This window comes from Achromobacter insolitus (assembly GCF_002209555.1).
Classification (GTDB): Bacteria; Pseudomonadota; Gammaproteobacteria; order Burkholderiales; family Burkholderiaceae_B; genus Achromobacter; species Achromobacter insolitus.
Genome location: NZ_NJIF01000001.1, coordinates 626,172 through 683,199, shown reverse-complemented (window position 1 = coordinate 683,199; position 57,028 = coordinate 626,172). Strand labels below are relative to the sequence as shown.

The 57,028-nt window shown below is 65.0% G+C and carries 48 protein-coding genes (2 of these 48 only partly in view); 31 read left to right on the top strand and 17 right to left on the bottom strand.

Features of this window, described 5'->3' with window-relative positions; genetic code table 11:
- The 7 genes from CEY08_RS03010 to CEY08_RS02980 form a co-directional block, all read right to left on the bottom strand.
- On the bottom strand, positions 1-438 hold the 5' portion of the coding sequence (locus CEY08_RS03010; protein ID WP_223306424.1) for an ureidoglycolate lyase. Its footprint begins 60 nt before the window's first position; the window shows 438 of its 498 coding nt (coding positions 1-438); the start codon lies at positions 436-438; its stop codon lies beyond the left edge, outside the window.
- Position 439: 1 nt separating this feature from the next.
- Positions 440-1,078 carry a GntR family transcriptional regulator gene (locus tag CEY08_RS03005; RefSeq protein ID WP_063961072.1) on the bottom strand — a complete coding sequence of 213 codons (639 nt, stop codon included), beginning with the start codon at positions 1,076-1,078 and terminating at the stop codon, positions 440-442.
- Positions 1,079-1,654: 576 nt separating this feature from the next.
- Positions 1,655-3,220: an ABC transporter substrate-binding protein gene (locus tag CEY08_RS03000; RefSeq protein ID WP_076815868.1), complete on the bottom strand. Its 1,566-nt coding sequence runs from the start codon at positions 3,218-3,220 to the stop codon at positions 1,655-1,657.
- Between the two features lie 36 nt (positions 3,221-3,256).
- Positions 3,257-4,393 (bottom strand): C45 family autoproteolytic acyltransferase/hydrolase, encoded by a 1,137-nt coding sequence (locus CEY08_RS02995; protein ID WP_076817954.1) that lies wholly within the window; start codon positions 4,391-4,393, stop codon positions 3,257-3,259.
- Positions 4,394-4,532: 139 nt separating this feature from the next.
- Positions 4,533-5,300, bottom strand: a complete 768-nt coding sequence (locus tag CEY08_RS02990; protein ID WP_076815866.1) for a polysaccharide deacetylase family protein — start codon at positions 5,298-5,300, stop codon at positions 4,533-4,535.
- Positions 5,297-6,181 carry a polysaccharide deacetylase family protein gene (locus tag CEY08_RS02985; RefSeq protein ID WP_084738613.1) on the bottom strand — a complete coding sequence of 295 codons (885 nt, stop codon included), beginning with the start codon at positions 6,179-6,181 and terminating at the stop codon, positions 5,297-5,299. The genes CEY08_RS02990 and CEY08_RS02985 overlap by 4 nt, the downstream gene beginning before the upstream one ends.
- Complete coding sequence (locus CEY08_RS02980; protein WP_076815864.1) at positions 6,181-7,194, bottom strand: Bug family tripartite tricarboxylate transporter substrate binding protein; 1,014 nt, start codon at positions 7,192-7,194, stop codon at positions 6,181-6,183. Before CEY08_RS02980 ends, CEY08_RS02985 begins: the two co-directional genes overlap by 1 nt.
- Before the next feature lie 257 nt (positions 7,195-7,451).
- On the opposite strand from CEY08_RS02980, the gene CEY08_RS02975 reads away from it, so the two are divergent.
- On the top strand, positions 7,452-8,222 hold the full coding sequence (locus CEY08_RS02975; RefSeq protein WP_076815862.1) for an IclR family transcriptional regulator: 771 nt from the start codon (positions 7,452-7,454) through the stop codon (positions 8,220-8,222).
- Between the two features lie 57 nt (positions 8,223-8,279).
- Here the strand turns inward: CEY08_RS02975 and CEY08_RS02970 are convergent, their stop codons facing one another.
- Genes CEY08_RS02970 through CEY08_RS02960 form a run of 3 tightly spaced genes read right to left on the bottom strand, consistent with a single transcriptional unit; the run spans position 8,280 to position 14,094 of the window.
- Complete coding sequence (locus tag CEY08_RS02970) at positions 8,280-9,731, bottom strand: efflux transporter outer membrane subunit (RefSeq protein WP_076815860.1); 1,452 nt, start codon at positions 9,729-9,731, stop codon at positions 8,280-8,282.
- Positions 9,728-12,901: an efflux RND transporter permease subunit gene (locus CEY08_RS02965; protein ID WP_076815858.1), complete on the bottom strand. Its 3,174-nt coding sequence runs from the start codon at positions 12,899-12,901 to the stop codon at positions 9,728-9,730. Before CEY08_RS02965 ends, CEY08_RS02970 begins: the two co-directional genes overlap by 4 nt.
- On the bottom strand, positions 12,898-14,094 hold the full coding sequence (locus CEY08_RS02960; protein WP_076815856.1) for an efflux RND transporter periplasmic adaptor subunit: 1,197 nt from the start codon (positions 14,092-14,094) through the stop codon (positions 12,898-12,900). The genes CEY08_RS02965 and CEY08_RS02960 overlap by 4 nt, the downstream gene beginning before the upstream one ends.
- Before the next feature lie 130 nt (positions 14,095-14,224).
- Between CEY08_RS02960 and CEY08_RS02955 the strand changes: the two genes are divergently transcribed.
- Complete coding sequence (locus tag CEY08_RS02955; RefSeq protein WP_063642057.1) at positions 14,225-14,848, top strand: TetR/AcrR family transcriptional regulator; 624 nt, start codon at positions 14,225-14,227, stop codon at positions 14,846-14,848.
- Between the two features lie 18 nt (positions 14,849-14,866).
- Here CEY08_RS02955 and CEY08_RS02950 read toward each other — a convergent pair whose 3' ends face one another.
- Positions 14,867-15,247 (bottom strand): VOC family protein, encoded by a 381-nt coding sequence (locus CEY08_RS02950; RefSeq protein WP_076815854.1) that lies wholly within the window; start codon positions 15,245-15,247, stop codon positions 14,867-14,869.
- 145 nt (positions 15,248-15,392) lie between these two features.
- Here CEY08_RS02950 and CEY08_RS02945 point away from each other — a divergent pair, with 145 nt between their 5' ends.
- From CEY08_RS02945 to CEY08_RS02925, 5 genes are all read left to right on the top strand, one after another.
- Entirely contained in the window at positions 15,393-17,363 is a 1,971-nt protein-coding gene (locus CEY08_RS02945; protein WP_042796764.1) for a BCCT family transporter, read from the top strand.
- A gap of 178 nt (positions 17,364-17,541) precedes the next feature.
- Positions 17,542-18,675, top strand: a complete 1,134-nt coding sequence (locus tag CEY08_RS02940) for an efflux RND transporter periplasmic adaptor subunit (RefSeq protein ID WP_076815852.1) — start codon at positions 17,542-17,544, stop codon at positions 18,673-18,675.
- 16 nt (positions 18,676-18,691) lie between these two features.
- Positions 18,692-21,796, top strand: a complete 3,105-nt coding sequence (locus tag CEY08_RS02935) for a MexW/MexI family multidrug efflux RND transporter permease subunit (RefSeq protein WP_042796765.1) — start codon at positions 18,692-18,694, stop codon at positions 21,794-21,796.
- 15 nt (positions 21,797-21,811) lie between these two features.
- Positions 21,812-23,257 carry an efflux transporter outer membrane subunit gene (locus CEY08_RS02930; RefSeq protein ID WP_076815850.1) on the top strand — a complete coding sequence of 482 codons (1,446 nt, stop codon included), beginning with the start codon at positions 21,812-21,814 and terminating at the stop codon, positions 23,255-23,257.
- A gap of 53 nt (positions 23,258-23,310) precedes the next feature.
- Positions 23,311-23,967 carry a helix-turn-helix transcriptional regulator gene (locus CEY08_RS02925; protein WP_042796766.1) on the top strand — a complete coding sequence of 219 codons (657 nt, stop codon included), beginning with the start codon at positions 23,311-23,313 and terminating at the stop codon, positions 23,965-23,967.
- Between the two features lie 4 nt (positions 23,968-23,971).
- Here CEY08_RS02925 and oprZ read toward each other — a convergent pair whose 3' ends face one another.
- The 3 genes from oprZ to CEY08_RS02910 are packed head-to-tail and all read right to left on the bottom strand — an operon-like array spanning position 23,972 to position 29,706.
- Complete coding sequence (gene oprZ, locus CEY08_RS02920) at positions 23,972-25,354, bottom strand: multidrug efflux RND transporter outer membrane subunit OprZ (protein WP_042796767.1); 1,383 nt, start codon at positions 25,352-25,354, stop codon at positions 23,972-23,974.
- Complete coding sequence (locus CEY08_RS02915) at positions 25,351-28,488, bottom strand: multidrug efflux RND transporter permease subunit (protein ID WP_076815848.1); 3,138 nt, start codon at positions 28,486-28,488, stop codon at positions 25,351-25,353. Before CEY08_RS02915 ends, oprZ begins: the two co-directional genes overlap by 4 nt.
- A 6-nt stretch (positions 28,489-28,494) precedes the next feature.
- Entirely contained in the window at positions 28,495-29,706 is a 1,212-nt protein-coding gene (locus tag CEY08_RS02910; RefSeq protein ID WP_042796768.1) for a MexX/AxyX family multidrug efflux RND transporter periplasmic adaptor subunit, read from the bottom strand.
- Positions 29,707-29,933: 227 nt separating this feature from the next.
- Here CEY08_RS02910 and axyZ point away from each other — a divergent pair, with 227 nt between their 5' ends.
- From axyZ to CEY08_RS02875, 7 genes are all read left to right on the top strand, one after another.
- The gene (gene axyZ / locus CEY08_RS02905; RefSeq protein WP_042796769.1) at positions 29,934-30,572 is read left to right on the top strand and encodes a multidrug efflux transcriptional repressor AxyZ; all 639 of its coding nucleotides are present in this window, start codon (positions 29,934-29,936) and stop codon (positions 30,570-30,572) included.
- A gap of 46 nt (positions 30,573-30,618) precedes the next feature.
- Complete coding sequence (locus tag CEY08_RS02900) at positions 30,619-31,515, top strand: LysR family transcriptional regulator (protein WP_063642050.1); 897 nt, start codon at positions 30,619-30,621, stop codon at positions 31,513-31,515.
- A gap of 212 nt (positions 31,516-31,727) precedes the next feature.
- Positions 31,728-33,230 (top strand): ABC transporter substrate-binding protein, encoded by a 1,503-nt coding sequence (locus CEY08_RS02895; RefSeq protein WP_063959861.1) that lies wholly within the window; start codon positions 31,728-31,730, stop codon positions 33,228-33,230.
- Between the two features lie 141 nt (positions 33,231-33,371).
- A complete protein-coding gene (locus CEY08_RS02890; protein ID WP_063642048.1) occupies positions 33,372-35,171 on the top strand; it encodes a gamma-glutamyltransferase family protein in 1,800 nt (599 codons plus the stop codon).
- An 80-nt stretch (positions 35,172-35,251) separates the two neighbouring features.
- Positions 35,252-36,226 carry a diacylglycerol/lipid kinase family protein gene (locus tag CEY08_RS02885; RefSeq protein ID WP_042797606.1) on the top strand — a complete coding sequence of 325 codons (975 nt, stop codon included), beginning with the start codon at positions 35,252-35,254 and terminating at the stop codon, positions 36,224-36,226.
- The gene (locus CEY08_RS02880; RefSeq protein ID WP_063642047.1) at positions 36,223-37,005 is read left to right on the top strand and encodes a metallophosphoesterase family protein; all 783 of its coding nucleotides are present in this window, start codon (positions 36,223-36,225) and stop codon (positions 37,003-37,005) included. The genes CEY08_RS02885 and CEY08_RS02880 overlap by 4 nt, the downstream gene beginning before the upstream one ends.
- Positions 37,006-37,044: 39 nt before the next feature.
- The gene (locus CEY08_RS02875) at positions 37,045-37,812 is read left to right on the top strand and encodes a phosphatase PAP2 family protein (RefSeq protein ID WP_042796773.1); all 768 of its coding nucleotides are present in this window, start codon (positions 37,045-37,047) and stop codon (positions 37,810-37,812) included.
- Here the strand turns inward: CEY08_RS02875 and CEY08_RS02870 are convergent.
- Genes CEY08_RS02870 through CEY08_RS02860 form a run of 3 tightly spaced genes read right to left on the bottom strand, consistent with a single transcriptional unit; the run spans position 37,783 to position 39,271 of the window.
- The gene (locus CEY08_RS02870) at positions 37,783-38,220 is read right to left on the bottom strand and encodes an NAD(P)-binding domain-containing protein (RefSeq protein WP_042796774.1); all 438 of its coding nucleotides are present in this window, start codon (positions 38,218-38,220) and stop codon (positions 37,783-37,785) included. The two genes, CEY08_RS02875 and CEY08_RS02870, sit on opposite strands and share 30 nt — an antisense overlap.
- Positions 38,217-38,660, bottom strand: a complete 444-nt coding sequence (locus tag CEY08_RS02865) for a PaaI family thioesterase (RefSeq protein ID WP_042796775.1) — start codon at positions 38,658-38,660, stop codon at positions 38,217-38,219. Before CEY08_RS02865 ends, CEY08_RS02870 begins: the two co-directional genes overlap by 4 nt.
- Positions 38,657-39,271 (bottom strand): TetR/AcrR family transcriptional regulator, encoded by a 615-nt coding sequence (locus CEY08_RS02860; RefSeq protein ID WP_042797607.1) that lies wholly within the window; start codon positions 39,269-39,271, stop codon positions 38,657-38,659. The genes CEY08_RS02865 and CEY08_RS02860 overlap by 4 nt, the downstream gene beginning before the upstream one ends.
- Positions 39,272-39,749: 478 nt before the next feature.
- Here CEY08_RS02860 and CEY08_RS02855 point away from each other — a divergent pair, with 478 nt between their 5' ends.
- From CEY08_RS02855 to CEY08_RS02775, 17 genes are all read left to right on the top strand, one after another.
- Positions 39,750-40,862, top strand: a complete 1,113-nt coding sequence (locus CEY08_RS02855; protein ID WP_063959860.1) for a porin — start codon at positions 39,750-39,752, stop codon at positions 40,860-40,862.
- A 290-nt stretch (positions 40,863-41,152) separates the two neighbouring features.
- On the top strand, positions 41,153-41,512 hold the full coding sequence (locus tag CEY08_RS02850) for an NADH-quinone oxidoreductase subunit A (protein ID WP_006217959.1): 360 nt from the start codon (positions 41,153-41,155) through the stop codon (positions 41,510-41,512).
- A gap of 39 nt (positions 41,513-41,551) precedes the next feature.
- Complete coding sequence (locus tag CEY08_RS02845; protein WP_006217960.1) at positions 41,552-42,028, top strand: NuoB/complex I 20 kDa subunit family protein; 477 nt, start codon at positions 41,552-41,554, stop codon at positions 42,026-42,028.
- 75 nt (positions 42,029-42,103) lie between these two features.
- Positions 42,104-42,730, top strand: a complete 627-nt coding sequence (locus CEY08_RS02840; RefSeq protein ID WP_042796777.1) for an NADH-quinone oxidoreductase subunit C — start codon at positions 42,104-42,106, stop codon at positions 42,728-42,730.
- Between the two features lie 3 nt (positions 42,731-42,733).
- Positions 42,734-43,990 carry an NADH-quinone oxidoreductase subunit D gene (locus CEY08_RS02835; RefSeq protein ID WP_063642045.1) on the top strand — a complete coding sequence of 419 codons (1,257 nt, stop codon included), beginning with the start codon at positions 42,734-42,736 and terminating at the stop codon, positions 43,988-43,990.
- A gap of 47 nt (positions 43,991-44,037) precedes the next feature.
- On the top strand, positions 44,038-44,532 hold the full coding sequence (nuoE, locus tag CEY08_RS02830; RefSeq protein WP_042796778.1) for an NADH-quinone oxidoreductase subunit NuoE: 495 nt from the start codon (positions 44,038-44,040) through the stop codon (positions 44,530-44,532).
- On the top strand, positions 44,529-45,896 hold the full coding sequence (gene nuoF, locus CEY08_RS02825) for an NADH-quinone oxidoreductase subunit NuoF (RefSeq protein ID WP_042796779.1): 1,368 nt from the start codon (positions 44,529-44,531) through the stop codon (positions 45,894-45,896). Before nuoE ends, nuoF begins: the two co-directional genes overlap by 4 nt.
- Before the next feature lie 15 nt (positions 45,897-45,911).
- Positions 45,912-48,239 (top strand): NADH-quinone oxidoreductase subunit NuoG, encoded by a 2,328-nt coding sequence (gene nuoG, locus CEY08_RS02820; protein ID WP_076815846.1) that lies wholly within the window; start codon positions 45,912-45,914, stop codon positions 48,237-48,239.
- Positions 48,239-49,312 (top strand): NADH-quinone oxidoreductase subunit NuoH, encoded by a 1,074-nt coding sequence (nuoH, locus tag CEY08_RS02815; RefSeq protein WP_042796782.1) that lies wholly within the window; start codon positions 48,239-48,241, stop codon positions 49,310-49,312. The genes nuoG and nuoH overlap by 1 nt, the downstream gene beginning before the upstream one ends.
- Before the next feature lie 21 nt (positions 49,313-49,333).
- The gene (nuoI, locus tag CEY08_RS02810) at positions 49,334-49,822 is read left to right on the top strand and encodes an NADH-quinone oxidoreductase subunit NuoI (RefSeq protein ID WP_042796783.1); all 489 of its coding nucleotides are present in this window, start codon (positions 49,334-49,336) and stop codon (positions 49,820-49,822) included.
- Between the two features lie 17 nt (positions 49,823-49,839).
- Positions 49,840-50,490, top strand: a complete 651-nt coding sequence (locus CEY08_RS02805) for an NADH-quinone oxidoreductase subunit J (RefSeq protein ID WP_042796784.1) — start codon at positions 49,840-49,842, stop codon at positions 50,488-50,490.
- A complete protein-coding gene (gene nuoK, locus CEY08_RS02800; RefSeq protein ID WP_006217969.1) occupies positions 50,487-50,795 on the top strand; it encodes an NADH-quinone oxidoreductase subunit NuoK in 309 nt (102 codons plus the stop codon). Before CEY08_RS02805 ends, nuoK begins: the two co-directional genes overlap by 4 nt.
- A gap of 17 nt (positions 50,796-50,812) precedes the next feature.
- Entirely contained in the window at positions 50,813-52,834 is a 2,022-nt protein-coding gene (gene nuoL / locus CEY08_RS02795; protein ID WP_063642042.1) for an NADH-quinone oxidoreductase subunit L, read from the top strand.
- Positions 52,831-54,333, top strand: a complete 1,503-nt coding sequence (locus tag CEY08_RS02790; protein WP_042796785.1) for an NADH-quinone oxidoreductase subunit M — start codon at positions 52,831-52,833, stop codon at positions 54,331-54,333. Before nuoL ends, CEY08_RS02790 begins: the two co-directional genes overlap by 4 nt.
- A 9-nt stretch (positions 54,334-54,342) precedes the next feature.
- Positions 54,343-55,827: an NADH-quinone oxidoreductase subunit NuoN gene (gene nuoN / locus CEY08_RS02785; RefSeq protein ID WP_042796786.1), complete on the top strand. Its 1,485-nt coding sequence runs from the start codon at positions 54,343-54,345 to the stop codon at positions 55,825-55,827.
- Between the two features lie 14 nt (positions 55,828-55,841).
- On the top strand, positions 55,842-56,171 hold the full coding sequence (locus tag CEY08_RS02780; protein WP_042796787.1) for a DUF2818 family protein: 330 nt from the start codon (positions 55,842-55,844) through the stop codon (positions 56,169-56,171).
- Between the two features lie 331 nt (positions 56,172-56,502).
- Positions 56,503-57,028, top strand: the beginning of a protein-coding gene (locus CEY08_RS02775) for a TonB-dependent receptor (RefSeq protein WP_063642040.1). The gene runs 1,751 nt beyond the window's last position; 526 of the gene's 2,277 nt are visible here — the first part of the coding sequence; the start codon lies at positions 56,503-56,505; its stop codon lies beyond the right edge, outside the window.

Below are 57,028 nucleotides of genomic sequence, written 5' to 3'. Positions count from 1 at the left end.
GCCGCGACCGGTCTGGCCCATCAAAACCAGGAATTCCGCCGGCCCCTGCAGCACGGTCAGGCCGTGATGCCAGGCGCCGACGCGGTAGCACACGCCCTGGCTGCCGGTTGCCAGAAAGGCCTCCAGCCGCGCCATGTCGGGCAGGCCGTCGGCACCGGTTGGCGCCACCACGACCAGATAGGGCGACGCTGTCAGCGGCACGAAGCTCTGCGCCGCATGGCGGTGGCGTTCCATCAGCCGGATCTCGATCGGCCCCGCAGGCGCGGCCTGCACCCGGCTGACCCAGCCCGCCTGCCGAACCACTTCGGGTCCATGCCGCATGGGTTCGGTCAGATAGTGGCGGCGTTCCGCGCCCTGGTGTGCAATCACCTCGCCGTACGGCGCGAAGGCCTCGGGCGTGAGTGGCCGAGGGCGGATCACGCGCGGACAATCATTCATGTCACGCGCCATGGTTCAGATATCCCAGCGAATTCACATAGCTGCGCCGCACGTTCTCCAGATGCGCCGCCATCGCTTGTCGCGCCCGGGAGGATTCGCCAGACAGCAGCGCTTCCACGATCGCCAGATGTTCTTCCCGCGCCTGTACCTGCCGTTGCGGCAAGCGCTCCACGTCGCACATCCGCACCTGCCGCCGCGCCGCAGTGATCATCGTCGCCAGATTCCGGTTGCCGCAGTACGCCGCCACCAGATCGTGCAGTGCGTTATCGACCTCCCAATCCGACTTCTCGTCCGGGGTCTTCGCATCCAGCAAGGCCTGCAGCCGCGCCCGCAGGCCTTCCAGCGGCTCCGCCGGAATCCGCCCGGTCGCCATCGCCGCCGCCTCGCTTTCCAACAGGCTGCGGATCTGCAGCAGTTCCAGCAGATCCGTCACGCCAAACGAGCGCACCACGATGGACCCATTGGACAGCCGCTCCAGCATCCCTTCGCCCAGCAACCGGTTCATGGCTGCCCGCAACGGCGTGCGCGATACCTCCAGCTCATCCGCCAGACGGCGTTCCTCCAACACTTCCCCCGCCGGAATCCGGCGCGAAACGATCTGGTCCAGCAGGGTCTGATAGGTGCGTTGCGTAGCGTTCATGTGTGTTGCAGCGTAAGAAAAAGGCGCGGGGGGCAGAGACTCTCAGTTGCCGTCCCGCGCAATGGTTGAGAAGGTACCCCACTGGTATCCCAAGTAGATACCGGTAGTATCCCTAATAGGCCAGACCTGATGATCCCAGGCAATCAGAGAGGCGTGTGAAGAGGAGAAAAAGGGAAACCGGGGGGAAAACCGCGGCGAGAGGAAACTGCGAGGAGAGGAGAACGAGGACCATGCCAGCGCGCAAGCGCACACCGCCTCGACGTCTCGCCACCACGTAAGCTGCTTGCGGCCGCCTGCGCGGCCGCAAGCAGCGGGCCCCGCAAACCTCGCCACTACCCACGGGTCTGACGGCTCAGTGAACCAAGAAACTCGTAGCCCGGCGGCGCGGGCCTTGAGGCTGCGAGCAACCTTGATGCGCCCGAGGGAATCTGAAGGAGTCGCCGAAGGCGGCGACGAAGATGACGAAGGGGGAGTCCGGAGCGAACGCTCCGGACCGCAATCGCGGGCGCGAGCAGCCTCAAGGCCCGCGCCGCCGGGCGCCTACGAAGACAACACCGGCATCAACAAAAAACAACATCAAGGAGCCGAAACCCGCTCCACCTCCCACGCCCGCGGCTTCTTGACCGCCCAAGGCTGATACCCCCTGATATCCGACCGATAAGCCCCGATATCCAGCCCGTTATACAAAGGGATGCTAGGCACATCCGCCAGGAACAGCTTGTGCAGCTGATCAAACGAAGCTTGCCGCTTCGCATGATCCGTATCCGACGATGCCGCTTCGATCAGTTTCACGGCTTCCGGGTTGTCCCAGACTTTGCGCGGCTGCTTTGCCTTGTCCCCGGTGACCATCTCGTAGTTCAGCGCCGCATCCAGCCGCGCCGAGTACGGGAACGTCATCATCTGATAAGTACCCGCGTTGTAACGATCCAGCTGCGTCGCCCATTCCACCACGGACAATTGCGCCTTGATGCCCACCGCCTGCAGCATCGCCTGGATGATGACGGCCGAGTTATACGATTGCGGATAGCGCTTGGTGGTCAGGATCGTCAGCTCCTGCCCTTTGTAGCCGGCCTCGCCCAGCAGCTTCTGCGCCAGCGTCGGGTCGTAGTTCCAGCCCTGTTTTTGCGCTGCATCGTGATAAGGCGAGACCAGCGGCACGATGGAGTTGTTGGGCTGGGCCAGGCCTTCGGTCACTGCCGCGGCCAGCTGCGCATAATCGATGGCATGCGCCAGCGCCTGGCGCATCTTGGCGTTCGACAGGACCGGGTCCTTGGTCTGTATCAGCAGCGCGGTCATGCTCATTACCGGCGCATGCGCCACTTTGACATTGGGCGTGCCTTGCAGCACCGGCACGTCGCTATTGGATACGTCCTCGATGATGTCGATGTTGCCGCGTTGCAAGGCTGCCTTGGCGGTGGAATCGTCCGGCACGATCAGGAAACGCACCTCGTCCACCAGCGGCCGCTTCGAACCCGTATAGCCGTCGCGTTTGCCGTCCAGGTTGGAATAGCCCGCGAACCTGGTCAGGCGCACGTACTCGCCGCGCTTCCATTCCGCCAGCTCGAAGGGGCCCGTGCCGATGGGTTTGTCCCAAGTGCCGTCCGCGCGCACCGAATCCTTGGACAGGATCCCCGTGCCGCCGCAGTCGGCGCGAGCCAGCGTCGCCAGGAACAGGCTGCTGGGCTTTTCGATGTGGTAGACAACGGTCTGCGCATCGGGCGTCTCAACACCCGTTACCTTGACCGTGCCGCGTCCATCGAATTCGCTGGCGCAGCGCCAGCCCGAATTGGCCGCGGTGTAGTGCTGCCAGGTCCAAAGCACGTCGGCCGATGTCATCGGCTTGCCGTTATGGAACTTGATGCCTTCGCGCAGCTTGAAGGTATAGGTCTTGCCGTCGGCGCTGATGTCCACCGACTTGGCCAGCAGGGGGCGCACTTCCGCGTCCTCGCCATAGGCCACCAGTCCTTCCACGATGTGCAGCACTACCGCGTCGCTGTTGCTGTCGCGGTTGACACCGGGCTCGGTGGAGCGGATGTCGGCCGTGAACGAAATGCGCAGCGGCGGGGCGGATTGCGCCCACGCCGTGCCCGCCATGGCGCCCAGCGCCAGCGTAACCGCGGCGCCCAACAGATGTTTTTTCATCGATACGTCTTCCTGGATAGCGTTGCGCGCGCCGCTTCAGGCGGCGGCCAGCAGTTCGGGTTCGGCGTTCAGGCTGTAGCGGGTGAAGCTGCGATTCAGCGCCGGCAGGGGCGCGACTTCCATCAGCCCGGCCTCCGGCTCCATGATGACCATCGCGACCGTGGCGGACAGGTTGTCATGGCTGCCAGGACGTGGCGGACGGCAGACGGAGTAGGGCGAGCCGAAGTCGTCGAACAAGGCGCGCTTGAGGTCTTTGCGCGTCAGCTTGGTCTGCTCGTTCAGCAACCGGCGCACGCGCCAATCGCGATAGGCGCTTTCCGGTGTGCTGGCGCGGCCCGTATCGCGCAGCTTCGTCAGGGCTACTTCGCTGACCCAATGGTTGGCGTGGACGATCAGGTCATCGCTGCCTGGATAGATGGGGAAGGCTTCGTCGGTGGTGCACTCATAGTCCACGCCGAAGCCCGCGGCCATGCCGATCATGATGTTGTTGGAGCAGGACTTGGGCGTGGTCGCCACTGCCTTGATGGCCAGCGCAAAATGTTCCTGTTCCAGCACCTTGCGGCGGATCAGCGACAGCGGCACGCCCAACTGGCGGAAATCGCGGTCGGATTCCAGGTAGTTGGCGGTAATGGAGACGCCGGCGCTGTTCAGGCCGCTGCGCGCCAGGCCGCCCGCTTCGACGAAGGTGAGGATGTCCGGGCCGTTGTCGTTGCGCACCCGCAGCACGATGGCAGTCTCGGCGCATTCCGCGCGCCAATCCCAGTTCTGCCCATGGATCAGGCGGCCGTTGGCGGAGCGCGTCGGCAGGATCAGCGCGCCGGTGCAGCCGTCGCCGGGCTCCAGTTCGGCGGCTTTTTTCTTTTCGGCGCGAGCCTTGGCGATGACTTCGGTGCGGGCGTTGACCATCACGATGTCTTCGAAGGACACATCCGCGCCGGCGGCGATGCCGCGCATTTCTTCCAGGTAATGCGGCGCGAAGTTCTCGATCTCGCGGGCGAAGCCGTTGATGAGCGCGGTGCGCGCCATGGCGTCATAGCCCAGGTCGACCAGCGTTTGGCCATACATCCTGGCGCTCTTGCGCACGCGGTCGGCGGCTTGCTGGCCATACGAGCGGCCGCGGGCTTCGGGCGCGCCCGAAACCGATACGAAGGGAAATTGGGTGATCTGGGTCATGGACATGGGCCGGCGCCGGGCGCCGTGCAATCGGTGGGTGAAAATCTGAATCGGAAATTCCGTGGCGAAAAAATGTTAGCTTATTTTGGCGCCAATATTGCTCAGGGTTTACCAGTGCAGTGGGACTGCCGCCTTGGGTTCAGCGTGCTGGCGCGTGGGCGGCGGCCAATTCCGAGCAGGTTTTGAACGCGGCGCCCGCGGCACGAAAACGCTCCAGCAACTGTTCCACCTTTTGCAGCCGCGCGGCGCGCCCGACGCCGTTGTCCGCGCGCGGGTGCAGGGTCAGGCAGGCATAGCCTTCGGCGGCAAGCAGCGCATCGCCCTGTTCCACCCAGTGCGCGTAGGCGCGGTCCTGGGTGACGCGGCGGCTGAAGTGCGTCGCGTCGCACAGGCCTTCGCTCCAAGGCAGTTCCACCATGCCGGCGCCGCCGTCCGCGTCCAGCGCATAAGGAGCGTCGTCGTCGATCGCGCTGCTGTCGTAGCGATAGCCAAGTTGGCGCAGCAGGGGCACGGTGTTGGCGCTGAACGCGCCAGGGTAGCGGAAGCCTTGCGGCGCTGAGCCTATCAGCTCCGCCAATCGGTCCCGCGCCCGTTCCAGCACCTCGCCTTCGCGCGCGCCCAACGAAGGCAGGTCTTCGAAAGCATTGCCTTGTGACGCGGCCTCGTGGCCGTCGTGCAGGCTTTGTTCCAAGAGATCGCGGCAGCGTTCGGCTTCGAACACCGGCCAGAACAGCGTCGCGCGGATGCCTTGGCGCCGCAGCATGTCCAGCAAGCGAGCCAGTCCGCCGCCATAGGTGTAGCGGCCATGCGCGTCGCGGCCGTGCAGCGAGGTTTCGGGTTGGGTCGCGGCTTCGGGGCCGATGCCCTGCACGTTGATGGTGACCAGTACGGTTTTGTCGGCGCTCATGCGCTTCTCCAGGCGTCGGGACGGGCAAGGCAGTGCCGCGCCAATGCTTCCAGCGTCATGACGTGCACATCGGGCTGGGCGGCCACATAGGCAAGAAAGCGGTCCATCGCGGCGGCGCGGGCGGGTGTGCCGGAACCGCCGGCGGCCTTGGGGTGCACGGTCAGGTGCACATAGCCTTCGGCCTGGCGCAGCGCCTCGAACTCCTGCACCCAGTTGTCATAGGCTTCAGCTGCCAGGCTGTGGCCCGAGAAATAGAAGGGGTAATCGTCCAGCGACACGGTGTTGTTGGGCAACATGACGAAATCCGCCATGTCCGCGGGCACGTAGGGACGGTCCTGGTCTTTTTCGCTGGCGTCGTAGCAGTACCCCAGCCTCCGCAGCGCGGGCAGGGTGCGATGGCTCTTGCGGCCGGAGGGCGAACACCAGCCTGCGGGCGTCACACCCAGCTCGCGTTGGATGATGCGGTGGGTCTTTTCCAGCAGGGCCGGCTCGTCCTCGCCCAGATCCCAGGCTTCGTGCAGATAGCCGTGCGCCGCGATCTCATGGCCTGCGTCCAGGATGTCGTGGAAGGTGGCGGGGTAGTGCTCGACGTCGTAGCCGCAGGCAAAGAATGTAGCTGGCATGCCGTGGCGCGCCAGGATTTCCAGATGCCTGGGGACGCCGCGCCGTATCGCATAGCGGCCAGCGGTATGCGGTCCGGCCGGGAACTGCTTGCGGCCGACCTCCACAGCCGGGCCGTCCACGTGTACGGTGACGCAAACCACCGCGCGCACCGTGGCAGCGCCCGGGGCGCGCAGACCTTGCGCGCGCAGCTCGCCGTCCAGCGGCAGCCAGGGGTTGGCTTGCGCGTCCAGCGGGACGCCATAGGGTATTCGTTGCATCAGGTGGCCTTGATGTTCGCGTTCTTGATCAGCGCGCGCCACTTCTCGCTTTCTGTGGCGACGAACCGGCCCAGCTCTTGAGGCGTGCTGCCATGCAGTTCCAGCCCGTTCTTGGTCAGTTGCGCCATGGCCGGCTGCTTGAGCGCGCTTTGCACGGCGCCATTGAGCGTCTGGATGACGGAAGCGGGTGTGCCAGCGGGCACGAATACGCCGTTCCAGCCTATGGCCTGATACCCGGGGAAGCCCGACTCCGCGACGGTCGGCACGTCGGGCAGGGCCTGTGCGCGCTGGGCCGAGGTGACCGCCAGCGGCCGCGATTTGCCGCCCTGGATGAATTGCTGCTGGTTGATCACCACGTCCATCAGGATGGGGAATTGTCCGCCCAGGAAGTCATTGACCGCCGCCGCCGCGCCCTTGTAAGGCACGCCGGGCAGGTCCAGGCCCGCCGTCGCCTTGAGCAGTTCCATGGCCAGGTGCGCGGAGCTGCCGTTCTGCGTAATGCCGTAGAAGTACTTGCCCGGATTGGCCTTGATGATGCTCACCAGCTCCTGCAGGGTGCGGGCGGGAAACGACGGATGTACCACCAGCACGTTGTTGTAGTAGCAGACCATGGATACCGGCTCGAAATCCCTGACGGGGTCGTAGCCGATGTTTTCGTACAGGCTCTGGTTCACCGTGTGAGTGCCGGTGGATCCGAGGGCGATGGTGTAGCCGTCCGGCGCGGACCTTGCTGCTTGCTGAGTGCCGATGTTGCCCGCGGCGCCGCCTTTGTTGATGACCACCACGCTTTGCTTGAGCGCTTCGCCGATGCCTTGGGCCAGGGGCCGCGCCACCAGGTCGGTGCCGCCGCCGGCCGGGAAGGGCACGATGAACTGCAGGGCGCGTTCGGCCGGATAACCGGTTGCCCAGGCGCGGCCAGGACGGGTCAGGGCCGCGGCGGCCAGCGTGGCGGCCGATGCGCCCAGGAAATGCCGGCGACTGACGCCGCTTTTGGTACTGAATGACTGTTTCATGGATGTTCCCCTCGGTGTTATTGCCCGTTCAAGCCGTTTTTCCTATCAAGCAGGTAGGTTCGTGAATATCATTATTCGATAAAAAATTAATTTATCCAATTATTTTTTATCTATAAATGATAAAAATACAGAAAATGATAGGTGTGGACTTGTAGGTTTGCGAGGGGCGATAGCCTTGCTCAATGATGCCTGCGGGAGTCCCCGGACCCGTGTGATACGCTGCGCCCGATCCCGCGTTGTTCCCGACCACGACCGCCATGTCCACCCTGAAGCGAGCCCTCGCGATTCTTGACCTCTTCAGCCTCGAAACCCCGGTGTTGTCGGCGGAAGCAATCATTTCGCGCCTGTCGTATTCGGCGCCTACGGGCTATCGCTACATCCGCGACCTGACGGACCTGGGGTATCTGCTGCGCGTGACGGGCGAGGGCTACAAGCTGGGGCCACGCATCATCGAACTGGACCACCTCATCATCGACGGCGATCCGGTGCTGGGCGTGGCGCGGCCGATCATGCGCGAGGTGGTGGACCAGGTGGGCGGGGACGTGCTGCTCAGCGTGATCCACGGCCTGCGCATTCTCAACATCCACCACGAGCGCGGGCCGGACGAACTGGGCATTCCGCACGGCCGCGGGCGCGCCCATCCTCTGTTTCGCGGCGCCACGGCCAAGACCATCGTGGCCTTCCTGCCGCGCAAGGATCAGCGCCGCCTGTACGACGCGCATGCAGACGAAATCCGCGACCTCGGCCTGGGCGGGACGCAGGCCGAGTTCACCGGCTATCTGGACAGGATCCGGGTACAGGGGTTCTATCTTGGGGTAGGCGAGATATCGCCGGAGCGGGCGGGCATCGCGGTGCCGGTGTTCCAGGAAGACCGTCGCGTATTCGGCGCGTTGACCGTCACCTTTCTTGCCACCCGGCTCAACACCATCGCGCAGGACAAGACCGCGTCCCTGCTGCAGTCCGCCGCCCGCCGCATCGAATCCCTGGCGCTGGCTACCCGCATGAAGGAACTGGCCCCCGCGCCATGAGCGCGAAGGCTTGCTCGCCAGGCCGCCATCGTCACAGCCGCGCGCGGCCCCGCGCGTCTATTGCAGTGCCGCGTCTGCCGGTGATCCCATCGCCTGGAACAGCGCGGCCGTTTCCGTCAGGCGGGCGCTGGCGTATTCGATCTCGCGCAAGCGCGCCGCCACGTAGTGCTGTTCGGCCGCATACTCGGTATAGGGTGCCAGCGCGCCCAGCCGTACGCGGCTGGCGGTGTTGCGGTAGGACTGCTCCGCGGCGCGGCGCGAGGCTTCGGCCGAGGCCAACGCCTGCCCGTCGGCGTCCAGTCGCGATAGCGTGTCGGCCACATCACGAAAGGCTGTCAGCACGGTCTGCTTGTATTGCAGCAAGGCGGCCTCGTAGCGCTCCTTGGCCGCGTCACGTTCAGCCAGCAACGCCCCGCCATGGAAAATGGGTTGCGTGAGCGATGCGCCGATCGCCCAGATGGCACCTGCGCCAGACATTGCCGCCGGCCAGTTGAAACCGCCCTTGCCCATGGACGCGGACAGCGACAGGCTGGGAAACAGCTGCGCGGTGGCGACGCCCACGTCGGCCGCGGCGGCCTGGACCACCGCGTCGGCGAACAAGATGTCCGGACGCGCGGCCAGCAGTTCGGACGGCACCACCACCGGTACCTGCTCGGGCACGGCCAACAGGCTGAAAGCCAGGTCGGCCGGCGCCTGATCGGGATTGCGGCCCAACAGCACCGCCAGCGCATGCCGCGTGGCATGCCAGCGGGCGCGCAGGCCCGGCAGGGACGCTTCCAGCGTGGCGGCGTCCTGGTCCGCGTCCAGGGCATCGTTCTGCGATGCCGAACCCAGTTCGTAGCGGCGCTGCGTATCGCGCGCCACCTGCCGCGCAAGCACCACCTGCTTTTCAGTCAGCGCGACGCGCTCCGCCAACGCGGCGGCCGTGATGGCTCCCGTCACGATGTTGCTGGCCAGCGAACGGCGCGCCGATTCCAGCTGGAAGGCCTGTTGCTCGACCTGCGCCGCGAGCGAGTCGTTGGCGAAGCGCGCCGCGCCAAACAGGTCCAGGTCGTACTTGGCGTGGATCTGGCCGGTGAACACGTTGTATTGCGCGGTCGGTTCGGGCAGGTTCGGCATGGTCAGCGCGCGCCGGCGGGAGACATCCGCGCCCGCATCCACCGAAGGCAGCAAGGATGAATTCACCTGGCCGCGCAGTTGCTCGCGCGCGCCTGCCAGATTGCGTTCGGCGGCCGCCAGGTCCGGACTGTTGGCCAGGCCTTCGGCCACCAGCGCGTTCAGGGCGTCCGAGCCATAGCGCTTCCACCATTGCGGCACGGGCCGTGCGCCTTGTTCGAAGCGCTGCGCCACGCCTTGGGCGTTGGCGCTCGCGGCGGGCGTGGCTTCCACGCCATATTGCGCCGGTGGCGCGACGGCAGGCGGCTTGCTGCTGGGCGCGAAGGCGCAGGCGCCCAGCGCCAGCGTCAACGGCAGGACGGCCAGGTGTCGTGGAAATCTGCGCATCGTCATGCTCCCCTTTCCGCCGTGTCGCCGGCGTGGGCGCCAGGCGGCACGCCTTCGGGCTCGTCGCGTTCGTCGTGGCGGACGCGGAACCACGCCGCGTATAGCGCTGGCAGGAAGAACAGCGTCAGCACGGTGGCAATCGTGATGCCGCCCATGAGGGCGGTGGCCATGGGGCCGAAGAAGTTGCTGCGCAAGAGCGGAATCAGGGCCAGTACGGCGGCGGCGGCGGTCAAGGTGATCGGCCGGAAGCGCCGCACGGTGGCGCCGACGATGGCGTCCACGCGCTTGTGGCCGGCGCCGATGTCCTGCTCGATCTGATCCACCAGAATGACAGAGTTGCGCATGATGATGCCGAACATCGCGATCACGCCCAGCATGGCGACGAAGCCGAATGGCTTGCCGAACAGCAGCAATGCGGCAACCACGCCGATCAATCCCAGCGGCGCGGTCAGCACGACCATCAGCACGCGGGCGAAGCTCTGCAGCTGCAGCATAAGCAGGGTCAGCACGGCGACGGCCATCAGCGGCATCTGGGCATTGATGGAGGACTGCCCCTTGGCGCTTTCCTCGACCGGACCGCCCACGTCAATGCGATAGCCGACCGGTAATCCGCTGCGCAATGTGTTGAGCTTGGCGTCGATGGCGCGGGTCACGTCTATGCCCTGCGCGCCGGCGGCGACGTCCGCCTGCACCGTAATGGTGGGCTGGCGGTCGCGTTCCCAGATGACCCCGTACTCCAGTCCGTAGCGCAGGTGGCCCAGGCTGCCCAGCGGCACCGCGCCGTTGGGCGTGGGCATGGCCAGGGTGGTCAGGCGCGCGGGGTCGATCCGCTCTTCCTGCGGCGCGCGCAGGCTGACGGTGATGAGCTTGTCGCGTTCGCGGTATTGCGTGACGGCATAGCCCGACAGCGTCATGGCGAGGAAATCCGACACGTCACTGGCACTGACACCCAGTTCGCGCGCCTTCTGCTGGTCGATCTCAAAGCGCACCGAGCGTTCGGAGGGTTCGTCCCAGTCGAACTGCACATTGGTCGAGCGGGGATCGGCGCGTACTTCGGCCGCCACTTGCTCGGCCACGGCCCGCACGTCCGCAATCTTGTCGCCGCTGACGCGGAATTGCACCTGGAAGCCCACCGGTGGACCGTTCTCCAGGCGGGACAGGCGGCTGCGGATGGCCGGGAACTGCTCGCGCAGCACGGGTTGCAGCCATTGGGCGAGCTTCTCGCGGTCTTCGACGGAATGCGTGGTGATGACCAATTGGGCGAAGTTCGGCGTGGCTAGCTGCTGGTCCAGCGGCAGGTAGAAGCGCGGCGCGCCCGTGCCGACGAAGCTGACCGAATGATCGATCTCGGGGCGGCCCTCCAAGACCTTTTCCAGGCGTTCGACCTGGCGCAGCGTGGCCGCGAACGAGGCGCCTTCCTGCAGGCGCACGTCCACCAAAAGTTCGCTGCGGTCGGAGCTGGGGAAGAACTGCTGGGGCACGAAGCGGAAGCAGGCCATGGACACCACGAACACCAGCACCGTGCCACCCAGCACCAGGTAGCGGCGGTCCACGCACCAGCCCACCCAGCCGCGCAAGCGCTGGTAGAAGCGGGTGTCGTAGATGTCGTGCTCGTGGTCGTCCGGCAGATGCGCTTCGCGCTTGCGCTCGGGCAGCATGCGGTAGCCCAGCAGCGGAATCAGCACGACGGCGGCGAACCACGAGGTGATCAGCGCGATGGCGGACACCTGGAAGATGGAACGCGTGTACTCGCCGGTGCTGGACTTGGCCAGCGCGATAGGTAGAAAGCCCGCCACCGTGACCAGGGTGCCCGTCAGCATGGGAAAGGCGGTGCTGGTATAGGCAAACGCGGCGGCCCGCGCGCGGCTCCAGCCCTGTTCCAGCTTCACGGCCATCATTTCCACGGCGATGATGGCGTCGTCCACCAGCAGGCCCAACGCCAGCACCAGCGTGCCCAGCGATACCTTGTGCAGCCCGATGCCGAACATGTCCATGAACAGCGCCGTGACCGCCAGCACCACCGGTATCGAAATGACCACCACCATGCCGGTGCGCAAGCCCAGCGACACCAGGCTCACGGCCAGCACGATAGCGACTGCCTCGGCCACGGATCTCAGGAAGTCGTCCACCGAGTGCGACACGGCCTTGGGCATGCTGGAGACTTCCTTCAGCATCAGGCCGGCGGGCAGCTGGGCCTTGAGCTCATCGAACTTGGCGCCCAGCGCGCGGCCCAGGTGCACGACGTCGCGCCCCGGCTGCATCGTGATGCCTATGCCCAGCACGGGGCCGCCACCCAGGCGCATCTGTTCGACGGTCGGGTCCTGGTAGCCGCGGCGGATGGTGGCGATATCGCCCAGCCGGATCGATTTGCCGTTGATCCGGATCAATGTGTCCGCCAGGGCCTGGCTGTTGGCGTACTGGCCGGTAGGCCGTACGAAGATGCGGTCGTCGGCGGTCGTTAACGTGCCTGCGTTGGCTACCGCGTTTTGCCCGTTGATGGCTTGCGCGATCTGCTGCGGAGACACGCCCAGCCGCGTCAGCTGAGTGTTGGAAATGTCGATGTAGATATGCTCGGGCTGATCCCCGAAGTAATCCACCTTGGCCACGCCCGGTACGCGCAGCAGCACGGTGCGCAGGCGGTCGGCATAGTCGCGCAGCTGGGCGGGCGAAAACCCGTCGCCTTGCAGGGTGTAGATGTTGGTGTAGACGTCGCCGAACTCGTCATTGAAGAACGGGCCTTGCACGCCCGGGGGCAGGGTGGCCGAAATGTCGCCGACCTTCTTGCGCACCTGGTACCACTGCTCGGCCACGGTGCTGGCGGGCGCGGAGTCCTTCATGGTGTAGAAAATCAGGGATTCACCGGGCCGCGAATAACTGCGCATGAAGTCCGTGTTGGGGGCTTCCTGCAGCTTCTTGGCGATGCGGTCGGTGACCTGCTCCTGCACCTGTTGCGCGGTGGCGCCAGGCCAGAGCGTCTTGATGACCATGACGCGGAAGGTGAAGGGCGGATCTTCGGACTGCGCCAGTTTCGAGTAGGACAGCACGCCGAATAGCGTGATCAGCGTGATGATGAAAATGACCAGCGGCTGGTGCCGCAGCGCCCAGGCCGACAGGTTGAATCGGCCTTCCTCATCGCGGCGTCCCTGGGCCACGGCATCCGGTTGAGTGCCGTTCATGAGGCAAAGTCCTCGGGATGCAACGGCGGCACGGCGCGGACTTTTTCGCCCGCGGCCACCGCATGCACGCCCTGCCACACCACGCGCTCGCCGGCCTGCAGGCCTTTGGACAGGGTGACGGTGCGGGCGTCGTAGCGCAGCACTTCGACGCGGCGCAATTCCAGCGTGTCGTCGCCTGCCTTGACGATCCACACCGCGGGCGCGGATCCGTCGTGGAACAGCGCGGTCGCGGGCACGGTATAGGTAGCCAGGCCTTCGCCGGAACGGTTGTCGAAGCTGATGTTGGCCGTCATGCCCAGGCGCACATCCGGCGTGGGGGCCTCCAGCGTGAGCTTGGCGCGGTAGGTGCGGCTTTGCGGATCCGCGGCAGGCGCAATCTCGCGCAGCACCGCAGCAAACGTCTGGCCGGGCAGGGGGCCGAGGCTGACGCTGGCGCGCTGGCCGATGGACAGCCCCGCAAGCACGCTTTCCGGAATGTCGCAGATCGCGTCGATGTCGCCGGACCAGGCCAGGCTGTAGACCGGCTCGCCCGCGGCCACGTTCTGTCCGGTGTCCGCCTGTTCGGCGGTGATGACACCGGCATGGTCAGCCTGCAAAGCGGTGTATTTCAGCTGGTCGGCCGCCAGCGCCGCCTGTTGTTGCGCCTGGTCGCGTTGCGCCAGCGCCGCGGCGTAGGCGTTGCGCGTCTGCTCCAGCTGGGTCGCCGCGATCAGGTTTTCGCGGGCCTGGGCGCGATCGCGGTCCAGTTGCTGACGCGCGTACTCCAGCTGGTGCTGGGCGGCCGTCAACTGCGCGCGGGCGCTGGCCGCGTTTTTGGCGGCGTCGGCCGGATCCAGTCGCGCAACGATCTGGCCGGGGGCGACGGTATCGCCCAGACGGACCTGGCGTTCGATGATCTTGCCGCTCACCCGGAATGACAGGGGGGTGCTGTAGCGCGCCTGCACTTCGCCAGGCAACGTCCAGGCCGGCAGGCGTTCGTCCGCATGGGCCGGCATGGCGACCACGGGCCGCGGCGCGGGCGGCGGCGGCTCGTTGCGGCCGCAGCCTGCGATCAGCAACGCAATGGCCGCGGTAGCCGACAGCGACAGCAGGCGCGGCCAGCGGACCAGGCGGGGGGAGAGCGGGGGCGGTGCCGCGGGGGCAGCCGCGCCGGGGCGCGCGGCAAGGCGCGCGCAAGGGCCAGGGCAATTCACGTAACACCTCGCGGCGCGAGAAATCGGGAACAAGGGCCGATTGCGGCCCGATACGGCCTGGATTCTAATACAGTCATGAATCCAGATTCAACATTGAATCTGAAATGGCCGCCAGTGCTAAACTCCCGCCATGTCAAAAGTCCGCCTTACGCGAGAGCAGAGCCGTGATCAGACGCGTCAGCGTCTGCTCGACGCTGCGCAATCGATTTTTCTTGCCAAGGGGTTTGTGGCCACCAGCGTGGAGGACATCGCCGAGCAGGCGGGGTATACGCGCGGGGCCTTCTATTCCAACTTCACCAGCAAGTCCGAACTCTTCCTGCAGTTGCTCAGGCGCGATCACGAAAGCGTAATGAGCGACATGCGCGCCATTTTCGAGGACGGCGAATCGCGTCCGCAGATGGAAGCCCGCGTGCTGGAGTACTACTCCACGCACTACCGCGAGAACGACTGCTTCCTGTTGTGGATGGAAGCCAAGCTCCAGGCGGCCCGCGATCCCGATTTCCGGGTGGGTTTCACCGCCTGTATGCGGGAACTGCGCGAAGCCACCACGGAATACATCCGCCAGTTCTCGGCACGCGTCGGTACGCCGCTACGCATGCCGCCGGAACAGCTGGCGCTGGGCCTGTTGGCCTTGTCGGATGGCATGCAGTTCAGCTATGCCTTCGACCCGCAGGCCGTCACGCCCGAAATGACCGAGGCCGTGCTGGCCGGTTTCTTCCGCAGCGTGGTCTTTGGCGAATCCAGCCCGCAGTAGCGTGGCCGGACGGCAGCCTCAGGCCAGCAGTTCCGAGATTTCGATGAGGTTCAGGTCCGGGTCGCGCAGGTAGACCGAGCGGATCTTGCCGGTGGCGCCAGTGCGCGGCACCGGGCCTTCGATGATCTGGGCGCCCTCGCGGGCAAGCTGGGCGATCACCTCGTCCAGCGGCCTGTCGGCAATGAAGCACAGGTTCAGCGCGCCCGGCACGGGCAGGTGGGCCTTGGGTTCGAACTCGCGGCCACGGACGTGCAGATTGATCTTCTGGTTGCCAAAGCGCAGCGCCTGGCGGCCTTCGCCAAAGGTTTCCAGGCGCATGCCCAGGATCCGGGTGTAGAAATCCACCGTGGCGTCGGGGTCGGTACAGGTCAGGACCAGATGGTCCAGGTGATCGATCATGGGATATCTCTCCTGAGGCCGGCCCGGTTTGAGGTTTCAGATTGTCAGACGGCCTTGCGCCGTGATAGTAATACTTGCGGCGCGCGGCCGGACTGAGGGGGGCGCTCGCTGGATTTTCCAACCCTCGGGCGAAAGGAGCTGCTGCATGACTTCAGAAACCCGATCATCCACCATCAATCGCCCCGTGTTCTTTCCCGCGGCCGTGTTCACGCTGCTGCTGGTCGGATTCGCCATCCTGGCGCCCAAGGCGGCGCAAAGCCTGTTTGAATCCGTGCAGGGCTGGATACTGGGCAACGCCAGTTGGTTCTACATCCTGGTCGTAGCCATCATTCTGATCGCGGTGGTGTTCCTGGCGGTCAGCCGCTACGGCGACATCAAGCTCGGGCCGGACCACAGCGAACCCGACTACCGCAACTTCACCTGGTTCGCGATGCTGTTCTCGGCAGGCATGGGTATCGGCCTGATGTTCTTCGGCGTGGCCGAGCCCGTGATGCACTTCATATCGCCGCCCGTGGGCGAAGGAGGCACGGCCGTCGCAGCCCGCGAAGCGATGAAGATCACGTTCTTCCATTGGGGGCTGCACGCCTGGGCCATCTACGCAGTGGTGGCGCTGATCCTGGCCTTTTTCAGTTACCGGCACGGCTTGCCGCTGACCTTGCGCTCGGCGCTGTATCCCTTGATCGGCAACCGCATCCACGGTCCCATCGGACATGCGGTGGACATATTCGCCATTATCGGCACGGTGCTGGGTGTGGCCACTTCCCTGGGTCTGGGCGTGGCGCAGATCAACAGCGGTCTGAACCACCTGTTCGGCACGCCGGTCGGCGTGACCACGCAAATTATCCTGGTCATCGTGACTTGCGGCCTGGCGACCCTGTCGGTGGCCAGCGGCCTGGACAAGGGCATCCGCATCCTGTCCGAGACCAATCTGGTGCTGGCCGCGGTGCTGCTGCTGTTCGTGCTGGTGGTCGGCCCCACGGTGTTCCTGTTCCAGACCTTCGTGCAGAACACCGGCGCCTACCTGTCGGACATCGTCAACAAGACCTTCAACTTGTACGCCTACGAACCTACCGACTGGATCGGTGGCTGGACCTTGTTTTACTGGGGCTGGTGGATCGCGTGGTCGCCCTTCGTCGGCCTGTTCATCGCGCGCATCTCGCGCGGCCGCACCATTCGCGAATTCGTCACCGGGGTGCTGCTGGTGCCGGCCGGCTTCACCTTGTTCTGGATGACGGTGTTCGGCGATACCGCCATTCACATGATCCTGGTCGACAAGGTGCAGGGCCTGGCCGAAGTGGTGCAGGCCGATTCTTCCTTGGCGCTGTTCGCCTTTCTTGAGCAATTGCCCTGGAGCGGGGTGTTGTCCGTCGTCGCCATCGCGATGGTGGCGGTGTTCTTTGTCACCTCGGCCGACTCGGGCGCGCTGGTGGTCGACCTGCTGGCGTCCGGCGGCTCGGATCGCACGCCCGTGTGGCAACGCATCTTCTGGTCGGTGCTGATGGGCGCGGTGGCGATCGCGCTGCTGCTGGCCGACGGCCTGACCGCCTTGCAGACCGCCACCATCGCCAGCGCGCTGCCATTCTCCATCATCCTTCTGCTGTCCCTGTGGGGCCTCTTCAAGGCGCTGAAGCTGGACGCGACCAAGCGTGGCATCCGCTACCAGTCGCTGACGTTGTCGCGTCCCGCGCGTGGCGGGCAGTCCTGGGAGCGGCGCTTGCGCAACATGGTCATGATGCCGCGCCGCGCCCATGTGCAGCGCTTCATCGGAGACGTGGTGCGCCCCGCGCTCGAAGACGTGGCGGACGAATTGCGCAAGCAGGGCTATCAAGTGGACGTGCGCGAACACGGCAACGACGAAGGCGTGATCATGGAGGTTTCGCATGGCGAGCATCTGGATTTTTCCTATGCCGTGCAGCCGGAAGCCTTCGTGCGTCCCAGCCTCACCCCCGAGGAAGCGGCGGACGAGGATGAACGCAAGTACTTCCGCGCCGAGGTCCACCTGCGGGAAGGCGGGCAAGACTACGACATCATGGGCTGGAGCCGCGATGCCGTGATCGGCGACATCCTGGACCAATACGAGCGCCACCGCCATTACCTGCATATGGTGCGGACCTGACCGCGCCGCGCCCCATGACACCGCCAGCTCGCTGGCGGTTTTTTTTTTGCCCATACGCGTTGCAGGGGTTTGCGGGTCATAGTTCGCCGCTATGCCAGGGATTGGATTAACCCTTTTGACGAAATGCCCGATATCGTGGATTATCCAAGAACATTCTTTGATAAATAGCGAGTCAATCATGAAGGCGAATTCAGGAGCGTGGGCCGCGGGGGCCTTGGCGCTGGCGGTAGCGCTGGTGGGCGGCGGGCTGTACTGGAAGTACGGGGGCGCGCAGCAGAAGGGCGGCTGGGCCATGGCGCCTGCCAAAGTCGCGGTGGCCACGGCCCGGCTAGCGGACTTCCCCGTGACCCTGAGCGGCATCGGCTCGCTGGAAGCGGCGCGCCAGGTGCAGGTGGCGGCCGAAGTGGACGGCCGGGTCGATCGGATCCTGTTCGCGTCTGGCGCGCAGGTCAAGGCCGGCCAGTTGCTGGTGCAGTTGAACGATGCCCCCGAGCAAGGCGAGTTGGCGCGCCTGCAGGCGCAGGCGCGCAACGCGCGCGCCTTGCTGGACCGCACGCGCCGCCTGTTGCCGCAGCAGGCCGCCACGCGTGAACAGCTGGACCAGGCCCAGGCCGACTACGACCAGGCTGCGGGCGACATCAAGCGGGTGCAGGCATTGATCGAACAAAAGCGCGTCAAGGCGCCGTTTGACGGCGTGCTGGGCGTGCGGCGCGTGAATCTGGGCCAATTCGCCCGCGCCGGCGATCCGCTGGTGTCGCTGACCGACGCTTCCTCCATGTACGCAAACATCACCCTGCCAGAACAGGCCATGGGCACGCTGCGCATTGGGCAACCGGTAGCGGTCACGGTGGATGCCCACGCGGGACGCGTCTTCGAAGGCAGCGTCAGCACCGTGGAGCCGCAGGTGGATGCGGGGTCGCGTACCGTGCGGGTGCAGGCGACCCTGCCCAACCCCGACGGCGCCTTGGCGGCAGGCATGTACGCCCAGGGCCAGATCGGCCTGCCCGCGCGTCCCGACGTGATCACCGTGCCCGAAACGGCGGTCAGCTATAGCGCTTATGGCGACTCCGTCTACGTGCTGAATCCGCCCAAGGCGGGCGAGCAAGCGTCCGCGCCGACCGTGCGGCAGGCCTACGTGAAGACGGCGGAGCGGGTACGCGGCCGTGTCGTCGTGACCGAAGGACTGCAAGCGGGCGATCAGGTGGTGACGTCGGGCCAACTGCGCCTGCACAACGGCGCGGCGGTGGAGGTCAGCGCCGAGGACACCGTGGCGCTGGATGCCGCGAAGCAAACTTTGGCCCAGATCCGGTGAGATCGCGGAGAAGCACATGAAATTCACCGATCTCTTCGTACGCCGGCCGGTGCTGGCGCTGGTGGTCAGCACACTGATCCTGCTGCTGGGCATCAAGGCCCTGAGCGGGCTGCCGGTACGGCAATATCCGTTGACCGAAAGCACGACCATCACGATCACCACCCAATACCCGGGCGCTTCGCCCGACCTGATGCAAGGCTTCGTCACCCAGCCCATCGCGCAATCGGTGGCCACGGTGGAAGGCATCGACTATCTGTCATCCTCGTCCACCCAGGGCCGCAGCGTGATCACGGTGCGCATGAAGCTGAACGCCGACTCCAACAAGGCCATGACCGAGGTGATGGCCAAGGTCAACGAGGTCAAGTATCGCTTGCCGCAAGACGTCTACGATCCCGTGCTCGTCAAGTCTGCCGGCGAGGCGACAGCGGTCGCCTATGTGGGCTTTTCCAGCAGCACCTTGTCTCTTGCTGCCCTGACTGACTATCTGTCGCGCGTGGTGCAGCCGCAGTTGTCGTCCATCGATGGCGTGGCCAGCGTGGAACTGTACGGCGGGCAGAAGCTGGCCATGCGGGTGTGGCTGGACCCGAACCGGATGGCCGCGCGCGGCATCTCCGCGGGCGAGCTGGCCGAAGCGCTGCGCGACAACAACGTGCAGGCGGCGCCAGGGCAGGCCAAGGGCCTGTATGTCGTCTCCAACATCCAGGTCAACACGGACCTGGTCAACGTCGCGGAATTCCGCGATATGGTGGTCAAGCGCGAGGGCGATGCGATAGTGCGCCTGGGCGACGTGGCCACTGTGGAACTGGGCGCCGCGTCCACGGATTCCAGCGGCCTGATGGACGGCGAGCCTGCCGTGTACTTCGGGCTGAACGCCACGCCGGTGGGCAATCCGCTGGTGATCGTGAAGCGCCTGAACGAGTTGCTGCCCAACATCAAGCAGAACCTGCCGCCGGGCACCAGCGTGCAGGTGCCGTTCGAATTGGCCCGTTTCATCAGCGCGTCCATTGACGGCGTGGTGCGCACGCTGATCGAGGCCATCGCCATCGTGGTGGTGGTGATCTTCCTGTGCCTGGGCTCCCTGCGCGCCGTGCTGATCCCGGTGCTGACCATTCCCCTGTCCATGCTGGGCGGGGCCGCCATCATGGCGCTGTTTGGCTTCAGCGTGAACCTGCTGACCTTGTTGGCGATGGTGCTGGCCATCGGCCTGGTGGTGGATGACGCGATCGTCGTGGTGGAGAACGTGCATCGCCACATAGAAGAAGGGAAGTCGCCGGTGCGCGCGGCCCTGATCGGCGCGCGCGAAGTGGCGGGGCCGGTGATCGCGATGACGATCACGCTGGCCGCGGTCTACGCGCCCATCGGCTTGATGGGCGGACTTACCGGGACGCTCTTCAAGGAGTTCGCCTTCACGCTGGCGGGCTCGGTGGTGGTGTCGGGCGTCATTGCCTTGACTTTGTCGCCCGTGATGAGCTCGTTCCTGTTGGATAACCGCGTTTCCGAAGGCTGGATGGCTCGCCGCGCCGAGCATTTCTTCGGGCGCCTGGGCGACGCCTACGGCCGCGTTCTGGACATATCGCTGCACCATCGCTGGGTGACCGGCCTGGTCGCCGTGGCAGTGCTGGCCAGCCTGCCATTCCTTTACAACGCCGCGCAGAGCGAACTGGCGCCGGTCGAGGACCAGTCCACCGTGCTGACCGCCATCAAGTCGCCGCAACATGCCAACATCGACTACGTGGAGAAGTTCGGCCACAAGTGGGACGACGTGATGAAGACCCTGCCTGAACAGCAGGGGCGTTGGCTGATCAACGGCTCCGACGGTGTGTCCAACAGCATAGGCGGCGTGGACTTCGTGCCCTGGGAAAAGCGCCACCGTTCCGCCGACCAGATCCAGGCCGACATGCAGGCCATGGCCAACCAGGTGGAAGGCAGCAATATCTTCGCCTTCCAGCTGCCGTCCCTGCCAGGATCGACCGGCGGGCTGCCCGTGCAGATGGTCATCATGAGCGCGTCCGACTATCCGGTCGTCTACGAGGCCATGGAAGAGCTGAAGAAGGCGGCGCGCGAAAGCGGGCTGTTCATGGTGGTCGACAGCGACCTGGACTACAACAATCCCGTGGTGCAGCTGAAGGTGGACCGCGCCAAGGCCAATAGCCTGGGCGTCACCATGAAGGCCATCGGCGATACGCTTGCCGTGCTGGTGGGTGAGAACTACGTCAACCGCTTCGGCATGGACGGCCGTTCCTACGACGTGATTCCGCAGAGCCTGCGCGAGCAACGCATTTCGCCTGAATCGCTGGCGCGCTATTACGTCAAGAGCGCCAGCGGCGCGCAGGTGCCGCTGTCGAACATCGTAACCGTGTCCATGGGCGTGGAGCCCAACAAGCTCACGCAGTTCAACCAGCTCAACGCAGCCACGTTCCAGGCCATTCCCATGCCGGGCGTCACCATGGGCGACGCGGTGCAATTCCTGACGCGCCAGGCGCAGGCGTTGCCGGCCGGCTTCAGCTACGACTGGCAGTCCGATGCGCGCCAGTACAGCCAGGAGGGCTCGGCGCTGATGATCACCTTCATCTTCGCCATCATCGTGATCTATCTGGTGCTGGCGGCGCAGTACGAAAGCCTGCGCGATCCTTTCATCATCCTGGTGAGCGTGCCCATGTCGATCTGCGGCGCGCTGATTCCGCTGGCGCTGGGCATGGCAACCGTCAACATCTATACGCAGATCGGCCTGGTGACGCTGATCGGCCTGATAAGCAAGCACGGCATCCTGATGGTGGAGTTCGCCAACGAGATGCAGGTGAACCAGGGATTGGACCGGCGCACTGCGATGGAGCAGGCCGCGCGCATCCGGCTGCGTCCCATTCTGATGACGACCGCCGCCATGGTCATGGGCCTGATCCCGTTGCTGTTCGCAAGCGGCGCGGGCGCGCACAGCCGCTACAGCCTGGGCCTGGTCATCGTGGTGGGCCTGCTGGTGGGCACGTTGTTCACGCTGTTCGTGCTGCCTACTGTCTATACCGTATTCGCCCGCGACCACCGCGCGGCCCACGATACGCCGCGCGCACGGGAACTGGCGCTGGCCCAGGCCGAGGACGCCGCCGTGCCTGGCACCGCCGCTTAGCCGAAGGAACCGATCATGAAGCACTCAAAACTTTCCCTACGCGTGCGCCGTGGCGCGGCCGTGCTGCTGGCCGCGCTGGCCACGGCCGGTTGCGCTGTCGGACCCGATTATCAGAAGCCCGAATCCGCGCCGGTGACGCTTGCCAGCCCGGAGCAGGGGCTGTTCTCCACCGACCGGCTGCAGCGCGACTGGTGGAAACAATTGCAGGACCCGCAGCTGGACCGGTTGATTGAACTGGCACTGGCCCGCAACCTGGACATCCGCATCGCGCAGGCGCGCCTGGCGGAGTCGCGGGCGGTGCTGGACGAAAAGGAACTGGACCAGTTGCCCACGGTCACGCTGGGAGGAGGCTACGAGCGCAGTCTTTCCCAGGCCAATGCCGGCGCCAGTGGCCAGCGCAACCTGGCGCAGAGCTACCGGGCGGGCTTTGATGCCACTTGGGAGCTGGACCTGTTCGGCCGCTTGCGCCGGGCGGCCGAGGGGGCGGCCGCGCGTAGCGAGGCGCAGGTCGCGGATCTGGCCCAGACCCGTATCGTGGTGGCCGCGGAAGTCGCGCGCAACTACTTCGAGCTGCGGGGCGCGGAGCAACGCCTGGCGGTGGCGCGCGCCAACCTGGAAAGCCAGCGCGACAGCTTGCGGGTGATCCAGGCCATGGTCTCGGCCGGCCGCGGCGACGAGGGCGACTTGGCCAGTGCGCGCGCCGAACTGGAGACCGTGCAGGCCAGCGTGCCGGTGCAGATCGCCGCCCGGCGGCTGGCGCAGTACCGGATCGCGGTGCTTGCGGGCCTGCGGCCGGTGGAACTGGGCGAACTGGATGCCGGCAAGGCCTTGGCACCCCTGGAAACCCGTCTGCCGATCGGCGACGTGAGCGCCTTGTTGTCGCGCCGTCCCGATGTCCTGGCGGCCGAGCGCGGCATGGCAGCCGCCAATGCGGATGTGGGCGTGGCGACCGCGGAGCTGTATCCGCGTATCGACCTGGGCGGGTTCCTGGGCTTTGTCGCTCTGCGCGGCGCGGATTTCGGTTCGTCGGCCACCCGCGCGTTCAGCGTGGCGGCCAATGCCAACTGGCCGGCATTCCACCTGCCTACGGCGCTGGCACGCAAGCGCGGCGCCGTGGCGCGCGCGGACGGCGCCGTCGCCAGCTACGAACTGACCGTGCTGCGCGCGGTCGAGGAACTAGAGGCCGCGCTGACGGAGTACGGCCAGACGCAGCAGCGCCTGGGCAGCCTGGTGCAGGCCGCAGCCCATAGCGGCAGGGCGGCGGAACTGGCGCAATTGCGCTACCGCGAAGGCAGCGCCCCGTATTTGACGGTGCTGGACGCGCAGCGTACGCTTTTGCGCGCCCAGGACGCCGTCGCCGTGGCCGAAACCGAGTCCTATACCCGGCTGATCGCACTGTACAAGGCGCTAGGCGGCGGATGGGAAGCACCGCCGGCGGATCAGTTGGCGGCCGCCGGCTGACCGGCCGGCGCGGTTCGTGGCACCATAGGCGAATATCCGGAGAATCCACATCCATGTCTGACAGCCCGTCCCATCCCGTCGTCTGGGAGCACCAACCTGCGGACCGCGTCCTCATGACCCTGAAGACGCGCGGCCCGCAGTCCGTCGCCGTCATCGCCCGGGCCATGGATGTGACGGCCGAGGCCGTGCGCCAGCAGATGACCCGCTTGCACGCGGAGGGGCTGGTGGATTCGGAAAGCCATAGCGCGGGCCGGGGTCGCCCCACGCAGATCTGGTTCCTGACGGATGCCGGGCATGGCCGCTTCCCGGATACGCATGCCGAAATGACGGTGCAGATGATCGGCGCCATCCGCCAGGTGTTTGGCGAAGAGGGCGTCGAAAAGCTGATCCAGGCGCGCGAGGCAGCCATGCTCAACGGCTATCGGCAGGCGATGCAAGGGGCCCGCAGCCTGAAGGACCGGCTGGAGCGGCTGGTTGAAGTCCGGTCCGCCGAAGGCTATATGGCCGAGCTGCGCAAGGACGGTCCGGACTTCCTCTTCATCGAGAACCATTGCCCGATCTGTTCCGCGGCAAAAGCCTGTATGGGCTTTTGCCGCAGTGAACTGGAGCTCTTCCACAAGGTTCTCGGCGACGACGTCCGGGTCCGGCGCGAAGAACACATACTCACAGGGGCGCGCCGCTGCGCCTACCGCATCGACAAGGCCCAATGACGGGTCACGTGCCGGGTTGCTCCCAGCCACCCAGCGCCTTGTATAGCTCCACCGCGTTGACCAGCCGGCGCTGCTGCAGCCGGATGAATTCCTGCTCGGACTCGAACAGGCTGCGCTGCGCTTCCAGCATTTCCAGATAGCTGGCCACGCCACGCTCGTAGCGCCTTTCGGTCAGGCGCTGGCGGTCGCGATCGGCGTCGCGCACCTTGCGCTGGGCGTCGATCTGGGCGCGCAGCGTATCGCGCGCGGAGAGCGCGTCGGCCACTTCGCGGAAAGCCTGCTGGATGCTGCCTTCGTACTGCGCTATTGCGATGTCCTTGCGCGCTTCGGCCAGCGACAGGTTGGCGCTGTTGCGGCCGGCATTGAAGATGGGCAGCGTCAGCTTGGGGGCGAAAGTCCAGGTGCCCGTGCCCGACCCGAACAGGTCCGAGAAGCTGCCGGCCGTGGTGCCGATGTCGGTCGTCAACTGCACGGAAGGGAAGAACGCCGCGCGCGCCGCGCCGATGTCGGCATTGGCGGCCCGCAGCGTATCCTCGGCCTGGCGCAGGTCCGGACGGCGGATCAAGAGGGCCGAGGGCAGGCCTGCGGCCAGCGGCGTCAAGCTCTGGCTTTCCAGCGTGACGGCATCGGTGTCCGGTGGCAACGTGAAGTCACCTGCCAGCAAACCCAGCGTGTGGACGGCCTGGCGGTACTCCCGGCTCAGCTCGGCATGCGTGGCGCGCGAGGATTCCACCAGCATCTGCGCGGTGCGCAGCCCCACGGCCGTTTCCAGCCCTGCGTCGTAGCGGCGCTGGGTGAGCTTGAGCGTGGCTTCGCGGAGCGCCAGCGTGCTCTCGGTCAGGCGCAACTGCTCCGCCAGCGAGCGCTGATTGAAGTACGCCGCGGCAGTCTCCGACACCAGCGACAGCGTAGCCGCGCGGTGCGCTTCCTCGCTGGCCAGGTAGCGCGACAGCGCGGCATCGCTCAGGCTTTTTACGCGGCCGAAGAAATCCAGTTCGAAAGCGGCGATGCCAATAGCCGCGCGGTAGCGGTCCGCCACCGGCATGCGAGGCTGGCCGGGCTCTGCTGCCCGTCCGCGGCTGAATTCACCCGTGCCGTCGATGGAGGGCAGGCGGTCGGCCTGCTGCACGCCGTACAAGGCGCGAGCTTCCTGGATACGCAACGCCGCCACTCGCAGATTGCGGTTGTTCTTCAGTGCGGCGTCGATCCAGGCCTGCAGCGCCGGGTCATTGAAGTAGGCGCGCCAATCCTGCGGCACGGCGGCCTGCCCGTCCTGGGCGGGCGTGCCGTAGGCATCGGGAATCGGCGCGGCGGGGCGTTCGTACGTAGGGGCCAGCGAGCAACCGGCCAAAGCCAGCGCAAGCAGGGTCATTGCCATAGCCTTCATGGCGAGGTCTCCAGCGTTTCGCGGCCTTCCGGACGCGAGGGGCGGACGCGCATGCCCAGCACGCGGCCCACGATGAGAAAGAAGAGCGGCACCAGGAAGATGGCCAGCACCGTGGCGGTGACGATGCCGCCCAGCACGCCCGTGCCGATCGCGGCCTGGGCGCCCGAGGCGGCGCCCGTGGCCAGCGCCAGCGGCAGCACGCCCACGCCAAAGGCCAGGGAGGTCATCACGATGGGCCGCAGCCGCAGCCGCGCAGCCTCCAGCGTGGCGGACACGATGCCCTGGCCGTCGCGCACCAGGTCCTTGGCGACTTCCACGATCAGGATCGCGTTCTTGGCCGACAAGCCGATCGTGGCAATGAGGCCCACCTTGAAGTAGATGTCGTTGGGCATGCCGCGCAGCGTCACGCCCAGCACCGCGCCGATCACGCCAAGCGGCACCACCAGGATCACCGCCAGCGGGATGGACCAGCTTTCGTACAGCGCGGCGAGCGCCAGGAACACGACCAGCACCGACAGGGCGAACAGCACGGGCGCCTGGTTGCCGGAGAGCCTTTCTTCATAAGACTGTCCGGACCAGTCGAAGCCGATGCCGCGCGGCAGTTCGGCCGCCAGCGTCTCCATGGCGCGCATGGCTTCGCCGCTGCTGTGTCCGGGCGCCGCCGCCCCGTTGATGGTGAACGAGGGGAAGCCGTTGTAGCGGTTGAGCTGCGGCGGCCCCATCGACCATTTCAGGGTGGCAAAGGCGGAGAGCGGCACCATCTGCCCCTGCAGGTTGCGGACATGCAGGCGCGAGACGTCTTCCATGTCGATACGGCTCTTGCCGTCGGCCTGCACGGTCACGCGCCGCACCTGGCCATTGAGCATGAAGTCGCCGATGTAGTCAGACCCGTACATCACCGCCAGCGCCGTGTTGATCTCGTCCACCGATACGCCCATGGCCTGGGCCTTGTCGCGGTCCACTCGCAGCTCCAGTTGCGGCGCATCTTCCTGGCCCGCGAAGACGACCTCCGCGAGCGCGGGATGGCGGGACGCGGCCGCCAGCAGCTGCTGGCGGGCCTGGGTCAGTGCCTCGTAGCCCAATCCGCCGCGGTCCTGCAGGCGGAAGTCGAATCCCGAGGTCGAGCCCAGGTCCGGCAGCGGCGGCGAGTTCAGCGCGTGCACCATGACGTTCTTGCGGTCGGCGAAGGCGGCATTGATGCGTTCCACCACGGCGTTTACATGCTGGCCAGCGCCTCGGCGCTCCTTCCAATCCTTCAGCGTGACAAAGAACATGGCCGAGTTGGGCCCGCTGCCGTAGTTGCTGAAGCCATTGACTGAATACACGTATTCGACGGGTTCTTTTTCCATCATGTAGCGCTCGACTTCCTTCACCATCGCCATGGTTTCGGCTTGCGGCGATCCCTGCGGCAGGATAACCATGGCCATGAAGCTGCCCTGGTCTTCGTCCGGCAGGAAGGAGGAGGGCAGCCGCGCGAACAGCAGCGCCACGGCGGCGATGACCGCCAGATAAGCCAGGCCGAATCGCACGGGGCGGGCGAGCACGCCCGAGACCCGCGCGGTATAGCGCGCGGTCAGGCGCGCGAACGCCCGGTTGAACCAGCCGAAGAAACCGCGCTTCTCGTGGTGGCCCGCGGCGATGGGCTTGAGGAGGCTGGCGCACAGCGCCGGCGTCAGCGACAACGCCAGGAAGGCCGAAAAAGCGATCGACACGGCGAGCGTCACGGCGAACTGACGGTAGATATTGCCCACCGCGCCGTCGAAGAAGGCCATGGGCACGAACACCGACACCAGCACCACCGTGATGCCCACGATGGCGCCGCTGATCTGGCCCATGGCTTTCACCGTGGCTTCGCGTGGCGGCAGGCCTTCCTCCGCCATGATGCGTTCGACGTTTTCCACCACCACGATGGCGTCGTCCACCAGGATGCCGATGGCCAGCACCATGCCGAACATCGTCAAAACGTTGATGGAATAGCCCAGCCCCAGCATCACGCCCAAGGTGCCCAGGAGCGCCACCGGCACGACCAGCGTGGGGATCAGCGTGGCGCGCAGGTTCTGCATGAACAGGTACATCACGCAGAAGACCAGCGCCACGGCTTCGAGCAGGGTCATCAGCACCTTCTTGATCGAGATCTCGACGAACGTGGATGTCTCGTAGGGAATGTCCCATGTAACGCCCGGCGGGAAGTACTGGGCCAGTTCCTGCATGGTGGCGCGGATGCGCTTGGTGGTGTCCACCGCGTTCGAGCCCGGCGCCAGCTTGATCCCCAGGCCGGTACCGGTCATGCCGTTCACGCGCGACAGGTACATGTAGTCGGTGCCGCCCAGCTCGACCCGCGCCACGTCCTTCAGGCGCAAGGTGGCGCCATCCGGCTGCGCGCGCAGCGGAATGTTGCCGAACTGCTCGGGCGTGCGCAGGGATTCGCCCGCGACGATGCTGGCGTTCAGCGGCGCGTCTTTCGGCACCGCCTGGTTGCCCAGTTCGCCGATGGTGACCCGCGCGTTGTGGCTGCGTAGCGCCGAGACGATGTCGCCCGGGGTCAGGGACATGGCAGTCAGCTTGGCCGGATCGGGCCAGATGCGCATCGCAGCTTCCGCGCCAAAGGATTGCACCTTGCCCACGCCTTCCACGCGGCGCAGCGCCTGCAGCACATTGGAGGCGGCCAGCTCTCCCAGCTGGATGTCGTCCAGGCTGCCGTCCGACTTCAGCGATACGACCAGCTGGATGTTGTCGGCCGCCTTCTCCACGCGCACGCCGTCGCGGCGCACCGATTCCGGCAGGCGCGGCTCCACCGCTTTCAGGCGGTTCTGCACTTCCACCGCAGCCAGGTCGGGATTGGTGCCTTGCTTGAAGGTCAGGTTGATGCTGGCCCAGCCCGTCGAGTCGCTGCTGGACGAGGTGTACATCAGCCCGGGAGCGCCGTTCATCTCGCGTTCGATGATGGCGGTGACGGCTTCCTCGACCACCTTGGCCGAGGCGCCTGGATAGCTGGCGCCGACGTTGACCACCGGCGGAGCGATATCGGGATACTGTGCCACCGGCAGCGCGCGGATCGACAGAAGGCCGACCAGCACGATGAGCAGGGAGATCACCCACGCGAAGACGGGGCGATCGATAAAAAAACGCGCCATTGCGGTTTATCCTTTTTGGCCGGGAGCGGGCGTCCTTGCCTGGCTGCCGCCTTCCGGGTTCCCGTGGGCCAGGGGTTGCGCGCTGGGCGCCGCCCGTTCCACCGGTTTGATTTTTTGCCCCGCCGCCAGGTGCGCGGCGTTCTCGACGACGATGCGTTCGCCGCCCGTGAGTCCTTGCGTGACGACCCAGTTCGGGCCTTGCAGCCGCTCGGCGGTGACGGCGATCTTCTTCAGCTCGCCGTCGTGGCCGGCGGCCAGCACGTGCGCGCCGTCGGCATTGCGCAGCAGAGCGTTGCGCGGCACCAGGTAGGTGTCGCGGTTGATCGCCTGCTCCAGCCGCACCCGCACGTACATGCCGGGCAGCAGGTCGCGGCCCGGGTTTTCGAACAACGCTCGCATCGTCACGTTGTCCGTGCCCGGATCCACCGCCAGGTCGGCGAAGGACAGCGTGCCGCCGCGACCATATTCACTGCCGTCGGGCAGCAGCAGCCGTACCTGTACCTGTTCGGGCGCTACGCCTTCCAGGGCCCCCGCGCGGATCTGCTTCTGCAGTTGCATCACCTCGGCGGCGGGCTGCGCGAAGTTCACGTAAATGGGATCGATCTGCTGCACCACCGTCAGCGGCGTGGCCTGCCCTTCGCCCACCAGGGCGCCTTCGGTGACCAGGGCGCGCCGTGCCCGGCCGTCGATGGGCGAGGTAACGCGCGCATAGTCCAGCTTCAGCTTTGCGCTTTGCAGGTTGGCGCGGGCCAGGGCGACTTCGGCGCGAGCCTGGCGTTCCTGCGCGACGCTTTCGGCGTGGTCGCGTTCACTGATGGCGCGGTCCGACACCAGGTCGGCGTAGCGCCGCAGCTTGTCGGCGGCGGCGGACAGGTTCGCCTGCGCGCGCGCCAGGTTCGCGGCCTCGGAATCGTACGCGGCCTGCAGGGGCGCGGGATCGATCTGGAACAGGGCTGCGCCGCGCGCCACGTCCTGTCCTTCCTCGTAGAGGCGTGCCGTGACGATGCCGGCCACGCGCGCGCGCACTTCGGCCTCGCGATAGGGCTCAAGCCGGCCCGGCAGCTCGGTGGCGACGCTGGTGGGCGTGGCCGCCGCGATGATGACGCCGATCTCCGCCGGGGCGTCGGCGGCTGGTTGGGTTTCCGGTTTCGAGCAACCAGTAATAAGAATTAATACGGCAGATAGGACGAACGTGCGTAGAGGGACTCTTTGCTTCATTTTTATAGTGTCGTGATGGGCCCGCGCTGGGGCTTATGTGGGGAAAGGCGCCGACTTTCCCGCGTGGGGAAGCGAGTCTATCATTTAATCCGTCATGCTTGATTAATTATTTTGTTCAGAAGTATGCTCCCCGCTTCACACTTATTCACAGTGTCGAAAAAGGCGGCTTCTCGGTTCGGAGCCGCCGTTTTTTTGCAGCCCGTTTTTTTAAGAAGGAGGTCCCCAGCATGGCCCGCAAGACGAAAGAAGAGTCCCAACGCACCCGCGACCGCATCCTGGATGCGGCGGAGCGCGTGTTCCTGTCCAAAGGAGTGGCCGGTACCACGATGAGCGACATTGCCGACCACGCGGGCGTATCCCGGGGCGCCGTCTACGGCCATTACAAGAACAAGATCGACGTCTGTATCGCCATGTGCGACCGCGCGCTCGGCGAAGCCGCTCCGCTCACCCAGGTGTCGACGGAGGGCGAGGCGCTGGAATCGCTCTATACCTCCATGCGGCAATACATCCAGATCTATGCGCAGGAAGGATCCGTGCAGCGCGTGCTGGAGATCCTGTACCTGAAATGCGAACACAGCGACGAGAATGCGCCGCTTCTGCGCCGCCGCGACCTGTGGGAGCGCCATGCCCTGCGTACCTCCGAAAAACTGCTGCGTGCCGCGGTCAAGCGCGAAGACCTGCCGCGTGCACTGGATGTGCGCCTGTCCAATCTCTATCTGCACGCCCTGGTCGACGGGGTGTTTGACAGCATCTGCTGGTCCGATCGCCTCAAGGGCGATATGTGGCCGCGCGTCGAGCGCATGCTCCGCGCCGCCATCGACACCCTCCGGTTTTCCGCGCACCTGTTGACGCCGAAAGCCGCCTGATTTTCCCAGGGTCGGCCGGGAGCCGGACGCCTCATACAATCCAGGCATGACCCTCAAGCAACTCGAAGCCTTCTACTGGGCCGCCACCTGCGCAAGTTTCGCCGTGGCGGCCGAGCGCCTGCACCTGTCGGTGTCGTCGCTGTCCAAGCGCATCACCGAGCTCGAGGAAGGCCTGGGCCAGTCCCTCTTCGACCGTAGCGGCCACAAGGCGGTGCTGACGGACGTGGGCCAACGCCTGCTGCCGCAGGCACGCGACCTGCTCGCTTCGGCGGAACAGATCCGCGCCTCGCTGGCGCAGAGCGCGGGCCTCAGCGGCCGCTGCCGCTTCGGGGTGGGCGAGCTCACCGCGCTCACCTGGCTGCCGCGGCTGATTCGAGGCGTGCGCGCCGCCTATCCGGACCTGGTGCTGGAGCCCTATGTGGATATCGGCCAGGTGCTGGAGCAGCGCGTGGCGGATGGCGAACTGGACTTCGCCGTGATTGCGGGCCGTTCCTCGCGGCCCAACATCGCCTCCACCTCCATCGGCCAGGCCCACTTTTCCTGGGTGGCCGCGCCGGCGGTGCTCGACGGCGCCACGCACATGACACCGGCGCTACTCGAACGCCTGCCGCTGGTTACGCTACCGGCGGGCGCCGGCACTACGCGCATCATCGACGACTGGCTGGCGGGCCGCGAGGCCGGCGGCGAACGCCTCTGCTGCAACAACTGGGGGGCGGTGGTCGGCCTCCTCATTGAAGGCACCGGTGTCGGCCTGCTCCCCAGCCATTGGGCCAGCGCGCTGCAGGCCGAAGGAAGTTTGCGCGTGCTGGAGGGGGATCCGCCCCTGGCGGCCTTGCCCTATGCCTTCCAGTACCGGCGCGACGATGCCCGGCCGCTGGTGGGCAAGCTGCGCGTCGAGGTCCAGGCCGCCGTGGATTTCGCCGCGCCTTGCCGCATTCCCTGACAGCGCGTCCGCAAGGCGGCCGCCCGGCGGGTATTTAGGCATTCGACAGCCACCGCTCTATACAATCGCCGCGCGCTTGGCGCAGAATCCAACAAGAACGTGCGCAGCGGGGGATGGACCCGGCGATGCAGCACGGCTCGGGTCTGTTCCTCCATGCCAGGCGGCGCGTCCGCGCGGGGAACCAGGCCGACCTGAACCGACGGAGATCTTTCATGCGTAAACTTTGCCTCGCCATGGCCATGGCGGGAATGCTGGCCAGCGGATTGGCGCAAGCCCAATCCACCTTGCGTATCGGCCTGCAGGACGACCCCGATGTGCTGGACCCGGTGCGCGCGCGCACGTTCGTGGGCCGCATCGTCTTCGCCTCCCTGTGCGACAAGCTGGTCGAGATCACGCCGGACCTGAAGATCGTGCCGCAGCTGGCGCAATCCTGGACGATCAGCCCCGACCACAAAGTGCTGACGTTCAAGCTGCGTACCGACGCCGTGTTCCATGACGGCACACCGGTTGACGCCGCGGCCGTCAAGGCCAACCTGGATCGCGCGCGCACCTTGCCCGACAGCAACCGCAAGAGCGAGCTGGCCACGGTCGCCAGCGTCGAGGCGCCGGACGCCTCCACCGTGGTGTTGAACCTGTCCGAACCGGACGCTTCGCTGCTTTCGCAGCTGTCGGACCGTGCCGGGATGATGATGTCGCCTGCCAGCTTCGACAAGGATCCTGGCGGCAAGCCGGTGTGCTCGGGTCCGTATCAGTTCAAGGAGCGCGTGCAGAATGATCGCATCGTGCTCGAAAAATTTCCCAAATACTGGGATGCGGCCAACTATCATTTCGACCGCCTGGTCTATACCCCGATTCCCGACAATACCGTGCGCCTGAACAACCTGCGCGCGGGCGACCTGGACATCATCGAGCGCGTGGCGCCCAGCGATGCCAAGGCTGTCAAGGACGACAAGAACCTGGCGCTGGCTCCGGTGACCGGGCTGGGCTTCCAGTCCATTTCCGTGAACCTGGGCAATGGCGCGCGCGCCAACAATCCCCTGGCCAAGGACAAGCGCGTGCGCCAGGCGCTGGATCTCGCGATCGACCGCGACGTGCTCAACCAGGTGATCGGCGAAGGCATGTTCCAGCCGGCCTATCAGCCGTTCCCGCCCGCCAGCTTCGCCTACAACACCGCCTTCGAACACAAGGGGCGCGATCCAAAGAAGGCGCAGGCCTTGCTGAAGGAAGCGGGCTTTGACCGCGTCAAATTCGAAATCACCTTTGGCAACAACACCACCATGCAGCAGGTATTCGAACTCGTGCAGGCCATGGGCGCCGAAGCGGGTTTCGACATCACCCTGCGTCCGGTGGAGTTTGCCTCCCTGCAGTCCTCGCTTGCGCGCGGCGATTTCGAAGTCGGGCAGAGCGGCTGGTCGGGCCGTGTCGATCCCAGCGGCAATATCCATCAGTACGTGAGCTGCAAGGGCAACTTGAACGACGGCAAGTTCTGCGATGCCGGCGTGGACAAGCTGCTCAATGACGCGCGCGCGGAATCCGACAACGCCAAGCGTCGCGCCATGTACGACCAGGTGCTGGCGACGATGCAGGAACAGCGTCCCATCATCTACCTGTTCTATCTGCCGTGGACCTTTGGCGTGCAGAAGAAGATCGAAGGGTTCGTGCCTTACCCCGACGGCCTGATCCGCCTGAAGGGCGTAAGCGTCGCCAAGAAGTAAATCGGTCAGGAGGGACGGTGTCTCTTTAACGGTCCTTCCTGATGTCCGACACCTTTTGTGAGATAGAACGTGGACATGCCATCCAGCGCACTGCGTGCGCAATTGAACAACAGTACCTACGTAGCGGGCAGGGGGTGAGCCATGTTCACTACCCGTCCCGAAATTCTCGGCACCTTCGGCGTCGTGACCTCCACCCATTGGCTGGCCAGCGCGGCCGGCATGTCGCTGCTGGAGCGCGGCGGCAACGCCTTTGACGCCTGCGTTGCCTCGGCCTTCGTGCTGCAGGTGGTCGAGCCCCATCTGGTGGGCCCCGCGGGCGAAGTGCCCGCGGTGTTCTATTCGGCGCGCACTGGCCGCGTCGAGGTGCTGTGCGGCCAGGGCACCACGCCCGCGGGCGCCACGCTGGAGCGCTACCGCGCGGAAGGGCTCAAGCTCATCCCCGGCAACGGCCTGCTGGCCACCGTCATTCCAGGCGCTTTCGATGCCTGGATGCTGTTGTTGCGCGACCATGGCAGCATGCGCGTGCGCGACGTCCTGGAGCCCGCCATCTATTACGCGGAGCATGGCCATGCGCTGATGCCGCGCATCTCCAATACCATCGCGGGCCTGAAGGATTTCTTCCAGACCCATTGGCCCACGACGGCGCAGGTATATGTGCCCGGCGGCAAGGTGCCGGAGGCCCGCAAGCTGTTCCGCAACCCGGCGCTGGCCCGCACCTGGACCCGCGTGCTGCAGCAGGCCGAAAGCGCCGGCGCCGACCGCGAGCGCCAGATCGAGGCCGCGCGCGACGCGTTCTACCGCGGCTTCGTGGCCGAGGAGATCGACCGATACGCGCGCGGCACCGATGTCATGGACGAAAGCGGTACCACCCACCGGGGCGTCATCACCGCCGACGACCTGGCGGGCTGGTCGGCCAGCTACGACAAACCGGTCACCTACGACTATCACGGCTACACCGTGGCCAAGGCGGGGTCCTGGAGCCAGGGGCCCGTATTCCTGCAGACGCTGGCGCTGCTCAGGGAAATGGACCTGGCCGGCGTCAGCCCGACCAGCGCCGAGTTCGTGCACCGCGTTACCGAGGCCATGAAGCTGGCCTTCGCCGACCGCGAAGCCTATTACGGCGATCCGGCTTTCGTCGATGTACCGCTGGATCACTTGCTGTCCGACGCCTACAACGCCGAACGCCGCGCGCTCATCGGCGAGTCGGCCTCCCAAGATCTCCTGCCCGGGCAGGTGCCGGGTTTCGAGGCGCAGGTCAAACGCGTCATGGACACGCTGGAACGCCTGTCCAAGGTCTCCGCGCCCGGCAGCGCCACCAATGAGCCCACGCTGGCTGACATGCGCGCCTCGGCCAAGCGCGGCGACACCACCCACGTGGACGTCATCGACCGCTGGGGCAACATGATCTCGGCCACGCCTTCGGGCGGATGGTTCCAGTCCTCGCCGGTGATTCCCGAACTGGGCTTCGGCCTGAACACCCGCGCGCAGATGTTCTGGCTGGAAGAGGGGCTGCCAGGCACGCTGGCGCCGGGCAAGCGTCCGCGCACCACCTTGACGCCATCGCTGGCGCTGCGTGATGGCAAGCCCTACCTGGCATTTGGCACGCCTGGCGGCGACCAGCAGGAGCAATGGCAGTTGCTGTTCTTCCTGCGGCACGTGCACCATGGACTGAATCTGCAGGAAGCGATCGACCTGCCCATGTCCCACACCATGCATTTCCCGACGTCCTTCTATCCGCGGGACCGCAAGCCGGGGCATCTGGCCGTGGAGGCGAGCTTCGGTCCCGAGGTCATCGAGGCGTTGCGCCAGCGCGGGCACCAGATCGAGGAAGTCCCCGAATGGTCGGTGGGCCGCCTGACTGCGGCCTCGCGCGACCCCGACGGCCTGCTGCACGCGGCGGCTACGCCGCGTCTGATGCAGGCCTACGCCATCGGCCGCTGAACGGCGGCGGCGGGCGCGCCTGGCGCCGCCCGCCGCCAGCCTTGTTGCGGCGCTTTGCCGGCATGGGGTATGTTTGTCGCATGACGCTACCCCAGCAGAACCCGGCAGCAACTGTCCGCTCCCTGACGGGACAAGAACCCCTTTTCATCGTCCTCAATACAGGATCGGGGCGCGGCGACGCGCAGATCCTGCAGGACACGATCCGCCGCATTCTCGACGAGGCGGGGCGCCACTACGAACTGATGCCCGTGCAAGATCCGTCGCGCCTGACGGACACCGCCGAGGCGGCGGTCGCGCTCGCGCAGGAGAGGCAGGGCGTGGTCATCGCGGCGGGCGGCGATGGCACGCTCAATGCCGTCGCCAGCGTGGTGCTGGGCAAAGGGGTGCCTTTCGGCATCCTGCCCCAGGGAACATTCAATTATTTCGGGCGCAGCTACGGCATCTCACAAGACACCGAGGTCGCCTTGCGCGGCTTCCTGCTGGGACAGCCCAGGCCCGTGCAGGTCGGCATGCTCAACGGCCGGCTGTTCCTGGTCAATGCCAGCCTTGGCCTGTACCCGCAACTGCTCGAGGACCGCGAAGCCTACAAGCAGAAGTACGGCCGCAGCCGGCTGGTGGCGCTATGGTCGGGTCTGGTGACCCTGCTGCGCGCGCCGCGCCAGTTGAGCCTGCTCCTGGATCACGGCGGGCAGGCCCGCAACCTGCGTTCGCCTACGCTGGTGGTGGGCAACAACAAGCTTCAACTGGAACACATCGGCATTGATTGCGCCGAACTGGATCAGAACCGGCTGATTGCCATGGCTGCAAGGCCGGTTGGGACGCTGGCGTTGTACGGCCTGCTCCTGCGCGGCCTGTTCAGCAGGTTGGGCGAGGCCGAACACGTGGTCAGCTTTGCCTTCGACCGGCTGACGGTAGCGGTGCGCGGACGCCGGCGGGTCAAGGTGGCGATGGACGGCGAAATCTCCTGGATGGATACGCCGCTGGAATTCAAAGTGGCCGAGGAACGGCTGCCGCTGGTGGTGCCGGCGGACTCGCAATATCTGGACCGTTCATGACCCGTATCCTGCATTTTTCCGATACCCACTTCGGCACTGAACGCAAACCCGTCGTCGAGGCCGCGCTGGACCTGGCCCGCAGCCTTGCGCCCGATCTGGTGGTTCTCAGCGGCGACATCACCCAACGCGCGCGGCGCGGCCAGTTTGCAGCCGCCCGCAAATTCATCGAACGCCTGTCGTTGCCGGTGCTGACGGTGCCGGGCAATCACGACATTCCCTTGTTCAATGTGTTCGCCCGCGCGCTGAACCCCTACGGCAACTACAAGCGGGCCTTGGGGCCGGTGCTCGAACCCGTGTACGAGAACGCCGGCCTGCTCGCCATCGGCGTCAACACCACGCGTCCGCGCCGGCGCAAGGACGGCGAGATATCGGACGGCCAGATCGCCCGGGTCGCGGAGCGGCTGCGCCAAGCCAAGCCGGGACAGTTGCGCATCGTGGTGGCGCACCATCCCGTGCGCGCCAAAGTGGAGTCCGATCTGTCCAATTTGCTGAACGGGCGCGAGCGCGCGCTGGCGGCCTGGACGCAGGCAGGCGTCGACCTCATCCTGGGTGGACACATCCATCTGCCCTATGTGCTGCCGCTCGATCCTTCCGCTCCCTCTCGTGGCTGGATCGTCCAGGCGGGGACGACCTGCTCGCGCCGTGTGCGCGGCAACATTCCCAATTCGGTCAATGTCATTACCCGCGAGGAACAGGGCGCTTGCCATGTCGAGCGCTGGGACTACGCCGCCGGGGCGCATGCTTTTGCACCGGTGGACAGGACGCAGGTCGGGCTGTAATGAGAGGGCTGGGAACTTCATCGTGACGGGCGCTTTTTCATGACGGATGCCTTTGCGGCGTGGGCTGCGGCCCATGCCTTGCAGCTATTTCTCGCGCTGCCGTTGCTGGCGGGCGCGGCGGCGTACGTCTTCGCGCGCTGCGGCCTGGGGTTGCCCGGCCGCCGCCGCGCGATCTTCTTCATGACGGGCACGTGCGCCGCGCTGGCGCTCTTTCTGGTCCTGGCTTTCGCGATAGAAAGCGAAGGGGTGGTGGTCGCCTTCGACAGGGCCCTGGCCAGTTCCCTGAGCATGTCCATGTCGACGCCGTTGCTGTGGCTGCTGTCCTGGTTCACTTACCTGGGCGACCGGAAATTCCTGACGGGCGTCAGCGTGCTGATGACGCTGTTCCTGTTGTGGCGCGGCGACTGGCGGCTGGCGCTGGTGTGCGCGGTCGCCACCGGCGTGGGCGGGGCGCTCAATTGGCTGCTCAAGCATGCGTTCGAACGGGTCCGCCCCGAGCACGATCATGGCTATGCCAGCGCCGCGGGGTGGAGCTTTCCAAGCGGCCATTCATCGGCGGCGATGGCGGTCTATGGCATGGCCTGCTATCTGCTGTGGCGTTTGGCGCCGCCTTCCTGGCGGCTGCCCGGCATCGCGCTGCTGGCGGCGCTCATCATGGCGATCGGACTCAGCCGCATCCTGCTGCAGGTCCATTTTGCCAGCGACGTGCTGGCGGGCTTCGCGGTCAGCCTGGCCTGGCTGGCGTTGTGCGTGGCGGCGGCGCAGCGGCTGCGCGCATCATGCGACCCGCGCCAGCGCGTTCAGTAAACGCGCTTCCGCGCCGGGGGCATCGGCGCTCGTTTGCAAAGGCGCGCAGGTATAGCGCCCGCCCGCAGCGACGATGGCCTGGTCCAGACTGCGCGCGCGTTCGGCGCACGGGGGCTCCAGGTCCACGATCAGTTTGCCCGCCACCGGCGCCGTTACATTGCCGTCGCTGAAGCGCTCCAGCGTGCGGTCGATCTCACGCTCACGTGGCAATGCCAGCACGATGGTGTCCGATTCCTCCAGCGCCTCGCGGGCCGAAGTCGCTAGCGTGGCGGTGCCGCGGAAGTCCTCGCAGCGTCCGGGTTCTATGTCGTAGAGGGTCAGTGCGATGTCCGGCTCGGCCGCCAGCAGACGTTGCGCGGCCAGCGTGCCGGTCCTGCCCATGCCGACGATGCTGACTCGCATGCTCATGGCTTGGGCACCGACCACGTGCTCACGATATGGGCCAAGGGTTCGTCCGAGCCTTCGCCGGTGAGGATCACCTCACCCGCGGAAAGCCGGCCCACTTTCAGCAGCCGGGCGTCGGCATAGATGGCGCCTGCGGGGCTCTTGCGCAGGAAGTTGATCGTCAGGCTGGCCGTTACCGCGTGCGCCTGCCCGGTGGCGCCCACCACCGCGGCGTACATGGTCAGGTCGGCCAGCCCCATGAGCATCGGACCGGCGACGATGCCTCCCAGCCGCTGGTGGGCATCGCGGGCGGGCAGCACGGCGCGCGCGGTGCCGCGGCCAATGCGCAGCACGTCTATGCCCAGCAGCAAGGAAAAGGGATGCTGGTCAGCCAGCAGGATGTGGAAGTCCGTCAGGCTGATCAGGGGGGCGTCGGCCGGGGTGTCCAGGTCGGTTGCGGTCATCGTTGCTCCAGGGCGAGGCAATAGTTGTCCAGCAGCGCTTGTGCATGCTGGCCCAGGGACTTCAGGCGGCGGGTATGCAGCAGCAGCAACAGTCCCATCAGGTACGTGAAGAGATTCATCTGCTCGACGGCAATCACCGCCGCCTCCCAGGATTTGGTCCGTGCCAGCGCCAGGCCCAGCAGATCGATGCACTGGCGCAGGCGGGCGTTGAGCCTTTCGTCCATTTCACGGCCCAGGCCGCGTGGCCCCAGCCCCTGGAACAGGTACATGCCCAGGGAAAAATCGGTTCGCCGTTCTGCGTAGTAGCCGAAGAACGCGTTGATCGCATTGCGCGCGGCGGATGCTCCGGCGCCGCCGGTCGCGGCCTCGGACAGATGGGCGTGCAGGCGTTCCAGCGATTCCTCCAGCAGCGCCCCATAGATGGTTTCCTTGCCGGCAAACCAGGGATAGATCGCCCCGGTGGTGCAACCCGCCTCCTTGGCGATCGCGCGGATCGTGGTCTTTTCCAGGCCGTCTCGCTCGAATACGCGCTGGGCGGCGTCAAGAACGAGTTGGCGGCGCAGCGCGTTCAGGCGTTCGGACCGGTCGGTGCGGGAGGAGGGCGTAGGCATGGGGATGAACGCTGAAATCGACGATTCGATCATATCGGCGATTTTTATAAATAACAACGTTATCAAAACGCGCGGACGGCTTCCGGCCCATCCGTCGTCGTCAGGGGGAAAGCGGGGTTGCGGTGCTGCGTCCTGCGCTGCGGCCATGCCCAACTGGCACCGGAAATGGTCCGAAATTTGCCGCTTGGGATGGTATCCAGCTCATCCGAATAATTGGGGGCAGGGCTGAAAGTCGCATGAATAGGTGCTTGGCCTCAAAACCAAGGGTAAGCCCTAGTGCGATCGCCCGGGGCCTCCAGGAGTTGTTGCAATATCCCAACAAGGCTGTCGTAAACCTGCACTTTTCTGGCGCCGACCATAGCCAGCCCCCCTGATTTTTGATGCAATAGCGTCAACTTCCCTTCGCGGAGTTAGGGGGGCGGCAGGCTGGTTTGCTGGATTGCTGCTCTTGTCACTCAAATCAACGGAGATTTCTTAAATGAAAAAGACTCTGCTCGCTGCCGCCCTGCTCGCCGGTTTTGCCGGTGTCGCCCAGGCAGAAACGTCTGTCACCCTGTACGGTATCATCGACACGGGCCTCGGCTACAACAAGATCAGCGGCGGTCCCGATGCCATCAACGGCAGCCGTTTCGGCATGATCAACGGCGTCCAGAACGGTTCGCGCTGGGGTCTGCGTGGTTCGGAAGACCTGGGTGACGGCCTGCGCGCTGTTTTCCAACTGGAATCGGGCTTCAACTCCGGTAACGGCAACTCCGCTCAAGGCGGCCGCCTGTTCGGTCGTCAAGCCACCATCGGTCTGGCCAGCGACAGCTGGGGCCAACTGGACTTCGGTCGCCAAACCAACATCGCGTCGAAGTACTTCGGCTCGATCGACCCGTTCGGCGCTGGCTTCGGTCAAGCTAACATCGGCGTTTCGATGAGCGCTGCCAACACGCAACGCTACGACAACATGGTCATGTATCAGACCCCGTCGTTCAGCGGCTTCCAGTTCGGCGTTGGCTACTCGTTCAACGCTGACGACAACAACGGCGCTCAATCGGGCTTCCGCACTGCTGACAACACCCGCGCCATCACCACCGGTCTGCGCTACGTCAACGGCCCGCTGAACGTCGCTTTCTCGTACGATCAGCTGAACGCTTCGAACAAGCTGCCGACCGCTCTGACCGACGCTACCCCGCGTATGTACGCCATCGGCGGTTCGTATGACTTCGAAGTCGTGAAGCTGGCTCTGGCCTACGCTCGCACGACCGACGGCTGGTTCGCTGGCCAAGGCACGAGCACCAACGCTGGTACCCTGAACTTCGGCAACAACATCTTTGCTGACGGCTTCAAGGCCAACTCGTACATGGTCGGCCTGTCCGCCCCGATCGGCGGCGCAAGCAAGCTGTTCGGTTCGTGGCAAATGGTTGACCCCAGCAACGACCGTATCAACGGTGCTGACGAGACGATGAACGTCTTCTCGCTGGGCTACACCTACGACCTGTCCAAGCGCACCAACCTGTACGCTTACGGTTCGTACGCCAAGAACTACGCCTTCATCGAAGACGTCAAGTCGACCGCCGTCGGCGTCGGTATCCGTCACCGCTTCTAATCCAAAGCAGGGCGCAAGCCCTGCCTGGATTTAAAGTGCACGAACGGGCTTCGGCCCGTTCGTATAAACCACCCTCAGGGGTGGTTTTTTTCGTTTTTGCGCCTGTGTTTTTACGTGGGTTTGTGCGGACGTTGGCGGACTGCGGTATGCTTGCGCACCGGTGCTGAAAGCAGCCATTGTTCCATTAGAGGAATGCTGTCTTTCGCCTGCTGTTCGAGCTACAGAGTTCAGCCAGAAGTAACCGCGCGAATGCTACAATCCTAAGGTTTGCGCATTTGACGGACGCCTGAATGAACCTGCAACAGTATTTTCCCGTCCTGCTGTTTATCGTAGTGGCCACCCTTATCGGGTTCGCGCTTCTAACGGCCGGCTCCCTCCTTGGTCCGCGGCGTCCTTACGCCGAGAAGCTCTCGCCGTACGAATGCGGTTTCGAGGCCTTCGAAGACGCTCGCATGAAGTTTGACGTGCGCTACTACCTTGTGGCGATTCTGTTCATTCTTTTCGACCTAGAAATCGCGTTTCTGTTCCCCTGGGCCATTGCCCAAGGTACGGTCGGTCTCGTCGGTTTCTGGACGGTCATGGTTTTCCTGGCCGTGCTGACGGTCGGCTTCATCTACGAATGGAAAAAGGGCGCGCTGGATTGGGAATAACCCGCCGGGTTTTTCTTCAGCACGCTATCAGAGACGAATATGGCTATAGACGGCATTCTCAAGCAAGGGTTCATCACAACCAGCGCCGACAAGTTCCTTAACTGGGCGAAGACCGGCTCCATGTGGCCCATGACCTTCGGTCTGGCCTGTTGCGCGGTCGAGATGATGCACGCGGGCGCGGCCCGCTACGACCTGGACCAATTCGGCATCATCTTCCGGCCCAGCCCGCGTCAGTCCGATCTGATGATCGTGGCCGGCACGCTGTGCAACAAGATGGCCCCGGCGCTGCGCAAGGTCTATGACCAGATGCCCGAGCCGCGTTGGGTGGTTTCCATGGGCTCCTGTGCCAACGGCGGCGGTTACTACCACTATTCGTATTCGGTGGTCCGTGGCTGCGATCGCATCGTACCGGTAGACGTCTACGTGCCAGGCTGCCCGCCCACGGCCGAGGCGCTGGTCTACGGCTTGCTGCAAATGCAGAACAAGATCCGTCTGACCAACACGATTGCGCGCTGAGCTTCGCCTCGCCAGGCAGCAGTTCCTGCGGCCGGCGCCGCGAAACCAGCGTATCGGTTCACCTAAGCGTACAAGATGATGACCAGGCTCGAAACCCTGAAAAACAATTTGCAGACCACCCTCGGCGCGGATATCGCGCTGACCGAGGCGTTGGGCGAGCTGACGCTCGAAGTGCCCGCCCAACAGTGGTTCTCCGTCTGCAACAAGCTGCGCACCGAAGCCGGCCTGCGCTTTGAAACCTGTATCGACCTCTGTGGCGTCGACTACCTGACCTGGGGCAACGGCACGCGCCAGCTGCCCGAGGAAACCAGCGCCAAGGTCCACCGCTCGCGTTTCGCCGTGGTCGCGCACCTGCTCTCCATCGAGAACAACTGGCGCCTGCGCGTGCGCACCTGGGCCGAGGACGACGAGTTCCCCATGGTTGCGTCGCTGATGGAATGCTGGCCGGCCGTGGGCTGGTTCGAGCGCGAAGCCTTCGACCTGTACGGCATCGTCTTCGAAGGCCACCCGGACCTGCGCCGCATCCTCACCGACTATGGCTTCATCGGCCATCCCTTCCGCAAGGACTTCCCGCTGTCCGGTACCGTCGAAATGCGCTACGACCCCGAACAACGGCGCGTCATTTACCAGCCGGTCACGATCGATCCGCGCGAGATCACTCCGCGCGTGGTCCGCGAAGACTCCTACGGCTTGGGGCGTTAAATCATGGCAGAAATCAAGAACTACACGCTCAACTTCGGCCCTCAGCACCCGGCCGCGCACGGCGTGCTGCGCCTGGTGCTCGAGCTTGACGGCGAAGTGATCCAGCGCGCCGATCCGCACATCGGCCTGCTGCACCGTGCCACCGAAAAGCTGGCCGAACACAAGACCTACATCCAGGCGCTGCCCTACATGGACCGCCTGGACTACGTGTCCATGATGTGCAACGAGCACGCCTACGTCATGGCCATCGAGAAGCTGCTGGGCGTCGAAGCCCCGCTGCGCGCGCAATACATCCGCGTGATGTTCGACGAGATCACCCGTCTGTTGAACCACCTGATGTCGCTGGGTTCGCACGCGCTGGACGTGGGCGCCATGGCGGTGTTCCTGTATGCCTTCCGTGAACGCGAAGACCTGATGGACTGCTACGAAGCGGTCTCGGGCGCGCGCATGCACGCGGCGTACTATCGTCCGGGCGGCGTCTACCGCGACCTGCCGGATTCGATGCCGCAATACGGCGACACCAGCAAGTACCGCGGCGACAAGGAAGTGCGCGCGATGAACGACGCGCGTTCGGGTTCGCTGCTGGATTTCATCGAAGACTTCACCAACCGCTTCCCGGGTTGTGTCGACGAGTACGAAACCCTCCTGACCGACAACCGCATCTGGAAACAGCGTCTGGTGGGCATCGGCGTGGTCGATCCCGAACGCGCCAAGGCGCTGGGCTTCACCGGCCCGATGCTGCGCGGCTCGGGCGTGGCCTGGGACCTGCGCAAGATGCAGCCCTACGAAGTCTACGATCTGCTCGATTTTGACATCCCCGTGGGTGTCAACGGCGACTGCTATGACCGCTACCTGGTCCGTATCGCCGAAATGCGTGAAAGCAACCGCATCATCCGCCAGTGCGTGGAATGGCTGCGCAACAATCCGGGCCCGGTCATGATCGAGAACCACAAGATCGCACCGCCCAAGCGCACCGCCATGAAGACCAACATGGAAGAGCTGATCCATCACTTCAAGCTCTTCACTGAAGGTTTCCACGTGCCTCCCGGTGAAGCGTACGCCTCGGTGGAACACCCCAAGGGCGAGTTCGGCATCTACGCGGTGTCCGACGGTGCCAACAAGCCTTACCGCCTGAAGATTCGGGCCCCCGGCTTTGTCCACCTGCAATCGCTGGATGAAATGTCGCGCGGTCACATGATCGCCGACGCCGTCACCATCATTGGCACGCAGGACATCGTTTTCGGCGAGATCGATCGCTGATCCGTCCAGACAGTCACGAGCACGCCCGCATAACCCGGATTCAAACTATGCTGCTTTCCGAACAGGCCTACCAGAAAATCGACCGAGAACTCGCGAAGTTCCCGGCCGACCAGCGGCAGTCCGCCATCATGGCCTCGCTTGCCATCGCGCAAGAAGAGAAGGGCTGGTTGGCTACCGAAATCATCGAAGATGTGGCCAACTACATTGGCGTTCCGCCCATCGCGGTCCAGGAAGTCGCCACCTTCTACAACATGTTCGACGTCAAGCCCGTCGGCAAGAACAAAATCGCCGTCTGCACGAACCTGCCCTGTGCATTGCGCGACGGCGAACGTGCTGGCGAATACCTCAAGCGCAAGCTGGGTGTCGATTACCGCGGCACCACCCCTGACGGCCAGTTCACGCTGGTGGAAGGGGAGTGCATGGGCGCCTGCGGCGATTCGCCGGTGCTGATCGTGAACAACAAGCATATGTGCGTGCGCATGACCGAAGAGAAGCTGGACGCGCTGGTCGCCGCCCTCAAGGTGCAAGGAGAGTCGGCATGAACGCGCCCGACCTGTACAAGCAGTTCGCGCAGGGGCTGGACCCCAACCCGCTGAACGACCTGTCTAATTCGATGTGCCTGCATGGCCGGCACATCCAGCCGCAGATCCTGGCCGACGTCGACGGCGCCAACTGGCGCCTGGCCGACTACGTCAAGCGTGGCGGCTACGAAGCCCTGAAGAAAATCCTGACCACCGGCATGAAGCCGGAAGACGTGATCGCCGAGGTCAAGGCGTCCGGTCTGCGCGGCCGCGGCGGCGCGGGCTTCCCGACCGGCCTGAAGTGGAGCTTCATGCCGCGCGCCTTCCCGGGCCAGAAGTACCTCGTCTGCAACTCGGACGAAGGCGAACCCGGTACGTTCAAGGACCGCGACATCCTGCGTTTCAATCCGCACATCGTGATTGAAGGCATGGCGATCGCGGCCTATGCCATGGGCATCAGCGTCGGCTACAACTACATCCACGGCGAAATCTTCGAAGTCTACGAGCGTTTCGAAGAAGCGCTGGAAGAAGCGCGCGCCGCGGGCTTTCTGGGTGACAAGCTGTTCGGTTCGGACTTCAGCTTCCAGCTGCACGCCTTCCATGGCTATGGCGCCTACATCTGCGGCGAGGAAACCGCGCTGCTGGAATCGCTGGAAGGCAAGAAAGGCCAGCCGCGCTTCAAGCCGCCGTTCCCGGCAAGCTTCGGCCTGTACGGCAAGCCCACCACCATCAACAATACCGAAACGTTCGCGGCGGTGCCCTGGATCATCCGCAATGGCGGCCAGGCCTACCTCGAAGTCGGCAAGCCGAACAACGGCGGCACCAAGCTGTTCTCGATCACCGGCGACGTCGAGCGTCCCGGCAACTACGAGATCCCGCTGGGCACGCCGTTCTCGAAGCTCCTGGAGCTGGCGGGCGGCATGCGCGGCGGCAAGAAGCTGAAGGCCGTGATCCCCGGCGGTTCGAGCGCCCCGGTGCTGCCGGCCGACATCATCATGGAATGCACGATGGACTATGACTCCATCGCCAAGGCCGGCTCGATGCTGGGTTCGGGCGCCGTGATCGTCATGGACGAAACGCGTTGCATGGTGAAGTCGCTCTTGCGCCTGTCGTACTTCTATTTCGAGGAAAGCTGCGGCCAGTGCACGCCGTGCCGCGAAGGCACCGGCTGGCTCTACCGCATGGTGCATCGCATCGAAAACGGTCACGGCCGTCCGGAAGATCTGGACTTGCTGGACAACGTGGCAGGCAACATCATGGGCCGCACCATCTGCGCCCTGGGTGACGCCGCCGCCATGCCCGTCCGTGGCTTCCTCAAGCATTTTCGCGACGAATTCGCGCACCACATCGAGCATAAGTCTTGTGTGGTCCCGCAATATCTGTAGGTCTCAGGAACAGCAATGGTTGAACTAACCGTCGACGGCAACAAGGTCGAAGTGCCCGAAGGCAGCATGGTCATGCATGCCGCCCAGAAAGTCGGGCTTTACGTGCCGCATTTCTGCTACCACAAGAAACTGTCCATCGCGGCCAATTGCCGCATGTGCCTGGTTGAAGTGGAAAAGGCGCCCAAGGCGCTGCCCGCCTGCGCCACGCCCGTGACCAACGGCATGGTCGTCCACACCTGCTCCGAGAAGGCTCGCGCCGCTCAGAAGTCGGTGATGGAATTCTTGCTCATCAATCACCCGCTCGACTGCCCGATCTGCGATCAGGGCGGCGAATGCCAGCTGCAGGATCTGGCCGTGGGCTACGGCGGTTCTTCCTCGCGTTACCAGGAAGAAAAGCGCGTGGTGTTCCACAAGGACCTGGGTCCGCTGGTTTCCGCCGAGGAAATGAGCCGCTGCATCCACTGCACCCGCTGCGTGCGCTTCGGCCAGGAAATCGCCGGCGTCATGGAACTGGGCATGCTGGGCCGTGGCGAGCACTCCGAGATCACGACCTTCGTCGGCCGCTCGATCGAGTCAGAATTGTCGGGCAACATGATCGACATCTGTCCGGTGGGCGCGCTGACCTCCAAGCCCTTCCGCTACAGCGCGCGTACCTGGGAACTGGCTCGCCGCCGTTCGGTCAGCCCGCACGACAGCCTGGGCGCCAACCTGGTGGTGCAGGTCAAGGGCGACCGCGTCATGCGCGTGGTTCCGTTCGAAGACGAAGCCGTCAACGAATGCTGGATCAGCGACCGCGACCGCTTCTCGTACGAAGGCCTGAACAGCGAAGACCGCCTGTCGGCTCCGATGATCAAGGGCACCGATGGCAAGTGGCAGGAAGCCTCCTGGAGCGATGCGCTGGCCGCTGTCGCCCAGGGCCTGTCCCGCGTGCGCGACAGCTTCGGCGCCGGCCAGATCGGCGCGCTGGCGTCCGAATACGCCACCACCGAGGAATACGCACTGCTGGGCCGCCTGGTCCGCTCGCTGGGTTCCGAGAACATCGATTTCCGCCTGCGCCAGACGGATCCGGCTTTTGACGCCGCCCTGACGGGCGCGCCCTGGCTGGGCATGCCCATCGCCGAACTCGACAACCTGGACCGCGTCCTGGTCGTGGGTTCTTTCCTGCGCAAGGACCATCCGCTGATGGCGCAGCGCCTGCGCCAGGCCGCCAAGCGCGGCACCCAGATCCTGATGGTCGACAGCGCTGCCGACGATCCGCTGATGCCCGTGGCCGCCCGCATTACCGTGGCCCCGTCCGAGCTGGCGCGCGCGCTGGCCGAAGTGGCCGTCGCCCTGGCCCAGGCCAAGGAACAGGCCGTCCCGGCCGAGTTCTCCTCGGTCGTCCCCGGCGAAAACGCCAAGCTCATCGCCGCCAGCCTGGCTTCCGGCGCCAATACTGCCGTGCTGATGGGCAACCTGGCCGTGGCCAGCGCCCAGGCCTCGACGCTGGCCGCCAACGGCCGCGCCGTAGCTGAATTGGCCGGTGGCAAGTTCGGTTTCCTGACCTCCGGCGGCAACACCGTTGGCGGTTACCTGGCTGGCGCCATCCCGGGCAAGGGCGGCAAGAATGCCGCCGCCATGCTGGCCGAGCCGCTGAAGGCCTACGTGGTCCTGCACGCCGAGCCGCTCCTGGATGCCGACAACGGCCAGCAAGCCATCGCCGCGCTGCGCGGCGCGCAGTTCGCCGTGGCCTTGACGCCTTACCGTTCGGCCGCGGCCGAGTGGGCGGACGTCATGCTGCCGGTGTCGCCGTTCACCGAAACCTCGGGCACTTTCGTCAACGCGCAAGGCCTGCCCCAGAGCTTCAAGGGCACGGTCACGCCGTTTGGCCAGACCCGTCCGGGCTGGAAGGTCCTGCGCGTGCTGGGCAACGTCCTGCACCTGGCCGGCTTTGACGATGAAACCTCCGAGTCCGTGCGCGACGCCGTGCTGGCTGGCGGCATCGAAGGCCGCCTGTCCAACGAGATCAAGGCTCCGCTGGGCCTGGGTCAGGTCGCCAGCGGCCTGGAGCGTGTCGCCGACGTGCCGATCTACCGCACCGACGCCATGGTTCGCCGTTCGGAGCCGCTGCAAGCGGCCCCGGCCTCCAAGAGGCCGGCTGCCGCCATGAACGGCCGCACGCTCACCAGCCTGGGCCTGACGGCCGGGGTCAAGGTGCGCGTGTCGAGCGGGCAGGGCGCCGTCGAACTCGAAACCGTGCAGGACGATGCCGTGGCCGACCGCGCCGTGCGCATCTCCGCAGCCTTTGAAAACACCGCGGCCCTGGGTGGCGCATTCGGTCAAATCAGCGTGGAGCGTGCCTGATGGAATGGCTTAATGTTCTTGAGAGCCAGGGTACGGCATTGCTGGGCCCGACGGTCTGGATGGTCCTCTGGACCCTCATCAAGATTGTGATCATCGCCGTGCCCATCATCCTGTGCGTGGCTTACCTTACGTACTGGGAACGCAAGATGATCGGCGCCATGCACGTGCGCATGGGTCCGAACCGCGTGGGTTTCAAGGGGCTGCTGCAGCCGTTTGCCGACGTGTTCAAGCTGTTGACCAAGGAAGTGGTGGTTCCGACGCAGGCCAACAAGGTCCTGTTCATCGTGGCCCCGGTGGTCACGCTCATGCCGGCGCTGGCCGCATGGGCGGTGGTGCCGTTCGGCCCCGACGTGGTCCTGGCCAACGTCAACGCCGGTCTGCTGTACATCATGGCCATTACCTCGGTCGGCGTGTACGGCGTGATCGTCGCGGGCTGGGCGTCCAACTCCAAGTACGCCTTCCTGGGCGCGTTGCGCGCTTCGGCGCAGATGCTGTCGTACGAACTGGCCATCGGCTTCGTTCTGGTGACGGTGCTGCTGGTATCGGGCAGCCTGAACATGTCCGAGATCGTGCACGTGCAGAATCGCGGCTGGTTCGCCGACAAGGGCCTGACGTTCCTCTCCTGGAACTGGCTGCCGCTCTTGCCGTTGTTCGTCATCTACGTGATTTCGGCCGTGGCCGAAACCAACCGCCACCCGTTCGACGTGGTCGAAGGCGAATCGGAAATCGTGGCCGGCCACATGGTCGAATACTCGGGCATGGCGTTCGCGCTGTTCTTCCTGGGCGAATACGCCAACATGATCCTGTTGTCCTGCATGGCCTCGATCATGTTCCTGGGCGGCTGGGCTTCCCCGATCGACATCGCGCCGCTGACCTGGATTCCGGGTTGGATCTGGCTGGGTCTCAAGACGTTCGTCGTGGTCTCGTTGTTCGTGTGGTTCCGCGCGTCGTTCCCGCGCTACCGCTATGACCAGATCATGCGCTTGGGTTGGAAAATCTTCATCCCGCTGACCGGCGTTTGGCTGGTCGTGGTGGCGATCTGGATGCAGACGCCCTGGAACATTTGGCGCTAAGCCGCCAGGCAGAGGCAGGATATGGAAGCGATCAAGGATTTCTTCGGCAGCCTGATGCTGACCGAGTTGCTCAAGGGCATGCGCCTGACGGGCAAGTATTTCTTCAAGCGCAAGGTCACCTTGCGCTACCCCCAGGAAAAGACGCCTGCGTCGGCGCGTTTCCGTGGCCTGCATGCGCTGCGCCGCTACCCCAATGGGGAAGAGCGTTGCATCGCGTGCAAGCTGTGCGAAGCCGTGTGTCCCGCGCTGGCGATCACGATCGAGTCGGACCAGCGTGACGACGGCACTCGCCGTACCACGCGCTACGACATCGACCTGACCAAGTGCATTTTCTGCGGCTTCTGTGAGGAAAGCTGCCCCGTGGACTCCATCGTGGAAACGCACATCCACGAATACCACGGTGAAAAGCGCGGCGACCTGTATTTCACCAAAGACATGCTGCTCGCCGTGGGCGACCGCTACGAAGCCGACATCGCCCGTCGCCGGGCCGAAGACGCTCCCTACCGTTGAAGCCCAGGACCTGATCCATGACTTTTACCACTGTCCTGTTTTACATACTGGCCGCGGTGCTGGTGATCGCGGCGTTCCGCGTGATCACCGCGCGCAGCCCGGTTACCGCAGTCCTGCACCTGATCCTGGCGTTCGTCAACGCAGCCATGCTGTGGATGCTGCTTGGCGCCGAGTTCCTTGCGCTGCTGCTGGTGCTGGTATACGTGGGCGCCGTGATGGTGCTCTTCCTCTTCGTCGTGATGATGCTCGACATCCGCATGGATGCCTTGCGCCAGGGCCTGAAGACCTACCTGCCGCTGGGCCTGGTGATTGGCCTGGTCATGGTGCTGGAGATGGCCTTCGTGCTGGGTTCGACCTGGTACGGCGCGGGCCCGCAAGCCCCCGTCGCCGGTGACTACAACAACGCCCGCGCGCTGGGCGAGGCCATGTACACCCAGTACATCTACGCGATTGAAGTGGGCGCCGCGCTGCTGCTGGTGGGCATGGTTGCCGCCATCGCGCTGACCCTGCGCCGCCGCCGCGACGTGAAGTACAACGACCCGGTGGCCGCCGTCCGCGTGCGCTCGAAGGACCGTTACCGCATGGTGAGCATGCCCGCCCAGAGCGAGCGTGCCCAGGCGCAGAACGGCGCTCCGACCGCCGCCGCGCCCCAAGGAGAACAAAAATGACGCTGACGCTGGCCCACTACCTGATCCTCGGGGCGATCCTGTTCGCCATCGGGATCTTCGGCATCTTCCTGAACCGCCGCAACCTGATCATTCTCCTGATGTCCATCGAGCTGGTGCTTCTGGCCGTCAACATGAACTTCGTGGCGTTCTCCAGCTGGTTCGGCGACACCGCCGGCCAGGTGTTCGTGTTCTTCATCCTGACCGTGGCCGCTGCCGAAGCGGCGATCGGCCTGGCCATCCTGGTGCTGCTGTTCCGCAACCTGAACACGATCAACGTTGACGAACTCGATCGCCTGAAGGGCTGACGGGGTATTGGAAGAAAATGTCTAGCTCACCCAATCTCTACTTGCTCATCGCGCTGGCTCCGCTGGCGGGGGCAATTCTCGCGGGCCTCTTCGGCACCGGGTTCCTGGGCCGTCCCATCGGCCGCCGTGCTTCGCACATGATCACCATCCTGGGCGTGCTCATCTCCACCATCGGTTCGGTGGTGGTGCTGAACGACGTGCTCAATGGCCTGCGCTTTGACGGCGCGGTCTACACCTGGAGCCTGATCGGCCAGACCAAGCTGGAAATCGGCTTCCTGATCGATCCGCTGTCGGCCATGATGATGGTCGTGGTGACCTCGGTGTCGCTGATGGTGCACATCTACACCATCGGCTACATGGCGGATGATCCCGGCTACCAGCGCTTCTTCTCGTACATCTCGCTGTTCACGTTCTCCATGCTGATGCTGGTGATGTCGAACAACATGGTGCAGCTGTTCTTCGGCTGGGAAGCGGTGGGCCTCGTGTCCTACCTGCTGATCGGTTTCTGGTACACGCGTCCCACGGCGATCTTCGCCAACATGAAGGCGTTCCTGATCAACCGTGTTGGCGACTTCGGTTTCGTGCTGGGTATCGGCCTGCTGTTCGCTTACGCCGGCACGATGCATTACGGCGAAGTCTTCGCCCAGGCCGACAAGCTGGCTGCCCTGACGCTGCCCGGTTCCGACTGGATGCTGCTGACGGTCGCCTGCATCTGCCTGTTCATCGGCGCCATGGGCAAATCGGCCCAGGTTCCGCTGCACGCCTGGCTGCCTGACTCGATGGAAGGCCCGACCCCGATCTCCGCGCTGATCCACGCCGCCACCATGGTGACGGCCGGCATCTTCATGGTCGCGCGCTTCTCGCCGCTGTTCGAACTGTCGAACACCGCGCTGTCCTTCATCATCGTGATCGGCGCCATCGGCGCGCTGTTCCTGGGCATACTGGGCATCATCCAGAACGACATCAAGCGCGTGGTCGCGTACTCCACGCTGTCGCAGCTGGGCTACATGACGGTTGCGCTGGGCGCTTCGGCCTACTCGGTCGCGATCTTCCACCTGATGACCCACGCGTTCTTCAAGGCGCTGCTGTTCCTGGGCGCGGGTTCGGTCATCATCGGCATGCACCACGACCAGGACATCCGCAACATGGGCGGCCTGCGCAAGTACATGCCCATCACCTGGATCACCTTCCTGCTGGGCACGCTGGCCCTGGTCGGCACGCCGTTCTTCTCGGGCTTCTACTCGAAGGAACACATCATCGAGGCCGCCGGCGCCGCAAACGTCTGGGGCGCGACCTTCGCGTACTACGCCACCCTGATCGGCGTGTTCGTGACCTCGCTGTACTCGTTCCGCGTATACTTCCTGGTCTTCCACGGCAAGGAACGCTTCGACACCAGCGACCACGGCCATGGCCATGGCCACGATGACCATGGTCACGACGACCACGGCCATCATGGCGGCAAGCCGCATGAGTCGCCCTGGGTGGTCACGCTGCCGCTGGTGCTGCTGGCGATCCCTTCGGTGCTGATTGGCGCCTGGGTGGTCGACCCGATGCTGTTCGGCAAGTTCTTCGACGGCGTCATCAAGGTCCTGCCGCAGCATCCTGCCATGCACGAGCTGCATGAAGAGTGGCACGGCTGGGTGGCCTTCGGCCTGCATGCCTTCCAGACGGTTCCGTTCTGGCTGGTCGTCGCTGGCGCGGTCATCGCCTGGTACTGCTACCTGATCAACCCCAAGGTGCCGGCCAAGATCCAGTCCAGCCTGTCGGGCATCAACAAGGTGCTCGAAAACAAGTACTACGTGGATTGGATCAACGAGCAGATCATCGCTCGCGGCATGCGTTGCCTGGGCCGTGGCCTGTGGCAGACCGGTGACCGCGGCATCATCGACGGCCTGCTGATCAACGGCAGCGCCCGTGTGGTGGGCTGGGTGGCAGCGATCAGCCGCCACCTGCAGTCCGGCTTCATCTATCACTACGCGTTCGCGATGATCATCGGCATCATGGCGCTGGTGACTTTCTTTGTGCTGATTCCCCAATGATGGCAAGCGAGATGGCATCCAACACTTTCCCCTGGCTCACGCTTGCGATCTTTGTCCCGATCGTATTCGGCCTGCTGGTGCTGGCGGTGGGCCGTGACGACCGTCCCGGCCTGACGCGCGGCCTGTCGCTCGTCGGCGCAATCGCCGGTTTCCTCGTCACGATCCCGCTGTACACGGGCTTTGACTCCTCCACGGCCGCCATGCAGTTCGTGGAAAAGGCTTCCTGGATCGAAGCCTTCAACGTCAACTACCACCTCGGCATCGACGGCATCTCGATGTGGTTCGTGCTCCTGACGGCCTTCATCACCATCATCGTGGTGCTGGCCGGCTGGGAAGTCATCACCAGCCGTGTCGCCCAGTACATGGCTGCCTTCCTGATCCTCTCGGGTCTGATGGTGGGCGTGTTCTGCGCGTTGGACGGCATGCTGTTCTACGTGTTCTTCGAAGCCACGCTGATCCCGATGTACATCATCATCGGTGTCTGGGGCGGCCCGAACCGCGTCTACGCCGCGTTCAAGTTCTTCCTGTACACGCTGATGGGCTCGCTCCTGACGCTGGTCGCGTTCGTGTACCTCTGGAACGTCTCGGGCGGTTCGTTCGACATCCTGACCTGGCAGCAGACCAAGCTGGGCTACACCCCGCAGATCCTGATCTTCGTGGCCTTGCTGGCGGCCTTTGCCGTCAAGGTGCCGATGTGGCCGGTCCACACGTGGTTGCCCGACGCCCACGTCGAAGCCCCCACGGGCGGCTCCATCGTGCTGGCCGCGATCATGCTGAAGCTGGGCGCCTATGGTTTCCTGCGCTTCTCGCTGCCTATCGCTCCGGACGCCTCGCACAGCCTGGCCGGCCTGATGATCACGCTGTCGCTGATCGCGGTGATCTACATCGGCCTGGTTGCGATCGTCCAGGACGACATGAAGAAGCTGGTGGCTTATTCGTCGGTTGCCCACATGGGCTTCGTGACGCTGGGTTTCTTCATCTTCAACACGGCCGGCGTCGAAGGCGCCATCGTGCAGATGATTTCCCACGGCTTCGTGTCGGGCGCCATGTTCATGTGTATTGGCGTGCTCTATGACCGCATGCACTCGCGCCGCATCGCCGACTACGGCGGCGTGGTCAATGTCATGCCCCGCTTCGCTACGTTCTTCATCCTGTTCTCGATGGCCAACAGCGGCCTGCCGGCCACCAGCGGTTTCGTCGGCGAATTCATGGTGATCATGGGCGCGGTCGAGCACAACTTCTGGATCGGCCTGCTGGCGGCGACCGCCCTGATCCTGGGCGCTTCGTATTCGCTGTGGATGGTCAAGCGCGTGGTGCTGGGCGACGTCGCCAATGATCACGTGCGCGAGCTGACCGATATCAACCGCCGCGAATTCGTGATTCTTGGCGTGATGGCGATCGCCGTGTTGTACATGGGGATCTATCCCAAGCCCTTTACCGACGTGATGCACGTGTCGGTGGAGGCCCTGCTGCAACACGTTGCCGTCTCGAAACTGTAAGACAAGACAATGATGCAATCCCAAATCGATTTCGCCCTGGCGACACCGGAAATCCTCCTGCTGGTTTTCGGCCTGGCTATCCTGCTCGTCGACGCGGTCAGCAATCACCCCGAGCGCAAGCCGACGTTCCTGCTGACCATGCTGGCATTGGGCGTGCTGACCGTGGTGTCGGCCCTGCAATGGAAGAATGGCGTCGTAGGCTCGACCTTCAACGGCCTGTACGTTACCGACGAACTGTCGCATCTGCTGAAGATCGCTTCCTACATCGCCGTGGCCGCCACCCTGGTCTACGGCCGCGTCTACGCGCAAGTGCGCGACATGATGCGAGGCGGTGAACTCTACGTCCTGACGTTGTTCGCCCTGCTGGGCCAGATGGTCATGATCTCCTCCGGGAACCTGATCTCCATCTACCTGGGCCTGGAGCTGATGTCGCTGGCGCTGTACGCGCTGATCGCGCTGCGTCGCGACAACGTCGTCGCCACCGAAGCCGCCATGAAGTATTTCGTGCTTGGCGCGCTGGCCTCGGGCTTCCTGCTGTATGGCATGTCGATGATCTACGGCGCCACTGGCCACCTGGATCTGGCCGAAGTGTCCAAGGTCATCGCCGCGGGCAAGGCCGAGAAGCTCGCCCTGGTATTCGGCATCGTGTTCCTGGTGTCGGGTCTGGCGTTCAAGCTGGGCGCGGTGCCGTTCCACATGTGGGTGCCGGACGTCTACCAAGGTTCGCCGACCGCCGTCACGCTGATCCTGGGCGGCGCGCCCAAGCTGGCCGCTTTCGCGATCACGCTGCGCCTGCTGGTGGACGGCCTGCATGGCCTGGCCGCCGACTGGCAGCCGATGCTGATGATCCTGGCGGTGCTGTCGCTGGCCATCGGTAACCTGACCGCCATCGCGCAGACCAACTTCAAGCGCATGCTGGCCTACTCGACCATTTCGCACATGGGCTTCGTGCTGCTGGGCCTGATGTCCGGTTCGGTCGCGGGCAAGCCGGAACTGTCGTCGGCCGCCTATGGCGCCTCGCTGTTCTACATGCTGACCTATGTGCTGACCACGCTGGCCAGCTTCGGCATTGTTTTGCTGCTGTCGCGCCAAGGGTTCGAATGCGAGCACATCGATGACCTGAAGGGCCTGAACCGCCGCAGCCCGTGGCATGCCGCCATTGTCCTGCTGCTGATGTTCTCGCTGGCTGGCATTCCGCCGCTGGTGGGCTTCTACGCCAAGCTGGCCGTGCTGCAGGCGCTGGTAAGCGCCGGTCACGTGACCCTGGCCGTGATCGCCGTGCTGTTCTCCCTGATCGGCGCCTTCTACTACCTGCGCGTGGTCAAGGTTGTGTACTTCGACGAGCCGGCCGCCGATGCGGCGCCGATGGTCGCCACCTGCGGCCAACGCGGTGTGCTGTCGGTCAACGGCGCGCTGATCCTGATCCTGGGGATCCTGCCCGGCGGCTTGATGGCCTTGTGCGTGCAGGCCATCCGCAGCTCGCTGAGCCTGTAAGCGGAAACGGGGCCATGAACCAGACTCTGGCGGTATGGCTGCTGATCGCGCTGGCCTTGGTCAGCGCGAATCTCCCGTTCCTGACGGAGCGGGTATTCGCCGTCATGCCGTGGAAACAGGGCGGGGTGGCGGCGGTCAAGCCGTTCTGGATGCGCCTGGTCGAAGTGCTGGTGTTTTATGCGATCGTCGGCGCGCTGGGCTTCGCTTTCGAGTCCGCGCTGGGCAACCGGTTTTCCCAGACCTGGGAGTTCTACGCCATCACGCTGAGCCTGTACCTGGTCCTGGCTTATCCGGGGTTCGTGTACCGTTATCTGTTCAAGCGGCATCCCCGCCTGCGTGCCTGAAAGCAAGCGGCTCCATTTCCGAAAAACGCCCTGTGGGGCGTTTTTTTTTGCGTACGCATGAGTGGCCGGCTGAGGCGCGCAAGCCCCTCCAGCGGGGTTTCTCGGCGGTTTGCGGACATTTTTAACGGAGAGGCACCCCTCGAGTTCTAGATCCCTGGCTTTCCGCAGAAGAGGGTGCCGCAATACCTGGGGGAAACCCGCCTACGGTGTTGTTTTTTCATCTTTTGGATGCGTTTAAGTCTTTCATTCAGGTTTCATTCAGCCTCAGCGTTCAGAATCGCAAACGTTAAAAAAACAAGAATCGTTGCTATTCACATTCGGAGAAGCTGGTTTGAAGCCCCAAGATACGTATTCGCTGAATACGCTCACTACCTCCCTGGCCGCCGCCATCGCGGCACCGGCGCTGTTCATCAGCCCTTACGCCGCCGCGCAATCCGCGGATTCTGGCGTAACGCAACTTGCGCCCGTGCGAGTGGAGGGTGAGGGGTCTTCCTACCAAACCTCCACGGCGCAGTCGCCGAAGTTCACGGCGCCATTGCTGGATACCCCGCGCACCGTCCAGGTGGTGCCCAAGCAGGTCATCCAGGACCAGGCCGCCTCGACTCTCCAGGATGTGCTGCGCAACTCTCCCGGTATTACGTTCGGCGCGGGCGAAGGCGGCCGCCCGGGCGGCGACCTGCCCATCATTCGTGGCCAGAACTCCGCCAACAGCATTTTCCTGGACGGCATCCGCGATTCCAGCACGCAGGTGCGCGACACGTTCAACCTGGAGCAGGTTGAAATCATCAAGGGACCGGATTCCGTCTACTCGGGCCGCGGCGGTGCGGGTGGCAGCATCAACATGGTCAGCAAAACGC

Excerpts from the sequence above, each read along its gene's own strand:
- axyZ (WP_042796769.1), top strand. The coding sequence starts at position 29,934 with ATGGCCCGCAAGACGAAAGAAGAGTCCCAACGCACCCGCGACCGCATC.
- CEY08_RS02855 (WP_063959860.1), top strand. The coding sequence starts at position 39,750 with ATGAAAAAGACTCTGCTCGCTGCCGCCCTGCTCGCCGGTTTTGCCGGT.
- nuoH (WP_042796782.1), top strand. The coding sequence starts at position 48,239 with ATGGAATGGCTTAATGTTCTTGAGAGCCAGGGTACGGCATTGCTGGGC.
- CEY08_RS02805 (WP_042796784.1), top strand. The coding sequence starts at position 49,840 with ATGACTTTTACCACTGTCCTGTTTTACATACTGGCCGCGGTGCTGGTG.
- CEY08_RS02850 (WP_006217959.1), top strand. The coding sequence starts at position 41,153 with ATGAACCTGCAACAGTATTTTCCCGTCCTGCTGTTTATCGTAGTGGCC.
- CEY08_RS02900 (WP_063642050.1), top strand. The coding sequence starts at position 30,619 with ATGACCCTCAAGCAACTCGAAGCCTTCTACTGGGCCGCCACCTGCGCA.
- CEY08_RS02985 (WP_084738613.1), bottom strand. The coding sequence starts at position 6,181 with ATGCAACGAATACCCTATGGCGTCCCGCTGGACGCGCAAGCCAACCCC.
- CEY08_RS02875 (WP_042796773.1), top strand. The coding sequence starts at position 37,045 with ATGACGGATGCCTTTGCGGCGTGGGCTGCGGCCCATGCCTTGCAGCTA.
- nuoG (WP_076815846.1), top strand. The coding sequence starts at position 45,912 with ATGGTTGAACTAACCGTCGACGGCAACAAGGTCGAAGTGCCCGAAGGC.
- CEY08_RS02885 (WP_042797606.1), top strand. The coding sequence starts at position 35,252 with ATGACGCTACCCCAGCAGAACCCGGCAGCAACTGTCCGCTCCCTGACG.
- CEY08_RS02945 (WP_042796764.1), top strand. The coding sequence starts at position 15,393 with ATGACTTCAGAAACCCGATCATCCACCATCAATCGCCCCGTGTTCTTT.
- CEY08_RS02995 (WP_076817954.1), bottom strand. The coding sequence starts at position 4,393 with ATGACCCAGATCACCCAATTTCCCTTCGTATCGGTTTCGGGCGCGCCC.
- CEY08_RS02880 (WP_063642047.1), top strand. The coding sequence starts at position 36,223 with ATGACCCGTATCCTGCATTTTTCCGATACCCACTTCGGCACTGAACGC.
- CEY08_RS03000 (WP_076815868.1), bottom strand. The coding sequence starts at position 3,220 with ATGAAAAAACATCTGTTGGGCGCCGCGGTTACGCTGGCGCTGGGCGCC.
- nuoF (WP_042796779.1), top strand. The coding sequence starts at position 44,529 with ATGAACGCGCCCGACCTGTACAAGCAGTTCGCGCAGGGGCTGGACCCC.
- CEY08_RS02980 (WP_076815864.1), bottom strand. The coding sequence starts at position 7,194 with ATGAAACAGTCATTCAGTACCAAAAGCGGCGTCAGTCGCCGGCATTTC.
- CEY08_RS02780 (WP_042796787.1), top strand. The coding sequence starts at position 55,842 with ATGAACCAGACTCTGGCGGTATGGCTGCTGATCGCGCTGGCCTTGGTC.
- nuoI (WP_042796783.1), top strand. The coding sequence starts at position 49,334 with ATGGAAGCGATCAAGGATTTCTTCGGCAGCCTGATGCTGACCGAGTTG.
- CEY08_RS02935 (WP_042796765.1), top strand. The coding sequence starts at position 18,692 with ATGAAATTCACCGATCTCTTCGTACGCCGGCCGGTGCTGGCGCTGGTG.
- CEY08_RS02930 (WP_076815850.1), top strand. The coding sequence starts at position 21,812 with ATGAAGCACTCAAAACTTTCCCTACGCGTGCGCCGTGGCGCGGCCGTG.
- CEY08_RS02865 (WP_042796775.1), bottom strand. The coding sequence starts at position 38,660 with ATGACCGCAACCGACCTGGACACCCCGGCCGACGCCCCCCTGATCAGC.
- CEY08_RS03005 (WP_063961072.1), bottom strand. The coding sequence starts at position 1,078 with ATGAACGCTACGCAACGCACCTATCAGACCCTGCTGGACCAGATCGTT.
- CEY08_RS02975 (WP_076815862.1), top strand. The coding sequence starts at position 7,452 with ATGTCCACCCTGAAGCGAGCCCTCGCGATTCTTGACCTCTTCAGCCTC.
- oprZ (WP_042796767.1), bottom strand. The coding sequence starts at position 25,354 with ATGAAGGCTATGGCAATGACCCTGCTTGCGCTGGCTTTGGCCGGTTGC.
- CEY08_RS02790 (WP_042796785.1), top strand. The coding sequence starts at position 52,831 with ATGATGGCAAGCGAGATGGCATCCAACACTTTCCCCTGGCTCACGCTT.
- CEY08_RS02835 (WP_063642045.1), top strand. The coding sequence starts at position 42,734 with ATGGCAGAAATCAAGAACTACACGCTCAACTTCGGCCCTCAGCACCCG.
- CEY08_RS02990 (WP_076815866.1), bottom strand. The coding sequence starts at position 5,300 with ATGAGCGCCGACAAAACCGTACTGGTCACCATCAACGTGCAGGGCATC.
- CEY08_RS02915 (WP_076815848.1), bottom strand. The coding sequence starts at position 28,488 with ATGGCGCGTTTTTTTATCGATCGCCCCGTCTTCGCGTGGGTGATCTCC.
- CEY08_RS02965 (WP_076815858.1), bottom strand. The coding sequence starts at position 12,901 with ATGAACGGCACTCAACCGGATGCCGTGGCCCAGGGACGCCGCGATGAG.
- nuoE (WP_042796778.1), top strand. The coding sequence starts at position 44,038 with ATGCTGCTTTCCGAACAGGCCTACCAGAAAATCGACCGAGAACTCGCG.
- nuoK (WP_006217969.1), top strand. The coding sequence starts at position 50,487 with ATGACGCTGACGCTGGCCCACTACCTGATCCTCGGGGCGATCCTGTTC.
- CEY08_RS02925 (WP_042796766.1), top strand. The coding sequence starts at position 23,311 with ATGTCTGACAGCCCGTCCCATCCCGTCGTCTGGGAGCACCAACCTGCG.
- CEY08_RS02955 (WP_063642057.1), top strand. The coding sequence starts at position 14,225 with ATGTCAAAAGTCCGCCTTACGCGAGAGCAGAGCCGTGATCAGACGCGT.
- CEY08_RS02890 (WP_063642048.1), top strand. The coding sequence starts at position 33,372 with ATGTTCACTACCCGTCCCGAAATTCTCGGCACCTTCGGCGTCGTGACC.
- nuoL (WP_063642042.1), top strand. The coding sequence starts at position 50,813 with ATGTCTAGCTCACCCAATCTCTACTTGCTCATCGCGCTGGCTCCGCTG.
- CEY08_RS02895 (WP_063959861.1), top strand. The coding sequence starts at position 31,728 with ATGCGTAAACTTTGCCTCGCCATGGCCATGGCGGGAATGCTGGCCAGC.
- CEY08_RS02950 (WP_076815854.1), bottom strand. The coding sequence starts at position 15,247 with ATGATCGATCACCTGGACCATCTGGTCCTGACCTGTACCGACCCCGAC.
- CEY08_RS02870 (WP_042796774.1), bottom strand. The coding sequence starts at position 38,220 with ATGAGCATGCGAGTCAGCATCGTCGGCATGGGCAGGACCGGCACGCTG.
- CEY08_RS02845 (WP_006217960.1), top strand. The coding sequence starts at position 41,552 with ATGGCTATAGACGGCATTCTCAAGCAAGGGTTCATCACAACCAGCGCC.
- CEY08_RS02970 (WP_076815860.1), bottom strand. The coding sequence starts at position 9,731 with ATGACGATGCGCAGATTTCCACGACACCTGGCCGTCCTGCCGTTGACG.
- CEY08_RS02840 (WP_042796777.1), top strand. The coding sequence starts at position 42,104 with ATGATGACCAGGCTCGAAACCCTGAAAAACAATTTGCAGACCACCCTC.
- CEY08_RS02940 (WP_076815852.1), top strand. The coding sequence starts at position 17,542 with ATGAAGGCGAATTCAGGAGCGTGGGCCGCGGGGGCCTTGGCGCTGGCG.
- CEY08_RS02860 (WP_042797607.1), bottom strand. The coding sequence starts at position 39,271 with ATGCCTACGCCCTCCTCCCGCACCGACCGGTCCGAACGCCTGAACGCG.
- CEY08_RS02910 (WP_042796768.1), bottom strand. The coding sequence starts at position 29,706 with ATGAAGCAAAGAGTCCCTCTACGCACGTTCGTCCTATCTGCCGTATTA.
- nuoN (WP_042796786.1), top strand. The coding sequence starts at position 54,343 with ATGATGCAATCCCAAATCGATTTCGCCCTGGCGACACCGGAAATCCTC.